The organism is Desulfobacterales bacterium, from assembly GCA_028704555.1.
GTDB lineage: Bacteria > Desulfobacterota > Desulfobacteria > Desulfobacterales > JAQWFD01 > JAQWFD01.
The window spans coordinates 57,672-115,342 of sequence record JAQWFD010000004.1 but is presented as its reverse complement, the minus strand read 5'-3'; the positions used below and the strand labels follow the sequence as shown (position 1 = coordinate 115,342).

Here is a 57,671-nt window from a genome sequence, read left to right as displayed (position 1 = left end):
AAAACTCAGTCCGGAAAAATACAGGCCGAATTGATGGAATCGCAAAAGCAAATTTTCAATAATATTGATTTTCTTCCGGATGCCACCTTTGCAATTGACATCAATGGCCGGGTGATTGTCTGGAGCCGGGCGATTGAAGAAATGACCGGAATCAAAGCGGAGGCAATGCTCGGAAAGAATAACTATGAATACAGCATTCCCTTTCAAGGCCGCAGAACACCGATGGCCATTGATCTGATCCTAAATCCAGACCAAACCGTTGACGGCCGGTATACGGTGTTTCAGAAAATAAAAGGCTGCCTGATTGTAGAACTGTGGGTTTCACATCTGGGAGAAACACCGTGTTATTTGTGGGGTAAGGCAAGTCCGATATATGATACGAACGGACGCCGCATGGGTGCGATTTTGTCGATCCGGGATATCACGGAACAGAAAAAATCAGAAAAAGCCTTAAAGGAGAGCGAGGAAAAATTCAGGAGTATCTTTGCGCAGTCTCCGATTGGCATTGAATTTTATGATTCTGAGGGGCGGCTGATGGATGCCAATTCAGCGGGTATGGGAATTTTTGGCATAACGGATATCAGTGAAATCAATGCCCTGCCTATTTTTGAATATTTTAATTTTCCGACGCAGGCCAGGGAAAAAATGTTGAGGTATGAGCCCGTACGGTTTGAAATGGGTTATGACCATGATGAGGTTCGAAAAAATAATCGTTATCGGTCATCAAAATCCGGGAAGGTCGTTTTTGATGTGGTGGTCTCGCCAATTGTATTGGCTGAGGAGGATTCGTTTAAGGGATGGCTGGTATTATATCAGGATATAACCGAACGGAAACGGTCTGAGAGCCGTATTCAAAGCCTGACCCATCAGCTGTTAAAGGCAAGGGAGGCGGAAGGCCAGAGAATTTCAAGAGATTTGCATGACAGCGTGGCCCAGGATCTTTCGACACTGCGAATCGGATTGGAAACATTGTTTGATCATCAGGCCCGGGTCCCTTCGGATATTAAGCGACGGGTTTCAGAGTTGTCTGCAACACTTCAGAATACGATCAGGACGGTCAGGGATATATCTTATGATTTGCACCCGCCATATCTGGAAAACTTCGGGCTTGCCCAGGCGGTATGTCAATACGCAGGTGATTTTGAGGAAAAATCGCAACTGGAAGTGGAAGTCATTCAAGCCGGTCTGGATGGGCTGACGCTGGATTTTGACACGGAAATCAATCTGTATCGAATCGTTCAGGAGGCGTTGAACAATGTTTGGAAACATGCGAATGCCAGCAGGGTTATTATTAAACTGGTCGCCTCATATCCCAATATAATTCTGCGTGTTAAAGATGATGGCAATGGTTTTAAGGTCAAAGAGTATATGGAATTTTCTGCATCCGTAAAACCGATGGGACTGAGGAGTATGGAGCAGAGAGTCCGCCTGCTTGATGGGCAATATCGTATCATGTCCGAGCCTGCCAGGGGAACTGAAATTTTTGTAGAAGTGCCGTTCAAAGAGAAGCCGGAAAGTGGATAGACAGTCCTTTTTTTACGAAAAAGAAAACGAACCCAAAAAAATCATCCTCGCCACACCGCCCTTCGGGCTGACCTTCACTTCCCCGGATACAGGCGCGCTCCCTATGAAACTCGTTGTGCTCAGGCAGTCACCCCGACGGATCGCCTGTTTCGGTTGGTAAACGCTTTCTTCAAGCCGTTTTTTGAACGCACACGCTAATTGGAGAACTCGTCTGGGCAAATCAATCCCCCTGGGACTCGGTTTTTATGAAAACAGATGTTGCAAAATATGTCATACCTTGTTAATAAACATAAACATTATTAAAACCATATCTGCGATGGAGAAAAATTTATGTCAGGTTCCACTTTTGACCTGTTTATTCAACGTGTATTTGATGCAACCGGTATACGCTCTCAGAATGAACTGGCCTCGGTTCTGGGGGTTAACCGTTCCGCCATCACTCAGGCCAGAAAGAAAAATTCGGTGCCGGATAAATGGGTGCTGAAATTGTTCCGGAAATACGGATTGAATCCGGATTGGATTGAAAGTGGCCTGGGGGCATCATTTACAAATGCGGCGAAGGATTGCCATGATGATTTTATTTTTGTCCCCAAGGTGAAAGCCCGGCTTTGCGCCGGAGGTGGATCGTTTGAAGTTGGGGCTGGAATTGAGGGATATTATTCGTTTCAGTATCAGTGGCTGAAGCGGAAAGGCGCGTCTTCCCGGATGGTAATGATGGATATTACCGGAAACAGTATGGAACCGGAAATGAAAGACGGGGATACGGTTCTCATTGATCAGGATCAGAAAGATATCCTGGCCGGAGCCATATACGCGGTGGGTGTGGACGATACTATCATGATCAAACGGCTGGAAAAGCGGCCCCATAAACTTGTATTGCTCAGTGATAATGTGGATTATTCTCCGATTTATCTGGACATAAAGGAAATTGACAGTATTCGAATCATCGGAAAGGTGCTCTGGATCTGCAGGGAGGTGACGTAATGTCTGAACGGGAAGCCTGTCGGTTAAAAACAGCAATTACCGTGAGTCCTGGCAAATTTTCTTGCAGACCGCAGAGCCTCCGCGTTTCTTATACAGTCACTTAACGGCGATATTGTTCGACCACACTCCGGAACGATGGATGAAAATATGATCGAGCCCGGTTGGGGCTTAAGGCGTCGAATTCAGGTGGTATTTTTTTTGCCGCAATGTTTATTAATATAAACAAAAAAATATATAACTCAACAGATGCGATATGCCAGGAGGTATGATGAAACGAACGTACGTAAAGCATTTCATATTCGGGTTGGTGTGGGTGACTGGTTTGTTACTTGCCGGCAGTGACAGCGATTATATGCCGTGGGCCAATCTGACAGGCGTTGCTGCCTTTTTCGCGGCATCCTGGTTGATGAACGGCAGACAGTTGAGATCTGTTTTCGGAAAGCGATATCAGCCTTCAGTAAAAAGATCTGCAGCCTCGTATATGGTGCCATCCGTAAGTGCAACGTATGAGCATCACACTTGCAGGCCGGTCGGCTGATTCATAAATCTGCCAACGGGTTTCAGAAATTGGGTTTGATCATAACTGCGGCCATATTTTGCCGTGCGTAGCCTCTGAGTCCCGCCCGTTGCCGGCGTACGACATCCCCCGGATCGTGCTGGAGAAGCCGGCAACGGGCGGGACGGACCCCGTGACATTGTGGCCGCAGTTATGATCAAGCCCCAGAAATTTTTTCAAACGGCCGGGGATTTGAAAATCCCGTTGCTTTGCGTTTCTGCATTTATTAGAATCTTCTAAAGATATTTCTGCAAACGTTTCGGTAGGATATGGCGTCACCGTGCCGGGTCTTGGATTTTTGATTTTTTCGGGTGCGATGGGCTGAGCGGCTGGCATGTCTGTTCGACTTGAATCTGGAAAAATTAAAAATTTTCGATCGGGCACTATCAAACAAAAAGGAGCATTCCATGAAAAAGACATTTCTGGAAATTTGTTTTATGCTGGTAGTCGGTGTCGCCGCGTTTTCAGGCCTGACGGCTGCCCAGGTGAATCCACCCCCGGAAGAGGCGTCGACAATAACGCAGGATAATATTGAGAAAGGGCTGCAGTACTGTCCTAATTGCGGTTGTTGTTTCGGTCCATCCTGTGACTGGCGTATGGGTATGGGCAGGGGCAGGGGGATGAAAATGAGAGGGGGGATCAACTCCCGCGGGTGTGGGGACCAAATGATGGGACGCGGATATGGTAAACAGTGCCGCATGATGCGTCGCGGTTGGGGCCAGTGTCCGGAGTACGGTCCTCAATATCTCATGATTTCGAAACCACTGACAGAAAAAGAGGCAAAAACGATTTTAGAAAATTACCTGACGTCCACCCGGAATCCGAACTTGACACTGGGCAGGATTTTAGAGAAAGATACGTGCTTTGAAATCGAGATATTAACCAGAGACAACTCTCTGGTTGATAAAATGCTGCTGGATAAATCCAGTGGCTGGATGCAGTCGGTTTATTAAATGTGTTAAATGTAAACAATGAACGGTTCGTTTGGTGAATGGTATTCGGGACCCCTTTTTTCAGATGATTGATAAGGGATGGGGCAACGAATGGCTTTAAGGGCCCTTGTAAAAAAACTTCGCATTATAGGCGCTGATGCATTCTCTCCGGCCGCATTGCGTAACTACGGTCTATGTCTGGATTGTGCGCTTTCGTGACTCGCCGGACAGGCGATTCAACGCTTGTAATTGCTATTTTTTTTGTGCGAATTTCTACCGACGCTGACAGATTCAGGTTTGCCTTCAAGACCGGTCAGGGGGGTGCTTCATTAATGTAACCGCTGGCATAATGTTCGAGACGGGGCAAAAAACGCGGGGGTGTGCAGGACGTTTTATTCGCGTTCCAGTGCTGGTATCGGTTGAACAGCGTACCTGTTAAGGGGACTTTTAGAAAGCGAAATGAGTCGACAACAAAGAAAGGTGCCGGCATGATAGCGTATCAACTTTCAGTTAAAGCGAAAAACAGACCCGGGTTTCTGGCCGGGATTACCGATATTCTTTCTAACGACAGAATCAATATCAGAGCGATTACGATAACCAGTTTTACAGGTTATGGTATTATAAATCTTCTTGTCGATGAACCGGAACATGCGGAACGGATACTGAGAAAAGAAGGGTTTGAAGTAAATCTCAAGAAAGTTCTGGCCGTGTTGATCGATGACCGGCCCGGTGGCCTCAACAAGCTGCTGCAGCTGCTGGCAAAAGAAAATATTAATGTGGAGGATGCGTACGGTTTTGTTTTGGAAAGCCGGAAAAATGCCGTTTTTGTCATCGATGTTCATCAGTTTGATAACGCTACGGATATTATTGAAAAAGCAGGTTATAAGACATTGAATGCAGCGGCGTTAGCAGCAATGGAGCCCTTTCATTATTTGAAATATTAGTGCCTTATTCCTTAAACTTTGTAAAAAAATAAGAATTTTCCCGTTATAGTTACCGCCCGCTTCGCTTGAGACGCGGAGACCGCAGAGCCTCGAAACGGTGGTTTTGGCCTTTGCGATCCCTGTGCCTCGAGAGAGCGAAGTGAACGGGCGAGACTCCGCGGCCATGCTTCGGAACTATGGCCAAAATTATGATCGAGCCCGACATTTTGGTTAAAAATTTTGAAAAATACACAAATTATATTCAAAATTTATATGATTTTTTTTAAAATTGGGTAATTCAGAGAGAATATTTCAGCAAATCGATACCGTTTTATATTTTTTTTTGGCCGTTCATCATTGTTGGGTATTGACAAAAACTTCAAAATAACAGTAGGTTCATCCTAAAATATTGATATACTGAGTGTTCGTCTTCAAACCGGATTGTTTTTTCAACTACAAGGAAGGTGAAGGTTTTGACCTCTGAAATACAGGGGCGTATTTTGTGGATTAAAATCTTCGCTTACCGCAGGAATCGGAGGCAAATCGGCTGTGGATGGACACTACATAATTCAGTTGGAATCATGCCATCATGACAGGAGTAATGAATGACGCTTACAAAGGCTCATATCGTAGAATATGTCCAGGATCAGCTTGGATTTGCGAGAAATCAAAGTAGTGAAGTTCTTGAAATACTTTTGGAGATAATGAAGAAAACATTGGAATCCAATGAAGATATTCTAATCAGCGGGTTTGGTAAATTCTGTGTAAAATCCAAAAGTGAACGAAGAGGCCGGAATCCTGCGACCGGGCAGGATATGAAATTGTCCGGCAGACGGGTGGTTACGTTCAAGTGTTCCGGTCAGTTGAGGAAACGAATTAATCCGTAGGATGTTTATGGCCGTATATTTAGGAGGTGGACTGAACGTAAACGAATCCAAACGTGTTTTCTCATCTGCTTTCTTGCATTGTCAAAAGCAGATGATGACAAAGGATCCCCCGGACCATCGCACAAGGGATTATATTCTTGATGTCGGAAGGAACGTGACATGATTCTGCATGTCGACATGGATGCGTTCTATGCTTCTGTGGAGCAGCTGGATAACCCGCACCTCAAGGGCCGGTGTGTGATAGTGGGCGGGATGACAAATCGTGCGGTCGTAGCAACAGCCAGTTATGAAGCCCGGGTCTATGGGGTTCATTCTGCCATGCCCATGTTTGAGGCAAGGCGCCGCTGCCCCCGGGCTGTGATCGTGGCGCCGAGAATGAGGCGGTATAAAGCGGTGTCAGATAATATTATGGCTGCGCTTGAAGCGTTCAGCCCTTTGGTCGAACCGGTTTCAATTGATGAAGCCTATGTGGATATATCGGGTTGCGGAAGGCTCTACGGGCCTCCGGAGCATATCGGAAATGCCGTAAAGGAAAAAATTAAGGAAAAATTCAACCTGACATGTTCGGTGGGGATTGCGCCTAATAAATTTCTGGCAAAGATCGCTTCAGAGCTGAAAAAGCCTGATGGGCTGACCCTGATCACCCCGGAGAAAGCCATGGATTTTATTGATACCCTCCCTGTGGGGAAAGTCCCGGGCGTGGGCGCTGTCATGGCCCGTCTTCTTAAACGGATAGGAATCCGGACTCTCGGGGAGATTAACCGCTATCCGGAAAAAGTCCTTGCGGAAAATTTTGGCAAAGCCGGGCGGCGGTTGATCGAACTGTCAAAAGGCCTGGATCACTCACGCGTTGTTACCGAACGGCATCATAAATCCGTAAGCAGTGAAGATACCCTGGAAATTGATACCGGCGACCGTCAGTTGATAACTCAATATATATTGAGACAGGCTCAGACAGTAGCCGGTGATCTCAGAAAAACGGGAACCCGGGCAAACACGGTTACGATCAAGATTAAGTATTCGGATTTTAAACAGATTACGCGAAGCATAACCCTCTTAACCCCCACCCAGTCTTCGGAAATAATTTATCAGAGAGCTGTCGATCTGTTCAAAAAGATCAGCCTTCACCAGCGAGTCAGATTGGTCGGTGTCTGTGCCTCAAATCTTCTCCCTGAAACCATGCCGGTTCAAATGGCGTTGCTTTCTCAGAAACAAAATTCATTTTCATGGGAGAAGATAGACAAGGCGATTGATACCATATCTTTTCGGTTCGGGAAGGGTGCTGTCCAGCGGGCAAGCCAGATTGCCCCGCCGGAAGGCGTAAAGTTGAGTCAATAGCCGGCCGCTTGAGCCATCTGCTTCCAGTTTTTCCCCCTTCTTACTATTCTGGTGTCACCCCCTGGTTACTGATTCCCTTGACATAAAACCCCGGATTATCCAGAAAGCTTAAGAATATCACAATAAATGCAACCGATGCCTGCATCATGAGGGGTTTGTTCTGATATAGTTTAGCAATCTGCTGATTCCGCTGATCTTTGTCGATAATTCCAAAATAGTTATAAAATAATCCATCAAGCTGCTGGTGGGAATCCGGACGCGTTACCATGCAGCTTTTGCCGCTGTAGCAGTAGTCAAGGACTTCCAGAAGGATGGCACGCTGTTGTTTCACGTCTCTGTAATGATAATCTATCAGGTGGATTAAAATCCGCTGGGCTTCATTTAAACTGGCTTCCGCAATGGCATTGAACAGAATCTGGGGGGACTGCTTATCTTCGATGATCCGGGTTTTCCGAATCAGTGACAATAATACCGTATTTTTAAACAACTGATATAACCGTTTTGATCCGTTCAGATAAGAAGATGGCGGGTGGGACCTTTTGGGCATGTGCCCTTTGTAATTATTTTGAAACAGGATTTGAAAAAATGTTTCAAAAAAATTAATTTCTTCCAGTGGGTCATGAATGTCGATTCTCATATCCAGCGTATTATCCAGCCGGTCGGCCATTTTGATCTGTACTACCATGGGGTCATCTTTTGAGGAATCCAGTAATCTTCCGATATAACTGAAGTAGGATTCTTCATCCCGTTTGGTCAGACTGTCAAGGCGTTGTTTTAATTTTTGTGCTTTGATGGTGTCCATTCGATCATACAGGGCATGCATCTGAGCTTCCATCATGTTCCATCGGGAGGCCTCATAGTCACGGGAACGGATATCCTCCGGAACATCATGAAATAATAAACTTAATATATCCGTTAACGTGAGATTGTTGAAGGCGCGGCAGAACAGAGCCGTCGCTCTGAGTGGATGAAGGATTGCCATCGGCCCCAGTCTCCTGGATTTCTCGCTGTATGCGTTAAACAGATAATTCAACGCTTCCATGGCGAGGCCTTTTTGTTCCAGGTTCTGTTGCTCTTCCGGATGAAGAAGCTTATCGTCCATTATATAGGTCAGCACATTATACCGGTTTAACGAACTCGCGCTGAGATTATAGTTTAATACGGATGATATTTTTAAAAATTCCGTAAGGTTATATAGTGCCATTCTGTTTGTTCCTTTACTGATAGGGTAGCAATATTTTTTGTAAAAGTTGATGTTGATATTAGGGCGTAGGCAAGAATAAAAGGCACTGCCTTGAAGGCCATTAAGGCAAGCGAGTTTGCGAGACTCAGAAATCCTGCGAAATTTATTCTTGCCGAGGCCTTTATGCGATGACGGGAACAGGTTCATCCGGGTTGCCAGTGAATGTTGTTTAGCGGATAAGTAGCCCCTCGGGCAGGTTCCGGATTTAATAGGTTCGGAATATGATTTTCCACAACGCCTGCCCCTCTTTAAAGATCACTTCTTCCATACCGATTCTGTGAATATAAAATCCGTTGACTGCAGTACCTTCCCTGACAATATGACCATTGATGACGGCAATCCGTTGCCCGGGGTCTTCAGACCATGCAATGGCCTCAATTTTTATTCCCGTTTCTTCAGTTGATTTTTCGGCTATGATTTCAATGGGGTTTTTGCTTTTTTCGGCATTTGTGACAACGGTCCCCGGTGTGACAGCTGACTCGCTTTCAGGTGAAAAGCGGGGGGAGATATCCGGGATTGTATCATTGTTATCAGTCGGGGTAACTCTCTTCACCGGATCATATGAAGGGCTGCCGGAGATCGTTTCCGATACCTCTGTCTGTGGGTTTGGAACAGAGACCGATGAAACGCCTTCTGCTGCCTTCGAGGTTTCGGAAACGAGCGGTGAGAACGGTTGCCCGTTATTTTGAATCTGATGGGGCAGAGACGTTGCTTCCGTATGCGGCTTCGCTTTTTGGGGAGTCACTGTCGTGATGGTTGACGGCAAAAAGGCCGAAAGCGCTGTTTTTTTTTCATTCAGTATCGAGGCCTTTCTTATGCTGAACCATATCATCGCTGTCAGAATGATACCGCACAGCGCGATGATGGTGGTGGCCTTTAGCAGGTTCGAATGGCCGGTCCTGCTGCCGATGGCCTGCCGGGCATTGAAGTTCTTGAAAATATATGCCTTTTCGACCGGTTGCGGTGTCTCGTTTTCAAGTTTTTTTAAGGCCTTTAATATGGTACTCAACGGGGGTCCACTTTTTAAAAGGTTATGTTAAATCAACCATGAATTTTTAAAAAAAAAACTGTCTTTTTAGGGGGTACTGCCTATCGGGATATAAGATGCGGTATCGGCAACCCCGGTTTGTCATTATAGATTGCGATTTTCGTCAGCGGCCCTACAACACCGTCCACCTGAAGCCCGTGTTTCTGCTGAATAAATTGAACCGCGGAGCGGGTCTGGGCATCATAATGGGTGTTGAAGGGGAGATGACCGAACCCGATGTCTTTTAATAATAGTTTCAGTGTCAATATCGATTCTTCAGGGCAATTCATGGGAATTGTTCCGGTGCAGGCCGAAAAGTTTTTCCAAAGTATATAGCCTCCACCGGTCCAGATAGATGCCAGTTGATCTTTATCAACGATCAAGGGTTTTTGATCCTGTCCTGCCTGAATTTTTAGTTTCATACCATACCATTGAATCAATGTCAGGTAAATGGTCGCTTCCGTATCCGGAAGCTGGCATTTAAGGACCACCGGAAGATTCAAATGCCCGATCAGTGCGAGGCTGTTCTTTATCCGGGTGCAGGTCAATCCGTGTTGCTTTGCCAAAAAGTAAAAAAAATCATCATCATTCAGATTCACATCTTCAAGGTATGAGGATATGGTTCTGTCCGTAGCCCATTGACTGACTGCGGTTCGAAATGCCTCAACTCTTGAGGTGTTCGGATAGATACTGGCGAGATATCCGGACAGATCCCGTGTAACTCCGGAGGCGGGTACAGAATGTTGACCTTCGTCTTCCTTCAGGTTTATGGACGTAGACGAATCCGGTTTATCGGCCTGCAGCGGCCTTGGTTCCGGCTTGTATTCAAATTGGGTAGGGTTGACTGCGTCAAATGATACTGCTGCGGCGTGATGATCGTCTTTGGGTTGAACCGTGTCGGCCGGATTGCGGGCAGTTTCGCTGGTGGCCGGAGATCGCTGGTGTAAAAGGGAGAGTGCGTTTCTCACGTTTGTCCCGTATGACGTGACCAGCACCGTGATGATACCGGATACCAATAGCGCCGCCGCAAGAGTGATCAGTCCGGGGTAACGGGAAAACCTGTGACGCGCTCCTGACCTTAGTTCCGAGATGGCGGAGGCTGCGAGCCGGCCGGTGATCTGGTGTTCATTCCGGACATAAGCTGCCAGAAGCGCCCTGTCGCAGACGATATTGATGAGTCTGGGGATTCCGCCTGAGAAGTAAAAAATTTTTCGGCAGGCCGATGGTGAAAACCGTATATCCGGCTTTTGAGCGGCTATATGGAGGCGATGTTGTATATATGCCTTTGTCTCTTTGCGGGAAAGAGGCCTGAGATGGTATCGCAGGGTAATTCTCTGGGCGAGCTGCCTGAGATTCGGTGAATCGAGTTTTTTCCCTAGTTCCGGTTGGCCGACCAGGATAATTTGTATGAGCTTGGAAAGGGTGGTTTCGAGATTGGAAAGCAGCCTCAGCTGTTCAAGGACCTCTTCGGACAGGTTCTGGGCCTCATCGATCAGCAGGATGACTGTGCGGCCGGCAGCCTTTTTTTCCATGAGGAACTGGTTGAGTATGTCGATCAGATCTTTGGTATTTTCAGCATCGGATCGAATCCCAAGTTCATCATTTATGGCTTTGAGCAGTTGAAGCGAATCTAACCTGGGATTGAAAATATAGGCCACTTCCACGTTGTCGCCCAACGTTTCGAGGAAAACCCGGCAAAGTGTCGTTTTGCCTGTGCCGACCTCACCGGTAATTTCCACAAACCCATCGCTTTGAGAAACGGCATAGGTCAGGTGAGCCAATGCTTCTTCATGGCATCTGCTCAGGAACAGGTAGGACGGATTCGGGACCAGTTTAAATGGTTTTTCCTTGAATCCGAAAAACTGTTTATACATGTATGCAAGGTCTCCTTGGACAAGTTTTCGGATCGTTGAATGCTGTCAGAGGGCATACCGGATGGATCGATGATGAAATATGTCAATTTAATGAAAAATTGCTCTACGGTTTTGCCTTGCTTCCGATGATTACAGTTAGAGCATATTGGCTCATAGACTTCAAGCCCAATTGATAACGGTTGCGGGAAAATGCTGAAGGGCAGGGTCGGAGTGCTTGCCGTTACGCGTGGTTTGACAGAGTTTTGTAAAACTGGCTCTGAGGCCACCAGGCGCGCTGTGCGGCTCCTGAAAATGCTCACATATGCGTAATGCGCCTGTCGAATCGCTGCGCATTTTATCTGGTGATCCGATTTTTGGGTTTGATCATAACTGCGGCCACAATGTCACGGGGTCCGTCCCGCCCATTGCCGGCTTCTCCAGCACGATCCGGGGGATGCCGGCCCCATGAATCTAAAGCGCAAAAACTCGGCAAGCCTCAAACAGTTTGCGCTTCTTAACGCTTCATGGCCCCGACATCTTTTCCCCGGATCGCGCCATGCCGTACGCCGGCAATGGGCGGGACTTCAAGGCTACGCACAGCAAAATATGGCCGCAGTTATGATCAAGCCCCGATTTTTGTTTTTCAACAGCCGGTTGAAGCGGTCGGGTTTTACCCTGTTGTGTTGAATTTGAAATCAAGCCGACAATCTTTACAAAATAATTGCTGCATGATATATAATATTTAAATCATTTCAAAATTTCATCTTTACGAGACTCTGTTTTGAGGCGAAATGGCCGTTTTGTCCCGGATTGCATATGCTTTCGGGCGGTATACCCTTTTCCAACCCGGATGATGCGAAATAAAAGGATGTCGCGGATCCGGGCTTGATGCTGACACAGCTGAGTGAACATTCCGCAACCCCTCGACAGCACAGGATGTGCGATATTATCGGTTTTCCCGTACGGTAACCTTTCAGGGCGAGATATTCTTTTTATATCTGCAGGCGAAAGGAGGTAATTTTATGTCCGAACGAGATTTGGCAAGCTTCAGAGAGATATTGCTCAGACAACGCCGTGAAATTTTTGAACGGCTGCGTCAGTTCAAGTCCGACTGGAAAATGATCGGTGACCGGGAAATCGAGTTGGAAGAGGAGTCTCAGAAAAGGGATATTACGCTCCTGCATGATAAGCTCGATGCGTTTGGAACCGGGCAGCTGGAAGCGATAGATCTGGCGTTGTACAGAATAGAGACGGGAGATTACGGTAACTGCGAGAACTGCCGGAAGCCAATATCCTTAAAACGGCTTGAGGCACTTCCAGCAACTCGGTTGTGCCTGAAATGTGCGCGGCATTATGAAAAAAGGCAAAAAAAGCTTCCTGAAGCCGGGGAACAGATACGTCAGGCAGGGTTGCCGCCTGAGTTTAAAGATTTCAGTGATGAGGAATTGCGGGAGGTAATTCTGGAGCAGCTTAAATTCCATGGGCGAGTTGATCTGGATGAACTTGCGATATCATGTAAAAAAGGTGTTATATACCTGGAAGGCGCCGTTCCGAGCGAAAAAGAGCATCAGATCGTGTTGAGGGTGATCAGGGAGGTAATGGGGGTTCCTTCGATTATTGATTACCTCGATACAGATGAAGTGCTTTGGGAAAGAGAAAGATATGCCTCAGGGAGATCGGATTTTCCCGTAAGTGTGGATGTCGAAAACATCGCAGAGGATGTGTTCGAATCCCAGGAGGAGGAAACGCCTTACATGTTTCCTGGTCAGCCACCTCCAGAAGAAGAGTGACAAAATTATCTCAGTGGTGTAATATAAAGGCGGCTTTGATTTGCATATAATAAACACGTTAATTCTTTTGATGAACTACATGGAGAAGAAACGATGAAAATTCCTTTGCAGATTACATCTAGAAATTTTGAGCTGACTGATGCCATTGAAACCGCTATTCGCGAAAAAGCGTTAAAGCTGGATCAGATGTTTGACCAGATTATGCGCTGTGCAGTCGTAGTAGAAATTCCGCACCGGAATCAGCAAAAAGGCGTCCTGTATAATGTTCGGATCAACATAACCGTACCCGGAACGGAAATCGTTGTCAAAAGAGAGCCTCACGAGGATCTTTATGTTTCCATAAACAACGCATTTGATACGGCTCAGCGGCAGCTTCAGGATGCTATGAGCCGCAGGCGGGGAGATGTCAAATATCATGAGGAAGCTCCCCGGGCACGGATCGCAAAGTTGTTTGCTGATGAAGGGTATGGATTTATTGCCACTCCTGAAGGCAGGGAAATATATTTTCACAAAAACAGCCTGATCGGGCATGACTTTGAAGCGCTGCAGGTTGGCATGCCGGTACGATATATTGAGTCCGTGGGGGAAAAAGGACCTCAAGCCAGTACCGTCAAAGTCGACTGATATTAAAAAAGGGGGGATGAGGCCTTCAGCGGTACGTCCCCCTTTTGCTTTAGTTTTTGAATTCTTCGTTTCGTGTTTTTTATGGCAAAAAAAGCCTTTGATCTCAGGCGGTCAAAAAGAACACCGATTAATCAGATTCTGATCCGCAGATTACGCAGATTGTCGCAGACGTAATACCCCCTTTAATTGATCTGTGCCGAATTGGGTAATCTGCGGATTGTTTTTTTACGGCGTTTCACATGTCTCGAGTGGACGGGCGGAAAAATTCGGGCTTGATCATAACGGCGGCCACCATGTCACGGGGTCCGTCCCGCCCATTGCCGGCATCCCCCGGATCGCGCCATGTCGTACGCCGGCAACCGGCGGGACGCAGAGGCTACGCACAGCAAAATATGGCCGCAGTTATGATCAAGCCCGGAAATTCATTTTCCTGTTCCCTTAAATTTTTTCCCCTGAATCAGCGAACAATAAGAACAGGGCATGTCACCGAGTGCAATACCCGATGTGCCACGCTGCCTATTACCAGCCCCTTCAGATCTGACTGGCCCCGTGAACCCATGATGATCAGGTCACAATGTTCGATCTCGGAAACTTCAGCGATGGCTTTTCCCGCGGGTTCTTCAAGAATTCTTTCCGAAAACCGGAGATTATGTTCCAGGTAAAGCTGGCGGAAGGGTTCCAGCATTTCATTTGATTTTTCCAGAATGGCAATTACAGCCTTCTGGTAATAGGGTTCTCCCAGAATTACCGGAAAGGGCTTGTGGCAGTGAACCAGGATGATCTCCGCATCAACTATCCCGGCGAGTGCCGCTGCATATCTGGCAGCTCGCATGGAATGATCGGAGCCGTCTACCGGGGTTAAAATTTTGTTTAATCGGATCATTGTTCCACCTTGTGTATATCAGGCAACTGACAGGATGCATCGGTCTGAAATTCTTCAGTTCCACGTTTAAAAATACATCGTCTTTTCTGGTACCGTCAAGCTGAATGAGGGCAGTGCCTGCCAAACGCCTCAGTCAGCGGTTATTCCGGAAGGCTGTGGTAATTGGCTGCTATTGCGGATAAGGTTTGAATATGGATAACAATATCAATCGGATTGGACTTTTTTTATGTATCTTATCCTTCGAATGGCTTATGATAACCGAAATTGAGGGTTAAGCCTCACCCCTTCGACACCATGATCCGGGAGCTTGAGAGAGAATTCTGACATGAATAATGATTTTTACTATGCCATATTGGGACTTGATCAGGATGCATCGATTGAGGATGCCAAGCAGGCATACAAAAGTATGGTAAAATCCTGGCATCCGGATCAGTTCGTAAATGACCCGGATTTGAAAAAAAATGCCGAGGAAAAATTAAAAGATATCAATATTGCCTATCATGCCATTCAACAAGCTATCAATGCCCGGAAGTCTGAAATATCGTCAAACCTGAACGGGGGACATTTTCAAAGCGAATTTTTACCATTTCGCGAAAAACGGCAACCCGGCCATTTTATCAAGCACCTGTTTTCTTTTTTGATCAACGTTCTGGATCGGATATTTGCTTCACGGGAAATGGGAAAAAAGGCACGGCTGTCAACCGGTCCGGGGAAAAAACGGAGTTGTAACACCCGACAAAATTCCGGTCACCGCGACTCGATGCGTCAATTCGATGATCGCGGATTCAGGGAAATCCTGAAAGGGAAACTGCAGTCGGGAACCGGCCGGTACGGTGAACTCCGATCCGGTCAACCAAATTTTCAGACGGGTAGGCCGCCGGGTATGAGATCGTTGCGGAAGCACCGATATGTCAGAACCCGCACCGGTATCGTCGATTCAGAACCCGTCAGCCCCGTCAGCCCTGTCGGTCGGGTCAAGGGGATCGGCAAGTACCGATAACCTTGTCGTGCAGGCGCTCTCGCAATTCAGGGAATGACTTCAAATTCAACGCGGTTTAAGACACGACCGGTTTCATCAGTGATTTCTACCGACCAGAATCCGGTATAATCCGGTCTGCGAAGCGTAATACAGCTCCATGTTCTCGTTCTGGAATATCTGACGGCTAACGGCACATCACAGTACTTTGTCCCATTTCGGTAATAAATGTGGGTCAGCGTACGGGGAATATTTTTGGAATTCACTTCCATCCAGACACAAGCTTTGCGGTCTTTTTTAATGGAAAACGTGTGCTTTTCCCCGATGAACTGATGGTCTCTGATTGCGTTGCAGACGACGGTCCGGGTGATTTTTAAACTGTTTGCGGAAGATTGCGCTAAAGGCTCTGATATCCGGGAGCCGGCTGCAACCGGACGGCTGATCTGAGCCGGGTCAGTCCGGTTGCTTGGAATTGAAGGCGGCTCTGAGCTGAAAGTGCCTGTTTTTACAGCATCGCCAGACCGGCAGACCGGTATTGTCGCAGTGGCCGTTTCTGATATGGGTTCCTGATAAAGTTTATCCGGGGTTTTTTCATTGCCGTCTGAATTCTCCGGGGTCGATACCCATTGTCCGTTATCGTTAAACGCCATAGAGGGATAGAACAGATATCCGGAATATATCAACAGCACCATAAGGCACAGGACCAGAACTGTCGGCCTGATTCGCCACATATGCCGGTGTCGTCTGGAAAGAGATTGCCTGCCCTTTACTTTCAGCAACAGCTGAGCATCTTTTTCCTCTATTGAAAAATTATCCATACAGGCCCTTAACGTGTCTTTGGCAGATTCCGGCAGAGGGATATCAGGCCAGGGCTGTCTTGTTCAGTGGCAGATAGGCGGCAGCCGAAAAGAAAAAAACTTCATGCCGTAATATCCTGAAGGCGGATATCAGCAGAACTTCTCACGACCGAAGACTCACGACTCACGACTGATAAGCCTATATGGCTTTGATGAACGGGCCATGATCTTTAACATATTCGGTAATTACCGGAAAACCGTTTTTTATTAACGATGATATCGCTTTTTCGTCATCTTCAGCCGGGACCCTCATGACTAACTGGTACACGTCGGGGTAGTTTTTTTCAGGCCAGCTGACCAGACTCAGGATATTAATTCCCTGCTCTTTGAGAATCCTTGCCACTTCAGCTATGGATCCGATCCGGTCTTTAACCAGTACAATAAACCGTTTGCTGTCTGTTCCAATGCCAAGAGCTTCCAGCAGCACTTCTAAAACGTTAGTCGTGGTGATAATGCCGACAAGCTTTTTGTCGTGATCGATAACCGGCAGAGAGCCGATTCGATTCTCCTGCATGATCAGGGCGGCCCGTTCAATGGTCGTGTCCGGGGTGACCGTGATGATTTTTTTAACCATGATCATATCTACGGTGATTTTGTCAAGAAGGTAGCTCAGTTCATGTGTGCTCAATGTGGTGGCGGGCGACGCCCAGCTTTGTTTCAAGTCTCTGTCCGAGACAAGGCCGACCAGACCTTTTGACTTGTCGACAACCAGCAAATGATCTATGCGTTTGTCCTTGATGATTTCCCTTGCATCACCCAGCGGGGTGTTTGGCGGCACCGTAACAAGATCGGTATGCATTACTCGGCCAACGTACATGACATCATCTCCTTTTATAGACTGAAAACAACTTTGGTGATAAATCTGTTGAATACGTTCTGAAAATGTAGGGGTAATTCAAATTTCAAGTTTGACGGTGCTGCAAAAATTCATATGCGTTGTGCTTCATGCCGTGTTCACTGCAGCGTACACAAGCATGCCTCTTCCCTGGAAATTCTCGACGCCTTTAACTTGACAGGATAAGAATTTCCTGCTTTTCGACTAATTTTATCCGCAGGTTACAGATTGAGGGACGCTGTGCTTGAGGGACGTGAGCTTCGCTCCATTAAGGATATTATAAGATAAAAGTATTTTGCATTTTGTTCCAAACGAAGTGCTCCTCCAGCGATAGCGCTCCTCAGGCCAACCGCAGGACGCTGATTTAAATTTTTTTCTTTCCAGACTTGATTTTGATTTCATGATGGCTCATGTGTCCAAAACAATACGGCTTGTCGTTTTTAAATGATTACCTTTGTAACTTATTAAGTAAAGTACGGCATTGTGTCAAGTAAAACTCATCGAAATATGGGGAGGGCGTCAAAAAAAGAAAATATTTTCGATTTAATCCCTCCCGCTTGTTAAAAACGAAGACCTTCCAATTTACAAAAAACGCTCCCTCCCAAAATGGATGTTTACTGAAATTCTTAATCCTTGATTTTTTAAAATTTGTCTGTAAATATAACCTGATTTATAATTGATCTGGAGCACGTCAATCCGGGTAAAATTCACAGGCCGGGTGAGCTTTGCAGGCCGTACATGAATTCGGATCACATTAGGCTCCGTTACAACAGCCAGAAAGGAATTACCATCCCATGACATATAAATGCCGATCTTACTGTGGAGAACTGCGTCTGTCCGATACCGGCCGTCAGATCCATCTGAGCGGATGGGTGGATGCGTTCAGAAACCACGGCGAAGTCCTTTTTATTCATTTACGGGACAGAAGCGGCATTGTGCAGATCGTTTTCAGTCCCGGCCATACTTCCGCTCAGTTGTGCAGGGATGCGGCCACACTGCGAAATGAATTCTGCATTGCCGTCACCGGCCAGGTGATCAATCGTGAACCCGGCACTGAAAACCCCAATATCAAAACCGGAGACATCGAAATTGTCGTTTCTGATTTTACCCTGTTAAACCCATCCAAAGCACTTCCTTTTCCCATATCGGAAAAGGCCATGATTTCCGGCTCGAGCGCATGCAGCATGGAATCGGTTTCAGAGGACTTAAGGCTCACGTACCGGTATCTGGACCTGAGACGACCGTCCATGCAGGATAATTTTTTCAAACGGCACCAGATTAACAGATGCATCCGGACGTTTCTGGATGAAAGCGGCTTTATTGAAATTGAAACACCGATGCTGACCAAAACGACCCCGGAAGGGGCTCGCGATTACCTGGTGCCCAGCAGGGTTCACCCCGGGCAGTTCTACGCCCTGCCACAGTCGCCTCAAATGTTCAAACAGCTTTTGATGGTCAGCGGATTTGAGCGATATTACCAGATTACACGCTGTTTTCGCGACGAAGATCTTCGTCCGAACCGCCAGCCGGAATTCACCCAGATGGATGTGGAAGCCTCTTTCATTGATGAAACATTTATCTATGAACAGTTTGAAGAGCTTGCCGTCCGCATGTTTGAGATCGGCGGCATTACGCTTCCCAGACCCTTTCCGCGAATGACATGGCAGGAAGCCATGGACAGCACCGGATCGGACCGGCCGGATCTTCGCTTCGGATTGAAATTTGTGGACGCAACCGATATTTTTACGAATACAGAATATGGTATTTTCAAGACTATTGTGCAGCGGGGCGGTTGCATCAAAGGCATCAATGCAAAGGGGCAATCCGATAATTTAAGCAAAAACGTGCTGCAAAATGAGTATGCCAAACAGATTGTGCCGGGCTTTGGGGCAAAGGGCATGACCTGGATGCGGGTAGTGGACAACAGCCTGGAATCCAATATCGTGCAGTTTTTCAGCGAAGAGGAACGCCGGGGAATTATGGACCGGTTCGATGCTGAAAACGGAGATGTCATTTTAATATTGGCAGACACCTCTTACGAAGTGGTCACCTCCGCGCTGGGCCTTCTTCGCCTTCATCTGGCAGACCGGCTGGCGCTTATTCCGAAAAACCGGTATTGTCCGGTATGGGTAACCGATTTTCCACTCTTCGGGTTGAGTGACGGACAAATTACATCCAATCACCATCCGTTTACGGCACCGGATCGAACCGATTTCAATCCCGAAAATCGGGATGAACTTTTAACGCTTCAATCCCGTACATACGATTTAGTAATGAACGGGGAAGAACTCGGCGGTGGAAGTATTCGAATCAACAACCGGGATCTTCAGCATAAAATTTTTCAGGCACTCGGTCTTACCGAAGCAGAAATAGAAAAAAAATTCGGCTTCTTCCTCCGGGCATTTGAATATGGCGCACCGCCTCATGGGGGTATCGCACTGGGTCTGGACCGTGTCACCGCCATGATTATCGGAACCGAATCTATCCGGGAAGTCATCGCATTTCCGAAAAACCGAAGCGCTTACTGCCCATTGACACAGGCGCCCTCGACAGTGGATCGGGAACAGCTTGCCGAGCTGGGATTGCTTAATCTGCAAAAAAAATACCTCAAATCCGCATAACTTGAGGGTATCGGCCGAATTTTTGAATCGGGTTTTCCTGCCGTTGACGATCAGGTAAACCCGATTCAATCCGCTTATTTCTTTTCTCACGCCTTTTTCACGATCTCTTGATGCCCCTTCGAACCCAGTTGGTGTCATCGATGATGTCTTCAAGCTTTTCATTGATTGATACGATCGTATCTGAGATAATCGACCTGTCTGGTAACATGGGTTTGTCCACGATATCCATTTAACTCATTTCTGACACAACAGACCATGTTGATGGGTTGTAAGTGTATTTTGATCTGGATTTAACACAGCTCCGGAGGCGGATATGAAGACACTGGTTCGATTCAGCACCGGGATGACAGGCTTGGACGAAATTATCGATTTTCTTCGTATCGGCGATAATGTTGTCTGGCAGGTCGCCGATATAAAAGATTACAAATATGTAGTTGATTTTTTTGTCAAACGCGCACTGGAAGATCACCGGAAAGTCATATATATCCGTTTTGCCGATCACAGCCCGCTTCTATCGCCTCAGGACAATGTGACGACCTACTTTCTGGATGCCCAGAATGGGTTTGAATCGTTTTCCACCCAGGCGTACCATATTATCACTCAGGAAGGGGAACAGGTGTTTTATGTTTTCGACTGTCTGTCCGACCTGTTGCTATCGTGGGCAAACGATCTGATGATCGGCAATTTTTTTATGATCATGTGCCCCTACCTTTTTGAACTCAATACCATAGCCTATTTTTCAATCATCAGGAACCGGCACTCATTCAAAACCGTTGCCCGGATCAGAGAAACCACTCAGGTTTTCATTGATATATATCATTATAATCAAAAATTTCATGTTCATCCGTTAAAAGTCTGGCAGCGTTATTCATCCGTGATGTTTCTGCCGAGCATCAAAGACGGGGACCGGTTCATCCCGATTACCAGCAGTGTTGAAACGGTCCGGCTGTTTTCTGATATGGCGGCCGCCAATTTAAAGCTTTCAAAACGGCACCTGGATTACTGGGACCGGCTCTTTCTGAAGGTGGAAGACCTGCTGACATCACCCGGAGAAGCGGAAGAAATACAGAAAATGATCGACCTGATCTGCCGTATCATGATCAGCCGGGAACCCGGAATGCTTGAGCTGGCCAGAACCCTCTTTACTCTCGAGGATCTGTTGGCCATTAAAAACCGTCTCATCGGGTCAGGATTTATCGGAGGAAAAACAGCCGGAATGCTGGTCGCCCGGAAAATTCTGCTCACTGATCCGGACATGAATTTTCAGCACTTTCTGGAACCTCACGATTCATTTTACGTCGGCGCGGATGTGTTCTACAGCTATCTGGTCCAAAACGGCTGGTGGAAACTGAGAATGCAGCAGAAAACGGACAAAGGATATTTCAAGGCAGGCGCTATTCTGAAAAAACAGATGAAGGACGGTGAATTTCCGAATGAAATCAAAGATCAATTCTGGAGGATTCTGGAATATTTCGGTCAATCACCCATCATTGTCAGATCCAGCAGCCTGCTGGAAGATTCATTCGGTAATGCGTTCGCGGGTAAATATGAAAGCCTGTTCTGCGTCAACCAGCGAAATCCGGAACAGCGCTATGCCGATTTTGAAGACTGCGTCCGCAGAATTTATGCCAGCACGATGAATGAAGACGCCCTGACCTATCGCCTTGAAAGAGGCCTTGAAAAATCCGATGAGCAAATGGCATTGCTGGTTCAACGGGTATCCGGCACTCATCGGCAGGACTATTTTTTCCCGGATGCTGCCGGAGTCGGCATTTCTTATAATCCCTTTGCCTGGAAAAAAGACATGGAACCTGAAGCCGGCATGCTCAGGCTGGTACTAGGGCTTGGCACGCGCGCGGTAAACCGTGTCGAAGGTGACTATCCAAGGCTGGTAGCATTAGACGAGCCGCTGCGCCGGCCCCTGGCCGGCATGGACGACATGAGAAAGTTCTGCCAGCGTGAAGTCGATGTGCTTAACCTGAAAGAGAATGCATTTCAAACCCTGTCGCTGTTTAAACTCATGTCGGATACTCCGGAACTGCAAATGGCGTATATGGGAATCCGGGATTATGAAACCGACAGGGCAATAAAAAAACTGGGCATCAAAGATCAAAAGGCATGGATTATCAATTTTGACGGACTCCTGTCTCAAACCCCCTTTGCTCATGTCATGCGAAGGATGCTTAAAAAACTGGAAGCCGTCTACAATTACCCGGTAGATACGGAGTTTACCCTGAATTTTACTTCCGATGGAAAATTCAAGCTCAACCTTCTTCAGTGCAGACCGTTTCAAGGACTTGGTTCCGTGCAGGAAATGAAATTTCCGGAACATATCCCGACAGCGGACATTTTACTGGAAATGAACGGCAACTTTCTGGGGGGAAGCATTTCCAGGAATATCAAACAGATTATCATGGTGGACCCGACAGGCTATGTGGATCTGTCCATGAATCAAAAGTATGATATTGCGCGTCTGATCGGGCGGCTGAATCGTCAAATCAAGGATAAAGACCAGTGCCCGGTGATGCTGCTCGGTCCCGGACGATGGGGAACGACGACGCCGTCATTAGGCGTACCGGTCAGTTTTTCCGATATTAATCATATGACTGTCCTCGGAGAAATTGCATATGCCGACGGCAATTTAATGCCTGAACTTTCTTTCGGGACTCATTTTTTCCAGGATCTTGTAGAAACACGCATATTTTACATCGCCATTTTTCCGGAAAACAAGGATGTACGGTTCAATTCACCTCAGCTGTCCAGTCTCCCGAATATGCTTGAAAATAAAGTGCCTTCCCAGAGTCATTACGGCAGCATTGTGAAAGTCTATGACGTTGATGCACTGAACCTTAAATTTACAGCAGATTTGATATCCCAGCATGTCATGTGCTATTATGACCACAGCTGATTCGGAAGCTCTGATCAACAAGATGGTCTGTAACCGCTATTATAAATGCTACACGTTCGTATTGATCTCGGGCAGACAGCTTATAAACTATAATTATAATTAGCTGATTTTACAGGTTTGGCTCATGTTTTTGTAAATAAAACGCTCATATTTATTTGGCTTTATATACAATTTTGTGGTATTGCAGAAAATATTTTTTACCGTCTGCAAATATTTAAAATTTATCACGTTTGGGATGACTCGACTGATCCCGGAGCCTGTTTCATGTCTGCTTGGGAAAAGGATAAATTTTTATATTTAATGTCCATCCAGAAACGGGATAATTGATTTTAATTTAAAGCAAGTCGAAGTTTTTAACGGTAGAAATACATGGGGTATTTTGAGGATTAAAATCTGAGACTGACGCACATGGGGGAAATAGACATTTCTGAACAGAGGAATTCAACACGTTTAATGCTATGAAACTTTTATACGTTAACAAAAAACTAAATGTTCACAGAGAAGTCAGGGAGCTGTCCCTTCTGTGGGAAGTCAGCCAGACACTGACCCGGTCCATTGATCTAAGAGAAGTGGTGGGGCAGGTTCTGAACGCTCTTGCCGAGGAAATGGGCATGTCCCATGGAACGTTGACACTGCTGAATCGAAAAACCGGAGAGATATTTATCGATGTTGCCCATGGCCTTTCCGAAAATGAAATGAAAAAAGGCCGCTATAAAATCGGGGAAGGGGTGACCGGAAAAGTTGTAGAAACCGGAGAGCCTCTCGTTATCCCCCATGTATCCGATGAGCCTTTATTTCTGAACAAAACCGGTTCACGAAAGGACCTTAAGAAAAAAGATATCTCCTTTATCTGCGTTCCCATCAAAATTGGTAATGAAGTCATCGGAACGCTTAGTGCTGACCGGCTGTTTGACGAATCCGTTTCTCAGGAAGAAGATCTGCGCCTGCTGTCAATTATCGCATCCATGGTAGCGCAGGCAGTTCAGCTCAGGCGTGAAGTTGAAGAAGAATGCGATTTATTGATCCGGGAGAATTTACGTCTCCAGAACCAGTTGAAAGAGCGCTTCCATCCTTCCAATATCATTGGTAAATCCAAAGGAATGCAGCAGGTATACGAACTTATCGCCCAGGTGAGTAAAAGCAGTGCCACGGTTTTGATTCGGGGTGAAAGTGGTACCGGAAAAGAACTGGTTGCCAATGCCCTCCATTATAACAGCTTGAGAGCCAATAAACCTTTTATCAAGGTAAATTGCGCTGCCCTGCCCGAAACCGTGCTGGAAAGTGAGCTGTTCGGCCATGAAAAGGGGGCATTCACCGGCGCCATTTCCCGACGACAAGGCCGGTTTGAACTGGCTGAAGGCGGCACAATTTTTCTGGACGAAGTAGGAGACTTTCCCCCCACCGTACAGATTAAACTGCTCAGGGTCCTTCAGGAATTTGAATATGAACGGATTGGAGGCAGTTCAACGAATAAAGCGGATGTCCGTATCATCGCCGCAACCAACAGAAACCTGGAAACCCTTATAAAAGAGGAAAAATTCAGGGAAGATCTATATTACCGTTTAAATGTATTTCCGATTTACATTCCCCCGTTAAGGGAGCGTAAAACAGATATCCCGCTGCTGACAGATATCTTTGTCGAACGGTGCGCAAAAGCGAATCACAAGAAAATATCAAGGATATCCACCCTGGCCATAGACATGTTTATGAGCTACCACTGGCCGGGCAACGTCAGGGAACTGGAAAACTGCATTGAACGTGCGGTCCTCCTCAGTAATGACGGAGTCATTCACGGGTATCATCTGCCGCCTTCTTTACAGACCTCTCACTACAGTGGAACGGCCTACCACGGAACCATGCAGTGGGCACTGGATAATCTGGAACGGGATTTGATCATGGATGCGCTTAAAACCTCAAAGGGAAATGCCGCAAAAGCGTGCAAAATTCTTGGAATTACGGAGAGAATCCTTGGCCTGCGCATATCAAAATACCAACTTGATCCAAAACGATTTCGTATTTTAAAAAAATAAAAAGCCGCCTGAAGACGGGGAATCGGATTTTTTTACTAATCCGTAAAAATTCAGGGTTGCCTATTCCAGGGCAATATTTTATAGATTCTTTTCCTGATGAGGTGACATGCTGAAACGTCTCACAGAATTTAATCCTGAATGATTGTCCGCCCCGGCATCAGAGTAAACTGCGGTTGCGCATACTTTTATCTGCATGCGTGTTACTTGTGTGATGGATTGATTCTCAGCAAACAAGGTGACCACGCGGAGGTAACCGTTGCACAAAAGCAACCGTTAAAAGATAAACGCCACAGATATCGTTCGCACATTCGTTTAACTCCAACGTTGCATAAATAAATTGCTTAAAGATTGGAATAACCTAATAATTATAAATAGATGATGAAATTGTAAAATCCGGAAATTTTATTAAAATCACCATTTTGCTTACCCTCCGGGGTTAACATCATCCATACAAATCATTATCAACCGGAACAGGCATAATTATGACGATAAAAACAATCTTCATCACCGGCGGGGTTTTGTCTTCCCTCGGAAAAGGACTTGCAGCCGCTTCAATTGCGACACTTCTTGAAAGCCGCGGGTTAAAAGTAACCAACCAGAAACTCGATCCCTATATTAATGTCGATCCAGGCACCATGAATCCCTTTCAACATGGTGAGGTATTTGTAACAGATGACGGTGCGGAAACAGATCTGGATCTCGGTCATTATGAACGGTTCAGCAATACCCGGATGAGCCGGGGAAACAATCTGACGACCGGGCAGGTCTATTTTTCAGTAATTTCCAAGGAACGCAAAGGGGAATACCTTGGCGGCACTGTCCAGGTCATCCCGCATATCACCAATGAAATAAAGGACTTTATCAGAAAAACCGCTGAGGGTTTTGACGTATCGATTGTTGAAATCGGAGGAACGGTAGGAGATATCGAAAGCCTTCCCTTTCTGGAGGCCATCCGGCAGCTGAAAAATGAAGCCGGAAAATCCAATGTCATCTTCATCCATCTGACCTGGGTGCCCTATATCAAAACAGCGGGTGAAGTCAAAACCAAACCTACTCAACACAGCGTGAAAGTGCTGCGTGAAATCGGAATCCAGCCTGATATACTTCTGTGCCGGACAGAAAATTTCCTCACGGATCAAATCAAAGCAAAAATTTCTCTTTTCTGCAATGTCGGGGTAGATGCCGTATTTACCGCAAAGGATGTGGAGTGTATCTATGAAGTTCCTTTGGTTTATCATAAAGAAGGGGTGGATGAAAAAATCGTTGAATTTCTCAATCTTCATACCCCTGAGCCCCGTTTGGGCGAATGGGAAACTCTGGTTAACAAAATCATGCACCCGGCCCATGACGTGTGTATCGCTATCGTCGGCAAATATGTCGATCTGACCGATTCCTACAAAAGCCTGAATGAAGCGCTGGCTCACGGCGGAATCCCCAACGACTGCAAAGTCGCGCTGAGATTTATCGATTCAGAACAAATCGAGTGCGAAGGCATACTTCACCAGCTGGACGAGGTTGACGGCATCCTGGTTCCCGGCGGATTCGGCAAAAGAGGCATTGAAGGCATGATTCAGTCTATCGGCTATGCCCGGGCCAACAATATTCCATTTTTCGGGATCTGTCTGGGCATGCAGATGGCGGTCGTTGAATTTGCCAGAAGCACATGCGGCATGAAAGATGCCAACAGTTTTGAATTTGACAGAGATACCCTCCACCCGGTCATCGATCTTCTCCCCGAGCAGAAAACCATTACCGACAAGGGAGCGACCATGCGATTAGGGGCCTATCCCTGCGTTGTGGAAAATGACAGCAAGGCCTGGCAGGCCTATCAATCCAAAACCATCAGCGAACGTCACCGTCACCGGTATGAATTTAATAACGCCTACAAAGATGTCTTGGTGGAAAAAGGTCTTCGGATCACCGGCACCTCTCCGGACGGTCGATTAGTGGAAATGGTCGAGCTCGATGATCATGCCTGGTTTCTCGGCTGCCAGTTCCATCCCGAATTCAAGTCAAGGCCCCGGTCCCCCCACCCGCTGTTTACGAAATTTATCGAGGCAGCACTGACATATAAACTACGGATTTTGAAATAAAACGGGATTTGCTGATCATAACCGAATAACAAAAGGTACGGACATGCCAGAGCTCATTAATCTCCTGAAACGTTCCTTCTTTAATGCATTGAATGGTATCAGAAGCTACAGGGTATTTATCGGTAAAAATCCCCGGCTGCTGCCGAAAAAATCGATCATCCTGTTTCCGATCCAGCCGAACATGCTCTGCTGCGGTCTTGCCGGCATCATTACGATCGCTACCGGCCATGAATCGGATCTTCAGATTGTTAAAAGCCTCTCACGCCAATTTAACCGTATTCAGGCAAAGGGGATTGCCTCACTGATAGATGGCTCAGAGAAACTGGCCAGCTATCTTGACGGGTGGAAAACCCTTGAGGCGCTCGAGACGTTTATCATCGATCTGAAACAGGATTTATATCTGGAACAGCTTTTTTTCCAGAGAGCAGACGCACAGTCTCTATCTGATCTTGTGACCGCCCAACAGGCATTTCTCGATTCGGAAGACGCATTGATCGAACAAAATGCCACCCGGTATTCCACCAGCGAAATGGAACAGATCAATGCGTCCCTGACACGGCTCAAAGACTGCGTGTGGGCTCTGGACCAGGATATTCTTTCCAACCTGGAACATATCAGGTACCTGACCGGCATGGAAAATTCCGAACAGATATCAAGGGAAGGATTCAGAAAATATCGCAAAATGAATCTGCTGCTCAACTCGATTGACCGGCTGGAAGTCCGCGGAAGAGACTCTGCCGGAGTGCAGATCACACTGGACATGAAATCAGTCAACGCCCTTGAAACGTTAAAAAAGTCATTGAACGCAAACGGATTGCTGGAGGAGCTGACACAGAGAAGCCGTCCCGGAGACCTTCTGTCCGGCTCTATCCATATATCCGATTTCGCCCGCGGCCATGGTGCATTGACATTTATCTATAAGAAAGCATCTGTCACAGGTAAGCTGGGGGAAAACACCGCCTATATTCGAAGCCGGATTCGATCGGATCAAATTCTCCAGGCGGCTGTCAATGAACCTGTCACATCTGATATATACATGGCGCATACCCGATGGGCTTCCGTCGGATCGATTACCAATGAGAACTGTCATCCGATCAATAATTACACGATTGGCGCGGCACTCCCCCAGCCGGACAAACAAACCGGCGAGCCATCGGATTCACAGCCCCTATCGGTAACCTATCCCTGTTACGGGCCGGGCAGCTGGTCCATTCATGCGGCATTAAACGGCGATATTGACAACTTTGTCGAGCTGAAAACAAATTTTGAAAAAAGCCATTCGGTTCAGGTCAGTGATCAACTCACTACCGATACCAAGATCATCCCGCTTCAGATCGAGCATTACCTTTTTGCAGGCTATGATCTGAAAGAAGCGTTTCGCCTGGCATTAAACGATTTCAAAGGCTCTCATGCCATTGCCGTTCAGAGCAATCTGGAGCCCGGAAAGGTTTTTCTTGCCATCAGGGGCAGCGGGCAGTCCCTTTATATCGGCGTTTGTAAAAACCAGTACATGTTCTCTTCGGAATTATACGGCCTGGTGGAACTGACCCCGCATTTTATTAAAATGGATGGCGAAACCGAGCGAACCAAAGGCGACCCCTCAACCCGGGGGCAGCTGTTTATTCTGAGCGGAGAATCCGAAAACAGTAAAAACAGCATCAGCGCCTGTTATTATGACAACCATCCCATCCGAATCACCGATCAGCTGATCCGGAAAGCGGAAATCACCACCAGAGATATCGATCGGAAAGGCTACCCTCATTTTCTTCTGAAAGAAATTCTGGAAGCGCCGATGTCGGTAAAAAAAACGCTGAGAGGCAAATATCAACTCACCTGTTCTCAAACTGAAGGGGCCCGGGTGGTCTTTAATCTGGGAGACGATATTATTCCTGAATCCATTAAGTCCGGGCTGTCAGGAAAAAAAATCCGGAAAATTTTTGTCATCGGTCAGGGCACGGCCTGTATAGCCGGAAAGGCAATCGCCGAATCCTTTTTGCAGTATCTCAAGGGAAGCGATATATCGGTTGAATCCAAAACCGCCTCTGAACTCAGCGGATTTTCGCTTGAGGATGATCTCAGTCACATGCTGGTCATTGCCGTCACCCAGTCGGGTACCACCACCGACACCAACAGGGCCGTAGCGCTGGCTAAAGAAAGAGGCGCGCTGCTGATTGCCATTGTCAACCGGCGGCAATCCGACATCACCAATGTCACGGACGGCGTGTTCTATACCAGTGACGGACGCGATATTGAAATGTCCGTGGCGTCCACCAAAGCCTTTTACTCCCAGATCACCGCCGGTTATATCCTTGCTCTGTATTTTGCGCAGTTGCTGGGCACCATGCCGGACTGTCTCATTGCCCGTAAACTGGAAGAACTTCAGCAGGCCCCTGAAAAAATGAACCGGGTCATCGCCCAAAAAGAGACCATCCGGGCATCTGCCTGGGATATCGTGAAACAGAAGAAATACTGGGCAGTTGTGGGCAGCGGCCCCAACAAGGTGGCCTCCGATGAAATTAGAATCAAACTCAGTGAATTGTGCTATAAAACGATTTCTTCGGATATTGTCGAAGATAAAAAACACATCGATCTGTCTTCCGAACCGCTGATCGTGGTATGTGCGGCAGGAACGCCCGAGCTGGTGATTGAAGATATCAAAAAAGATGTGGATATCTTCAAGGCGCATTCAGCCGCCGCGGTTGTCATTGCCGACAACCGAGAATCTCGATTTGATTTGATTGCCGATTCGGTCATTCAGGTACCACGGGCAAATTTTCCGATATCGGTGATCATGAATACGCTCGCCGGACATATTTGGGGCTACTATGCCGCCTGCAGCATCGATGACGATGGTAATTTTTTCCGTGAATTCAGGCGAAAACTGTCTGCAGCAACACACGAACTGGATGAAAGGCAGCTTTCCGTGTTTGAAAAAATCACCGATCCCGGCCTGGCCCATATCATCAATGAATTCTCATCGGAATTTAAAGCCAGACGACAGCGGATGTTTTTCTCATCACTGGGTATCGACGTCGCATCGGATATGACCCTTTTGTTGAAATACGCGGCCGGAAAGATGCCGCTTGAAGATTTCTGGGAAGACTTCAAGGAAAAACGAACGTCCTCCTCCCCGCTGGATATGCTGGATATCTGTCTGGGCCGCGCCATTGATGAGCTGTCAAGACCCATCGATGCCATCAAACATCAGGCCAAAACCGTTACCGTGGGAACCAGCAGAAAGGTGGAGATACCGAAGGGAATTGTGTTTGACTTCCTGGGAGAACTCAATTTTTCTCTGGAAAACTTAAGCAGCAGAAATGGCGTCCAGATCCGAAGAATTCAAAAAGCCATTTTCGACATAACCGGTTACACGTTATATGACATCGACAACCTGGACGAAAACGGCAAACCCGTGGACATATCGACGATATCCATTTCCGACCGAAGCGGTATTTCCTTTCAGATTCAGTCACGGGTGACTCAAAACAGCCCGCTGAAAGGCACCAAGAAAACCATCGTCAATATCGGGAATATTTATGCCGGCCTTGGCAAATCGGACAAGGCCCCCATTGTCATTATCCCGCTGATAGGTGATCGCCACGTAATCAGCCATTTGCTGCTGATGCATGTTCATTTCAGGCAGGATATGAGTGTGGCGGAAAAAATCGACGTTCTGGGCGATAAAGTAAACGCTATTCGGGATGTGATCAACGAGTACAATCTGCCATGGAATGAAAACTATCTCAAAAACTTTTCCATCGAATTTTTTCTCGATGGATCCATTGACCAAATCACATCCTCTATCATTGATTCCCTGAACAAGGGCAATCACAAAGATTAAACGCTATTGACTTGATTTAAAGGACGTAAAGATAACAACCCATGATTGCCATTATCGATTATCAAGCAGGAAACCAGACATCGGTTCAGCGGGCTTTATCCTATCTGGGCGTGCCCTGTAAGATCACTTGCGTACCTGAAGAAATCCTTGCCGCCCGGCGGGTCATATTTCCCGGGGTCGGTGCCGCCGGAAAGGCCATGGAAGTCATCCGCTCGCGGGGTCTGGATCAGGTTATCCGGGAAGTGGTGCAGTGCGGCACCCCGTTTTTCGGCATCTGCCTGGGGACGCAGATTATACTGGATAAAAGCGAGGAAAACGGCAATACCCGTTGCATCGGCATCATTGCCGGCATGGCCAGAAAATTTCCTGAAACGGTAAGGGTCGTTCCCCATATGGGATGGAACACCATCTGCCCTGTTCGTCAGCATCCGGTGCTGGCGCATATTCCCCCAAAGGCTCAATTTTATTTTGTTCACTCCTACTACCCGGACCCGGACAACCCTTCGGAGGTAATAGCCACTACAAACTACGGCATGGACTTTGCTTCAGTGATTGCCAGAGACAATGTAATCGCCACTCAATTTCACCCCGAAAAAAGCGGCCCCCAGGGGCTTCAACTCCTGAAAAATTTTTGCGGCTGGGACGGAAAGTTAACGCCATGTTAAGCAAACGAATTATTATCTGTCTGGATGTTCGTGACGGCCAGACCACCAAAGGCGTCAAGTTTAAAGGCAATATGGATATCGGCGATCCTGTCGCCATGGCAAAGGCCTATTACGAACAGGGCGTGGATGAATTGGTATTTTATGATATCACGGCATCTTCCGACAGAAGAAATATCATGATCGATGTGGTCTCGGAAGTTGCCAAAAATATATTTATTCCGTTTTCGGTGGGCGGTGGAATCCGCAGCCTGGATGATATGCACCGCGTGTTAAACGCGGGAGCGGAAAAAATCAGCATCAATTCATCAGCGGTATTAAAGTCCGATCTTATTGCTCAAGGCGCGCTTGAATTCGGCAGCCAGTGCGTCGTACTGGGCATGGATGTCAAAAAGGTGCCCAAACGCCCCGAAATACCATCCGGGTATGAAGTGTGGATTAATGGCGGACGGACGCCGATGGGAATCGATGCCATACAGTGGGCCAGAAAGGCGCAGGACCTCGGGGCCGGAGAAATCTGTCTCAATTCCATCGATGCAGATGGAACCAGTGACGGATACGAGCTGACCGTCACGTCCCTGATGACAGCGGCCGTTTCCATACCGGTGATTGCATCCGGTGGCGCCGGCACCCCCCGGCACCTGAAAGATGTATTCGTGACGGCTCACGCGGACGCTGCATTGATCGCATCCATGGTCCATTTCGACCACTATACGGTCAGGCAGATCAAGGCGTATCTGGCCGATGAAGGAATACCGGTCCGGGATGATATTTATTGACGTTGGCTGTAAAACAACTTTCGGCAATGATTTATCGAAAATATCCTGATAGCTGTATCACTGAGGAAGTGTAATTTTGGAAATCAATGCGCATCCGTTTTTCAACCTGTATCATCACGGTTTTATCAAGGTTGCTGTCTGCTCTCCGGAAGTCAGGGTCGCAGACCCCGGATTCAACGTCCGCAAAACCATCGAACTGGTGCTGCAGGCGGCTGAAGGCAATGCAATTTTTGCGATTTTCCCGGAACTGGGCATATCCGCATACTCCAATGAGGATCTGTTCCATCAGGATGCCCTGCTGAAACGGGTACAGGCGGCCATCTGTGATCTGCTCAAAGCCACAAAACACCTTGATCTGATCCTGGTATTTGGCGCCCCGGTTCAGGTGGATTCGTCTCTTTTTAACTGCGGGATCGTGGCCTGCCGGGGCAGCATTCTCGGTGTCGCCGTAAAATCCTATCTTCCGAATTACAGAGAGTTCTACGAGGCCAGGCAGTTCTGTCCGGCACAGGAAGCTGTGTCAACGACGATTGATCTTTGCGGGCAGACGCATATTCCCTTTGGCGCCAACCTCATATTTGATGTCAGCAATATCCGCCATTTTAAATTTTTCATAGAAATCTGTGAAGACGTATGGGTTCCGGTTCCCCCTTCGTCCTTTGCCTGCATGGCGGGCGCAACGGTTATCGGTAATCTTTCGGCCTCCAATGTCACCGTGGGAAAAGCCGACTACCGGCACAACCTGGTTCTGAATCAGTCTGCCCGATGTATTGCCGCCTATCTTTACAGTGCCGCCGGACTGGGGGAGTCAACCACGGATCTGGCCTGGGACAGCCATTCACTGATCTATGAAAATGGAACATTCCTGGCCCAATCCGACCGTTTTTCCCGGGAGCCGCAACTTATTTTCGCCGATATCGACCTCGACCGTCTGGCTCAGGATCGGATGAGAATGAAAAGTTACAGTGAAAACCGCCGGGTACACCACGACATCGTCTTAAGGTTTCGAACGGTTTCCTTTTCGTTGGATATCCCGGAAAAACGCCTGCTGCTCGAAAGGGAAACGTCCCGGTTTCCATACATTCCTTCAGATCCGGGGAAGAGAAACCAGCGCTGCTATGAAACCTACAATATCCAGGTTCAGGGTCTGTCCAAGCGACTTACCTCAACCGGTCTGGAGAATATCGTCATCGGCATTTCCGGAGGCCTGGATTCCACCCAGGCACTGATCGTTGCCGCGCGAACGATGGATCTGCTGAAACTGCCCCGATCCAATATTAAAGCCTATACCATGCCCGGGTTTGCAACCAGCAACAAAACCTACACCAATGCGTTGAAACTGATGCAGGCACTCGGGGTCGAGGCCCATGAAATTGATATCCGGGAAAGCTGCATGCAGATGTTCAAGGATATCGGTCATCCCTACGCATCCGGTCAGAAGGTATATGATATTACGTTTGAAAATGTTCAGGCCGGTGACCGGACCGCTCACCTGTTCCGGATAGCGAATCTGAAAAAGGCTCTGGTTCTGGGCACGGGGGATCTGAGCGAACTGGCGCTTGGCTGGTGCACCTACGGGGTAGGGGACCACATGTCCCATTATAATGTCAATGCCAGCGTCCCCAAAACGCTTATCCAATATCTCATCCGATGGGTCGCTGAAACCCGCCAGTTTGGAGACGAGGCCGCCGAGGTGCTGCTGGATATCCTTGAAACCGAGATCAGCCCGGAACTGATTCCCGGGGACAGCAGTGATCAACCCGCTCAAAAAACCGAATCGAGCATCGGGCCTTATGAACTTCATGATTTTACCAACTTTTATATCACCCGCTACGGGTATCTGCCCACCAAAGTCGCTTTTCTGGCATACTGCGCATGGAAGGACAAAACCGCGGGCAGATGGCCGGACATTCCGGAACACCGAAGGAATGAATATAGCCTGCCCGTCATTAAACACTGGCTGGAAGCGTATCTGTTCCGGTTTTTCAAGGCCACGCAGTTCAAGCGTTCCTGTGTGCCCAATGGGCCCAAAGTAGGTTCCGGTGGCTCTCTGTCTCCCCGAGGAGACTACCGGGCGCCCAGTGACAGTGAGGCCACGGCCTGGCTTGAAAACGCCGGCCTCATTCCGGACGGGGATGAAAACTGATTATACGGCTACAGCTGTTTGACATCATCGTTTCGATTTTCGGGCGGGGATGACTCCTGCCGGCGGTTTAATTCTTCAAGGTGTTTTCGAAACGTTTCAAGCTCCTGTTGCAGGCGTGGCAGTACATCCCTCTGAAATTTTTCACCGGCGGACTGCCCCGAACGCTTCAGATCGTTTATCAGTTGATCCAGTTCGTTTTTAAATGATTTAAACTCCTCGCTTTCCGGAATATGGCTCAATTCGTCCAGCAGCTGATGAAAACTTTTTTTAAGATCCTCAGTCCCCGTTTCCACCCGATCTTTGAATTCCTCAATGATCGCCGAAGCACGGCTGCTTCCTTCAACGGTTTCCCCATCGTTCAGCATCCGGCCATCTTTGCGTATTTGAATGATCTCTATTGCTTTCCGGGCCTCGTCTGCCGGGTCCGTTACAATTAAAAATCTGGAATATTCCGTTGCCGCGGCTGAAAACGATTCGGAAATGATAATATCCACGGCATAATTCCCCTGATCGGTATAAGTGACACGTACCACGTTACCGATTTTATTCTGCTGAAATATAACGCTGTCGGTTTGTTTCAACCCCTGCACCAGATCAAACGTGATATGAAGCTCAAGGCCCTTTTTTTCACAACCGAGAATCGATATCGCGGCTATCAAGAAGAATATGATTTTTTTCATTTTATTAAAACCTCCTGCAGCAATCAAAACCAACCTCCATAGGTCAGGCATATTTTTTTCATGTAACACCAAAATATCAGAGCAATTATAAACAAACAACTGAAAAGAGAATGCCCGAACCGCAAACGGATTTCTGAGCCCGTCCGCGTCCGCTATCCGGCCGGAAACTTATTCCGGTTAAAAGGTCTCTCAAGGGAAGCCTGGTTATAAATGATCGGGCTTGATCATAACTGCGGCCATATTTTGCTGTGCGTAGCCTCGGAGTCCCGCCTGTTGCCGGCGTACGACATGGCGCGATCCGGGGAAAAGATGTCGGGGCCATGAAGCGTTAAAAAGCGCAAACTGTTTGAGGCTTGCCGAGTTTTTGCGCTTTAGCTTCATGGGCACGGCATTCCCCGGATCGTGCTGGAGAAGCCGGCAATGGGCGGGACGGACCCCGTGAGATGGTGGCCGCAGTTATGATCAAGCCCAAATGATCGATATTACATCGGGGGGTAAAAGATATTGGAATCGATGTCTATAGCAGGTGTTTATTCCCGGAATATTTTGCGTTGTTCAGCGCATTTATGTGATACCGGCACGGGTCGGTTGAGAAAAATTTTATAAACAAGGTTAGAAAGTTGCAAGAGAGGATATCTTTTTCCAACTTTTTTTGTGCGGGTTTATTCTGAGTTCTGAAAGGGGTGGGTGGGCTTAAAATGTGACAAAATAAAAAAGGACTCAGATTATAACCTGAGTCCCTGATTTCATGATGGTGCGCCCGGCTGGATTCGAACCAGCGATCTCCAGCTCCGGAGGCTGACGCCTTATCCGCTAGGCTACGGGCGCATTGACGTAAAAATTAAAATAGACCATCGTTGTGTATAAGTCAAGCCTGAACACCCGGGGCGGGGCAAATTAAATTTCCGGCCAGCAGTTCGGGCAACTGCTGAAATTTTTCCTTGGCTTCACCGACCACATAGAGCGAGCCGGCAATGCAGATTATATCTTGAGCAGAAGCGGTTTTGATTGCGTATTCCACCGCATCTCCGACGTTCGGGATAACGCGGGCATCAGGAATGAAACCGGAAGCAAATTCGTGCAGGATCCCGGGAGGCAGGGCCCGATCGATCCCGGGTTGGGTTAAAATCACCTTGCGGGCCATCGGCAGCAGGCATTTGAGCATGGACCGGTACGGTTTGTCATCCAGTATCCCGATGACAAATGTCAGGTTTCGATTTGCAAAACGGGTTGCCTGCAAGGTCGACAGATAGGTTGCCAGCTGTTTTACGGCAATCAGGTTGTGCGCGCCATCAAGTATTACCAGGGGGGCGTTGGAAACAATTTCCAGTCTTCCTGGCCATTTCGTATTGAGAAGCGCCGATGTGATCTGTTCGACATCAAGATTTACAGAACGTTTTTTTAGCAATTCGCAGGCGCAAAGGGTCAGCGCGGCATTGTCCACCTGGTGGGAACCGGGTAGCCCGGTTTGAAGTCGGCGCCAGATATGTTCGATACCAAAATAATTAAATGTGCCATCCGGCTGACGCCGGACGTTAAAATCGCGGCCGAATTGGTGGAAAGGGGCGCCATGTTCCCGGGCTATCTGCTGGAGCGTTTTTTTTGCCGTGTTCTGTCTGGCTCCGCTGATCACCGGAACTCCGGGTTTGATAATTCCCCCCTTTTCGGCGGCTATCCCGGCAAGGGTGTTGCCGAGAAATTTCTGATGCTCCAGGGCTATGTTTGTAATGATGGTGATGGCCGGTTCTTTTATGATATTGGTGGCATCGAGCCGTCCGCCCATGCCGGTTTCAATGACCGCCCAGTCAACCTGCCGGGCTTTGAATTCATAAAATGCCATTGCAGTGGCGTATTCGAAGAATGTGGGGGGGGCTGAAGCGCTGATGCCCCTTTTGATTTCCTGATACAGGCCGACCACCCGTTCATCCGTGATGGGGCAGTTGTTGATCTGTATGCGTTCGTTAAATTTGACGAGATGTGGCGAGGTATACAGTCCGACCTTATATCCGAAGGTGGATAAAATAGTGGACAGACTGGCCGCAATGGAGCCCTTCCCGTTGGTTCCGGCAATATGAATGCATGGGAAACTGTCTTGAGGGTTTCCTAACGCATTGAGGATGTCTCTGATTTTCGAAAGCCCGAGCTTAATGCCAAAACGCCTGAGCCGGAGCATTTCCTGAAGACAATAGTGGTATGATTTCTGCTGTGTCATGGCTATAAAAAACCCGGCATACAATTGATTGCTGCCGGGTCATTCTATAAAAACTATATAAAACGGTTTTGATCTATCGTTGTCTGGAAGCGGCTATCCTTTGTCTTCTCAAGGCTTCCCGCTGTTTGCGTCGCCTGTATTCACTTGGTTTTTCGTAATTTTTTTTCAACTTCAACCGTTTGAAGAGGCCGTCATTTTGAATCTTTTTTTTCAGAATCCTCATGGCCTTTTCAAGGTCATTATCCAAAACTCTCACTTCAATAGCCTTCAAATAAAATCGCCCCTTTCGTTCCACCAAAATTAATGCCAATTATTTTCGATGGTTATTTGATTCAATAATTTATTAAAAAAGTATTTATAACTTACAATTTAATAAAACACAAGAAAAAAAGAATTAATTCATCATAGCAACTGTTGCGTGAAAAAGTAAAGTTAAAAAACAGTATGCCCTTCACAGAAGAAGGCCTCGGCATGCTGATTACAGTTTCGAAATAAGTTTCCGGGTTACCTCAGAGACGCTGGGGCTTCCATCGACGGTAATATAGCGGATTGCAGCATTCTGCTCGGCAATTTTTTTAAAATAATATGCCGATGAAAGCGTTCCTGTTTCAGTATCGTAGTAGATATCATGTCGTTTATTGATAGCGTTTTCGTCCTGATCATCGGCCCGGGTACTCAATTCTCCGCCGCAGACACGGCAACGGTCCCCATTGGGTTCGATGGCTTTGATATAAATATTGTTCGGATGATTATTGTCGTTGATACAAAGTCTGCGTCCCATTATTCTGTTTTTTGCAGTTTCACGTTCCAGAAGTATTTCCACTACAATATCGATATTGATGCCGGCCTCGGTGAGAGATTTGTTCAACATCAGTGCCTGTTGCCTGTTTCTGGGGAATCCGTCCAAAAGCCATCCGTTTCGGCAGTCATCTTTTTGAAGCCGTTCAAGGATCATGGGAATAGTGATATCATCGGGAACCAGATCGCCACGCTCGATATATTTTTTCGCCTGCTTGCCTAAAGGGGTGTTGTTGGATATGTTTTCCCGGAAAATGGCCCCGGATTCAATATGGGGAATATTGAATCTGTCCTTCAGGATTGCCCCCTGAGTTCCTTTTCCGCTGCCGTTGGGGCCGAAAAATAAAATATTCATATCTTGCTCCTTTTTTGCAAGTTTTTATGAGTCGTTCGCACTGGGGTATATGTATCGGTAGAAGATCAACCCCATGGGGTTTTTTATTGCTGGCTACCATACTAATGTTGATTTCATTCGTCAAGGGGATGTGTGCGGTGGTAACGTATCCGGAAAAATAAACGTGTTTTCGATAACTGCTGCAGCGATGTTTATTTGAAAGGCGTCATTTCTGGCTCAGGATTTTTTTGATATAAGCCATGGCCTCCGTTTTTAAAGTTATTTTGTTCAACAGCCGTTTTTCTTCTACCCGGTCAAGAATGGTTTTAAACAGGGGGGAGGGGGAAAGTCCCATTTCATGGATCAGATCATCTCCGCTCACAAGGGGGGGGCGGGATTTGACTGGTTTAAACTCATTCATGAATTGATGAAGCAGGTGTTCGGTAAACAGATAGACATTCCGTGCGTCCGGCTCACCCTTGCCTCTGGTGTCGGCGATAAAATGCAGGAGAAGATCAAAAATGCCATCTCCATAGACGTTAAAAAAACGAACGGTCCCTTTTGGGGTCAAAGCGCCTTTTTTGTGTGCGGTGTATAAATGGAGCGGCTGCAGATGGTTTCGGATAATGGTGTCGATAAATTGTTTGTCGCGGGTTGACAGTTTGAGCCTGTTACTTATATTATAAGAAATATCAGCACCTTTTTTCTCGTGTTGATAAAAATGTATATCCCCCCGTTCATCAGTGGTTCGGGTCAGTGGCTTGCCGATATCATGCAGAAGTGCAGCGTGTTTTAACAGTACCGATCGTTGTGGGTTCATTTTTTCGATGTGCTGGATGAGCATATCGGGTATGCATTGATCTGAGCCGTTTAGCATCCGTTCGAGATGATGGTACGTTCTCAGCGTGTGTATAAACACATTGTGAAGATGGTGCCGGTTCTGGGTACATTCTTTCAGTCCGGCAAGTTCAGGGAAGATCTCCTTCAGCAGGCCGCCGCGATTCATTTGGTGAATATACCGGTATGATTCGGGACTGCTCAGGATTTTAAAATACTCATTCCAAATTCGTTCCCCGGCTGCCGACGCGATTAAATCCGCGCCCCGTTCAATAACGGATTCTGTTTCCGGTTCGATGGTAAAATCCAGCAGCGCTTCCATTCGATAAGCTCTTAACAACCGGATCGGATCTTTGAAAAAAATGGTGGGGGATACCATGCGGATGCATCCGGCATCAAGGTCATTTAATCCGCCAAGACAGTCGATGATTTTATCGGTACTCAGGCAATATGCCATGGCATTGATGGTAAAATCCCGTTGCTTCAGATCATCTTCGATGCCGGTGCCATTGATTGAAGCAATATCAAAAATGTGTTTCTTCGTGACAATGCGATGAATGACTTTCCCCGGTTTTCCTATTTGAACAATCCGGCCACCTGCTTTCATGGCGATGTCTTTTGCATATTCTTCCGGATTTTTTAATACGGCAATGTCGTAATCAGATGGGGTTTTTCCGATGAGCAGATCTCTGACAGACCCCCCCACCAGATAGGCGCCGGGCGTTTTAGGGAGGATACCGGTATTGAACAACGTCATATGCAGCTTGCTTTCGTAAACCGTTTACGCACAATCAAATGTATGATATCAGATAGTCTCGGGTTTAATTGGTTCCCATTCGGCCGTTTTTGTTTTTACCTGTACGGCTTTGACATTCCATCAGAAGCGATTGTATACAACTCATGAAACATCGTCAAGCACGCCTTGAATCAATCCGTATTATGCCATCAGGCAGTTTGAAAATTGCTGTAACCGGTTGTGCCGGATCCGGTAAAAGTATTGTATGCCGCAGATTTGGCCGGCTGGGCGCAACAGTTATCAGCGCCGATCAGATCGCCAGGGAAATTGTTTCGGTCGGGTCGCCGGCTTATCTGTCCATTGTAGAGGATTTCGGTAAACAGGTGCTTTGCGAAGATGGAAGTCTGAATCGGGCGATGCTTCGCCATATCATCATTCACAGTAAGGAAGCCCGGGGAAAAGTGGATCGGGCCACTCATCCTGAAATTGTCAGCGTAATGGATGCTCAAATCAGCCATGCTGAAAAGTCAGGTATTCCCTTCATTGTGGCTGAAGTGCCGTTGCTGTTTGAGTTGCATCTGGAAAAAAAATTCGATGTGATCGTGTCGGTCAGCGTCGATGCCGAGGTGAGGGTGCGGCGTCTGGTTGATCGGGATAAAGTTTCCCGGAAAGATGCGCTGGGGCTGTCGCGCACTCAGATGGCGGATGAGGAGAAACTTCAACGCGCAGATTTTATTTTGAAAAATAACGGTTCTATCGAGGCCCTTGAGCGGGCTGCCGATGATCTGTATCATGAGTTGTCTCAAAATTTTATCATTTCGAATCAAAAGTGCTTGACAGGGGTGACTTCATAATATAGTTGTGTTCACAATAATTGTCGTCCGTCAATTGGAGAGAATACCCAAAATTTTCTTCTTCAGTAAATCAAAATATTCCTCCATACCAGCACTGATTAATCCCTTTATCGCCTGATAAGGGCAAAAACCAGAAGGCAGCTTTTTTAGTCAAAATGCATTTTTATGTGCGCCGTCATGCAGATTTTTTTATTTCTGTATGTTGAATTTTTCTGGCGGCTCGTTCGAGCGTATTTATGAATGCTTTCTGGCAGCAATTAAAAATACGTATTGACATAAAATGATGTCTGACGTTCAATACAACAAAACATAACGTATCAGGAAGCGGAGTAAATCGTTAATGAATTTAGTCGAACTTAAAAATATGAGAATCAGTGAACTCAACCAGATGGCCAAAGAGTTGAGAATTGATGGGGCTGCCGGGATGAGGAAGCAGGAGTTGATTTTTGCACTGCTTCAGGCGCAGATTGAAAAAGACGGATTGATATTCGGTGAGGGGACACTGGAAATATTGCCCGACGGATTTGGGTTTCTGAGGGCACCGAGTTATAATTATCTGCCGGGTCCTGACGACATTTATGTATCACCCTCGCAGATACGACGATTCAATTTGAGAACCGGGGATACGGTATCCGGTCAGATACGACAGCCGAAAGAATCCGAAAGATACTTTGCGCTGTTAAAGGTTGAGGCTGTCAACTATGAGGACCCGGAAATAGCCAGGGATAAGATTCTGTTCGATAACCTTACACCGCTGTATCCGGATGTCAAAATGAATCTGGAAACATTGCCGGATAAGTATTCCACCCGCCTGATGGATTTGCTGACGCCGATCGGATTTGGCCAGAGGGGGCTTATTGTCTCTCCGCCCAGATCCGGAAAGACGATGATGCTTCAGTCTATTGCCAACAGCATTGTCTCTAATCACAAAGATGTCGTCATGTTTGTGGTATTGATTGATGAACGCCCTGAGGAAGTGACGGATATGGAGCGATCTGTCAAGGCAGAAGTCATTAGCTCAACATTTGACGAGCCGGCGGAACGTCACGTTCAGGTAGCTGAAATGGTAATTGAGAAAGCCAAACGGCTTGTGGAGCATAAAAAAGATGTGGTTATTTTACTGGACAGCATTACCCGGCTGGCCAGAGCCTATAACTCCGTGATGCCGCCCAGCGGAAAGATTCTTTCCGGTGGTGTGGATTCCAATGCGTTGCAGCGTCCCAAACGGTTTTTCGGGGCGGCCAGAAATATAGAAGAGGGTGGAAGTTTGACGATTATTGCGACAGCGCTGGTAGATACCGGAAGCCGAATGGATGAAGTGATTTTTGAAGAATTCAAGGGAACCGGCAATATGGAAATTCAGCTGGATAGACGGCTTGCGGATAAACGGATGTTTCCGGCTATTGACATCAAAAGATCCGGTACACGGAAAGAAGAGCTGCTACTCGACGAAGAAACGATCAACCGCGTCTGGATACTCAGAAAACTTCTTTCATCACTCAGCACATCAGACAGTATGGAGTTTTTGCTTGATAAAATGAGCGGAACCAAGAATAATAAAGAATTTCTCGATTCAATGAATGCATAAAGTTACAGGGGGTTGAAAAAGCAATGAAAAAAGATATACATCCGGAATACGCAGAGACAAAAATTCAATGTGCCTGTGGGAACGTAATTGAGGTGGGCTCCACAAAATCCAATATCAGTGTGGAGATTTGTTCCAAATGCCATCCGTTTTTTACCGGAAAACAGAAATTGATAGATACCGCCGGCCGAATTGAACGTTTCCGTAAAAAATATGAAAAATTTCAGAACAAGTAAAACGCATTGATGCGTATTTCATTATAGCGTGAAGAAATACGCATCGGTTGATAAAAGTGGTCTGTATTTTGAAAAACGGTCTCTGTCAGTTGAGGCCTGTTGGTATATTAATTTCCGGCTAATCGGTCTACAGCCGGAGGCCGATTAGAATGTGTTACCTGTGAGCCCATGTTTGAAAAACTAAAAGGTGTGGAAGAGCGTTTTGAAGAAGTTGAAAAGCTGCTCAGCGATCCGAAAGTCGTTAAGGATCGTCAGCTGTTTCAGAAATACAGTCGTCAACATGCTGAACTCGGTAAGATCGTCACAATGTACAGGGCCTACAGGCAAGCAGATGAGGATTTTAAAAGCAGCCAGGAACTTTTAAACGACGGAGATGCGGATATTAAAGAGCTGGCCGGTGAGGAAATTGACCGTCTTGCCCATAAAAAATCAGAATTGGAATCCGAGATCAAAAAGCTTCTCATGGCGAAAGATCCCAATGATGAAAAAAATGTGATCCTTGAAATCCGTGCAGGAACGGGAGGCGAAGAGGCCGGCCTTTTTGCCGGCGATCTGTTTCGGATGTATGAACGATATGCGGAGCAATGCCGTTGGAAAATTGAGATCATGAGCCATCATACTACCGGTGTGGGAGGCCTGAAAGAAATTGTCGCCATGATTCATGGAAATGGCGCCTACAGTCGGCTGAAATATGAAAGCGGGACTCATCGGGTTCAGCGGGTTCCAGCCACCGAAACTCAAGGGCGAATTCATACGTCAGCTGTCACTGTCGCCGTTTTGCCCGAAGCTGAGGAAGTGGATATTCATATTGATCCCGGTGAAATCAAGGTTGATGTTTACCGGTCTCAAGGCCCTGGCGGCCAGTCGGTCAATACGACCGACTCAGCGGTTCGAATTACGCATTTTCCTAGCGGCCTTGTCGTGATCTGCCAGGATGAAAAATCTCAGCTCAAAAATAAAATCAAGGCGATGAAGGTGTTGCGTGCCCGACTTCTCGATAATATGATCCGTGAGCAACATGAAAAGCGATCTGAGGAGCGCAAGATTCAGATAGGAAGCGGAGATCGAAGTGAGAGAATTCGAACGTATAATTTCCCCCAGAGCAGAGTGACGGATCATCGAATCGGGCTCACTTTGTATAAGCTGGACAGTGTTCTGCAAGGCGCTCTGGATGAAATTATTGTCCCGTTGATTACGTTTTATCAGACTCAGGCGCTCAAGAATGCTGAATCAGCCAAAGACTGACGAATCCCGATGGACTATTCTCAAAATCCTCAAGTGGACCACATCGTACTTTAAATCCCTGAATATTGGAGAACCCAGGGCCTCAGCGGAAATCATTCTTGCGTATGCATTGAAGCTGACGCGGATCGATTTGTATCTTCGTTATGATCAGCCTCTGGATAAAACGGAGCTGTCGCTGTTTAAAACACTGGTCAAACGCAGGGCGAATCATGAGCCCGTGGCGTATATTGTGGGGAGCAGGGAATTCTGGTCGCTGGATTTTGAAGTTACACCCGATGTCCTGATTCCCCGGCCGGAAACCGAGTGCCTTGTCGAAGCGGCTCTGGCGCTGTTGCCTGAAAATCGGAATGACCCAGCCCCCTGTTTGCTGGAGCTGGGTACCGGGTCGGGGGCTATCGTGATATCCCTCGCTACCGAAAGGCCGGGGTGCCGGTTTTTCGCCGTGGACAAATCCATTCGGGCGGTTCAGCTGGCCAGACAAAACGCCGGACGCCATTTGGTGGATGGCATTATCCATTTTTGCTGCTGCAGCTGGTTTGAGGCGTTGAATTCGGAAAGATGGCTCTACGATATCATCGTATCCAACCCTCCGTATATTCCGACAGAAACTGTCGGAGGCCTGCAGCCTGATATCGTTGCATACGAACCCCATGCAGCGCTTGATGGGGGGAAGGACGGGCTTTTCAGTATCCGGCACATTATCACTCACGCTCATCGGTATATGATTTGCGGCGGGTGGCTGCTGCTTGAAATCGGACATGATCAGCGGATAGATACCGGGCGTATTATCGACGAAACCGGCGCCTATGATCAGGTGCGGTATATTCAGGATTACAGCGGATATGATCGGATTGTTCAGATGAGAAAAAAATGATTGATGACCCATATGGCTGAGAAAAATCTTGATGATCAGAATGTGATTTGATAGAAATGTAAAAATTTGAAAATAACGCACGTCCTTGGACCTGCCTCCAGGTGCTTTTGCTAAAGTCGGAAGCGGGGGAGATAAGGGCGGTAGCTTAACCAACACAGAAGGGAAAAAAATGGCTTATCTAACGATGAAAGAATTTTTGGAAGCAGGCGTACATTTCGGTCATCATACGAAACGGTGGAACCCCAAGATGAAACCGTATATTTTCGGGGCAAGAAATGGGATTTACATTGTGGATCTCCAGAAAACCGTTCGTATGTTTAAAACCGCGTATGATTTTATCACCGATACTACGGCCGGTGGAAAAAGTGTGCTGTTTGTAGGCACGAAAAAACAGGCCAGGGAATCCGTGTATGAAGAAGCGAACAGATGTGAAATGTTCTACGTCCATAATCGGTGGTTGGGCGGAATGTTGACCAATTTCCAAACTATCAAAAAGAGTATAGATCGATTGAACTATCTCAACACAATCCGTAATGATGAGTCAATCAATTTGTTTCCCAAAAAAGAACGTTTGAAGCTGGAAAAAGAACGTTTGAAACTGGACAATAACCTGGGCGGTATTCGAAATATGACTCAGCTTCCGGGAGCCGTATTTATCGTGGATCCCAAAAAGGAAGCGATCGCGGTTCGAGAAGCCAAACGACTGAACATACCTATCGTCGGGGTTGTGGATACCAATTGTGATCCGGATGATATCGATTACATTATTCCCGGAAATGATGATGCAATCCGGTCAATCCGCTTGATCTCTGCAAGAATTGCCGATGCCTGCATTGAAGGACATCAGCGTTTGAAAGAAAAACAGCAGGCTGAGACGGATAAACAATTTGACGAAGTGATGGAAATGACTGAGTTGGGTTCTGAACTCAAGCCTGGCGAAAGAAAGGTCGTTTCAGACGGCACGCAGGGGCCGGTTGTCGAGGTGATTAAACGATCTGCTTCCGGAGCCGTACAGGACAGCGGCGTGGAACAAGTTGAAAAATCAACTGATTCTGAAAAAAATACAGGAGAATGAATATGGCAGCAATAACGGCAGCACTGGTGAAACAGCTCCGGGATGCCACATCGGCCGGCATGATGGACTGTAAACATGCACTTTCAGAGTGCGGAGGCGATATTAACAAGGCCGTAGAATTTCTTAGGAAAAAAGGCCTGGCTACGGCTCAGAAAAGAGCGGGCCGAGCCATGTCTGAAGGCTTGATCCAGTCTTATATCCACATGGGCGGGAAAATGGGTGTCCTGGTTGAGGTTAACTGTGAAACGGATTTCGTGGCAAAGACCGATGATTTTAAAGAGTTTGCTAAAAATATTGCCATGCATATCGCGGCAGCGAATCCAGTCGCGATCAAACCCGAGAACGTGCCTGAGGATGTCGTAAATAAAGAGAAAGATATCTATCGCGGACAGGCCCTTGAAATGGGGAAACCTGAAAATATGCTGGATAAAATCGCGGAAGGCAAGCTGAAGAAATTTTTCAAGGAAAACTGCCTGATGGAACAGACGTATGTCCGTGATTCCGAAAAGACGGTTGCCGATCTGTTGAATGAAATGATCGCTAAGACCGGAGAAAATATCATTATCAGCCGGTTCGCAAGATTTCAGCTGGGGGGGGAGTCATAAAATTTGGATTCGCCCAGATATAAGCGTATTTTGTTGAAGTTGAGTGGTGAAGCCCTGGTGGGAGATCAGGGCTTCGGTATCAGCCCGGAAGTGCTGAAGTTTGTTGCGGAAGAAATTCACTCTATCTTTGACCTCGGTGTCCAGATTGCTGTTGTGGTCGGAGGCGGCAACATATTCAGAGGTGTTGCTGCTTCCATCTACGGCATGGATCGGGCTTCAGCCGATAACATGGGGATGCTGGCGACGGTTATCAACAGTCTGGCATTGCAGGATATACTCGAGAAAAGGGGGATACAGACGCGTGTTCAGACGGCAATATCCATGCACGAAGTTGCAGAACCCTTTATATTGCGTAAAGCGGTTCGGCATCTTGAAAAAGGAAGAGTCGTTATATTTGCCGCAGGAACCGGAAACCCCTATTTCACGACGGATACGGCGGCTGTACTTCGGGCACAGGAAATTCGTGCAGAGATTTTATTAAAGGCTACCAAAGTGGATGGCCTTTATGATTCTGATCCTGAAAAAAACGAAGATGCCAAATTCATAAAGAAAATCAATTATATGCAGGTTCTCGAACGACAGTTATCCGTTATGGATATGACTGCAATATCCCTTGCTATGGATAATTCCCTTCCTCTTTCCGTATTTAACCTGAAGGCAAAAGGGAATATCCGGAAAATAGTCTGTGGTGAAACAGTCGGCACTATGATTACCAAATCAGCCGTTGTTGATTGATTCTGCAGCAAATTTGACTTTACAACTGCAAATTGAGCAACTCAAATTGAAAACATGAAAAAATAGGTGAACGCCCATGATTGAATCGACATATCAGGAAACTAGAGAGCGGATGGAGAAATCCTTAACCGCACTGACCAATGAATTGAAAAGAGTGAGAACGGGTCGTGCATCTCTTTCGCTTCTGGATTCAATAAGGGTTGACTACTATGGCACAATGACCGTTTTGAGCCAGATGGCTTCGTTGTCAGTACCGGAAAGTCGGCTTATCACCATACAACCCTGGGATGCTTCCGTTATAAAAGATATCGAGAAAGCGATACTGAAATCCGGCTTGGGACTCACCCCGTCAAATGACGGGAAAATCGTACGGATTTCCATACCGCCGCTTACCGAGCAACGTCGGAAAGAACTGGTGAAACTTGTTCATAAAATGTGTGAAGAACATAAGGTTGCGGTAAGAAATATCCGGAGGGATTCAAATGAATTGCTCAAAAGATTTAAAAAAGACGGTGATATATCGGAAGACCAGGTATTCAAGGGCCAGGATCAGATCCAGAAAATTACAGACGACTATATCAAACGAGTAGACGAAATCTATATGGAAAAAGAAAAGGAGATCCTTGAATTTTAATACCTCGCCATGCAGCTCTCCGAGCATAGACCCGGATAATCTTCCCACTCATGTGGCTGTCGTAATGGATGGGAACGGGCGCTGGGCGAAGCAGCGGTTGATGAATCGAATCAAGGGTCATGAAAAAGGGGCGGAAATCGTCCGGACGATTGTTAAAACTTCCCGTGAAATTGGAATTCAGGTTCTGACCCTGTACGCATTTTCAACGGAAAACTGGCAGCGGCCGAAATATGAAATTTCCGCACTCATGTCACTTCTGAAAACATTTCTTCGTTCCGAACAGAAGGAGTTGATGGAAAGGGATATCCGCCTGAATGCCATCGGGCAGATAGACCGGTTACCGGAGGATGTGCGAAGCATCCTGTCAGATGTAATGACATTGACCCGATGTAACCGGGGAATGCTGTTGAATCTGGCGCTGAGTTACGGCGGGCGATCAGAGATCGTCCGGATGGTCCAGCGTATTGCTGAAGAAGTCGCAGATGGGCGTATCGATTCGGATTCGATTACTCATGAAACCGTTTCTGATAACCTTTATACAGCGGGTATGCCGGATCCGGACATGCTCATTCGAACCAGTGGGGAGATGCGCATCAGTAATTTTCTGCTGTGGCAGATTGCGTACACGGAAATTTTTGTAACAAAAACACTTTGGCCTGAATTCAGCAGAGATGAGTTCCTGAAGATCATCAAAGAATATCAGGGGCGTAATAGAAGATTTGGGAAAGTAGTATCCCAGATTTAAGACAATATCGAATAGTCACCCTGATTTGAAATGATTGTGGGATAATTCAGCCGCTGTAACGGCTAAAATATAAAGAATCCATTATTACATGGCACATTTAAAACGATGGATCACCGCCATTGTGGCCCTTCCCTTTTTGCTGGTGCTGATGCTGAAGGGCGGGGCTTTCCTGTTTGCTCTTTTCATCTCCGTTATTGGCATTGTGGCACTCGGAGAATATTATCGTATCGTATTTACACCAACTCCAAATTTGATTAAAGATCCTGTTACCGCTTTTGGCTTTCTGATTTGTCCGCTGATGATCTGGGCAGCATACGTCACGTCTTTTGAATCCATCATATTGCTGATTACGCTTAACCTTCTTGTTTCAGGCTGTTATTCTTTACGGCAATTCCGGTCAGACGTTCGGGCAGTTGAGCGTTTATTCAAACAGGTTTTTGGTATCCTCTATATTCCGTTGCTTCTGTCCTTTCTGGTTTTGATCCGGAATTCAAGTCAGGGACTGGTCTGGATATTTTTTCTTCTCGTCATGGTATTCGCCTGTGATACAGGCGCCTTTTACATCGGAACATGGCTGGGACGCAATAAGCTTTGCCCCTCCGTCAGTCCGAATAAAACCATAGAAGGATCGATAGGCGGACTTGCCGCAGCCTTGATCGCCGGCGGGATATACAGACTGTATGTTATTCCGGATCTGGCTTTGGGCAAAGTGATGTTATTGAGTATTATTATCGGAATTGTGGGGCAGATTGGTGATCTGTTTGAATCCGAGTGTAAACGATATGGGCATATAAAGGATTCCGGTTCCATATTGCCCGGTCATGGGGGACTTCTGGATCGGATTGATGCACTGCTGTTTGCGGCCCCGGTAGTATATTGTTTTAAACAGTATCTGTTGTAAGGGCCCGGCAATCATAAATTGTGACGGGGCCTTAATTTTTTATGTATGGTATTTTAAAAACAGAATATGAAACATCTTTCCATACTCGGTTCCACCGGTTCGATTGGCAGAAACGTGCTCAAGATTGTTGAACAGTTTCCGGATAAGTTCAAGGTGACGGCTGTAGCCGCAAAATATAACATTGATCTGGTGGCTGAACAGATTCGCGTGTTTCATCCTGACGTAGCGGTTGTTTACGATGAGGAGCATGCCTGTGAATTGAGGAAAAAAGTGCCGCAGGCATCCGGAGTCGAGATATTCTACGGAATTGAAGGATATATCCGGGCAGCAACGCTTCAACGCATTGACATGGTTGTTATGGCAATCGTCGGTTCAGCCGGTCTGATTCCTACCCTCCGTGCCATTGAGGCGGGTAAGGATGTGGCGCTGGCCAATAAAGAAACGCTGGTAATGGCCGGTGAGATTGTGATGAACGCTGCCATACGTCATGGGGTTCATATCCTTCCGATTGACAGTGAGCACAGCGCAGTTTTTCAGTGTCTGGCCGGACATCCCAGACAGGATTTGGAAAAAATCATATTAACCGCATCCGGGGGACCCTTTTTAACGACTCCGATTCATGAACTGGCGGATATTGAGCCTGAAGATGCTCTGGCGCATCCGACGTGGCAGATGGGGAGAAAAATAAGCATCGATTCGGCTACAATGATGAATAAGGGGTTTGAAATCATTGAAGCAAAACATCTGTTCGGCGTTGATTTGACTCAGATTGATGTCGTTATTCATCCGCAAAGTGTGGTTCATTCGATGGTATCCTTCTGTGACGGTACAATTATCGCCCAAATGGGTATTCCGGATATGAAAGCCGCCATCGCTTATGCAATGTCCCATCCAAATCGTCTTCCATTAAGGCAGCCGCTTCCGGATTTTACGAAGATTGGCGCGTTGAGGTTCGAAAAACCGGATATGGAAAAATTCCCCTGCCTTTTTCTGGCATATGAGGCATGTCGATGCGGTGGCACATTGCCGGCTGTTCTGAATGCGGTGAATGAAATTGCTGTCGAACAATTTTTAAATAAAAAAATTGGTTTTTTAACGATACCGGATATCGTAAGAAACGTGATGATGGCGCATGAGACCGTTTACCATCCGTCTCTTGATGCGATTCTGGAAGCAGATCGATGGGCTCGGGAAAAAGCCCGTGAATTCATCACCCGCCGGCTGTGATGACTGAAAAATCTGCATCGGACATTCTCCCGGTTGGCAGATACCGGTCTGACCCGGCAAATAACAGGAACTCACTACTTTATGACTACATTAGTCGCATTCGTTTTCGTGCTCGGCGTATTGATATTTTTTCATGAATTGGGACATTTTATTGTTGCCCGATTGTTCGGAGTGGGGGTGGAAACATTTTCACTTGGATTTGGCCCCAGGCTTGTCGGGAAAACGTATGGTGGAACCGAGTACAGGCTTTCGGCAATTCCACTGGGGGGCTATGTCAAGATGGTGGGGGAAGACCCCGATGCCGATATTGATCCTGAAGATATATCGATTTCATTTACCCATCAACATGTTCTGAAACGAATATGTATCGTAGCGGCAGGCCCGTTTTTTAACCTGCTGCTTGCCGTGCTTATATTTTTTGGGATTTTTTTGTCTTCCGGCTCGTACGTATTAAAACCGTCGGTGGGCGAGGTGTCTGCCGACAGCCCGGCTTACCGGGCGCAACTGCAAAAGGGCGATCTGATCGAGGCGATTGACGGCCAGTTGATCGACAGCTGGGAGAATATGGCCCGTCTGATTTCTGACAGTGGCGGCAGACAGTTGCGGTTTACCGTTCGTCGGGATGGCGATGTCCTGGATACAGTTGTCGTTCCGGAATTATCGCAGTCCAAAAATATATTCGGTGAAGATGTTGATCGGTATCTGATCGGTGTGGCCGCCGCCGGGGATATTTTTATTAAACCACTCAGTATTGTTGGGGCCCTGGGTGAGAGTTTTAAACAGACATATTCCATATCAGAATTGACGGTCGTCAGTATCGTTAAATTGATTCAGGGTACTATTTCAACAAAAACGCTGGGCGGTCCCATCATGATCGCCGAACTGGCAGGGCAGCAGGCAAAAGAAGGCGCAGGACATCTGATATTTTTTATTGCCCTGTTGAGCATTAATCTGGCCGTTCTTAATTTTCTACCCATACCGGTTCTCGACGGCGGGCATATGCTTTTCTTTTTCATCGAGCTTGTTGCCGGCCGTCCGTTAAACCTGAAAATGCGGGTGATTGCCCAGCAGATCGGGATCATCATCCTCGTGTTGTTGATGCTGTTTGTTTTTTATAATGATCTGGCCCGGGTATTTTTTGGAAAGTAGGGCGTAAGGAGCAGAGGTCAAGGACAGAAGCCAGAGGACAGAAGATAATAGATAACCAATAACGGATAACAGATAACTAACCATGTCATATCAACTTGAAATTACGTTAAAATCAGATTTGAAGGATGCGGAGGGCGAGGGAATTCGCCAGAAGGCGCTGCATTATTTTGGAATCGAGCTGGATCAGGTACGCTGTATTCATGTGGTTACGATCGATGCAGATCTCACACCGGAGCAACTGAATATGATCCGGTCCGAGCTGTTTACAAATCCGGTTACCCAGCTGTCTTCGTTCAACCCAATTGTCCTTGCGTTTGACTGGACGATCTGGGTGGGCTATCGCCCCGGTGTACGGGATAATCCGGGAAGCACGGCGGTCGAAGCGATTGAAGATATGCTGGGAATTGCATTCAGGCCGGGTGAGGCGGTCTATACATCAACACGATATTGTCTTACCGGAAAAGGCGTCACTGCCGACGATGTGCATAAGATTGCAGGAGAACTGCTGGCCAATGACATCATTGAGCAATGGAAAATTATTTCAAATGCCGATTGGGAACCTGACGTCGGTGTCGGAGTCATTATTCCCAAAGTCATTCTGGATCACCAGCCCGGTGTCGAAACAGTCCCCATCGATAGTGACGCAACGCTCAAACAAATCAGCGATGAGCGTAATCTGGCATTGAATCCGAACGATATCCCCGTGATCAGGGCCTATTTTCTGAACGATACGGTTCGCAAGGACCGGGTTTCATCAGGATTGAGCGATCCGACGGACATCGAGCTTGAATATATTTCGCAGGGCAGAAGCGACCACTGTAACCACAATACCTTTGGCGGGCTCTTTCACTACCGGGATCTGAAAACCGGAGAGACGCAGCATATTGACAGCCTTTTCAAGACCTGCATTGTGTCGCCGACACGCGAGTTGAGCAAAAAAAAAGACTGGGTGGTGTCGGTGTTGTGGGATAATGCCGGCGTCGGGCGGTTTGACGAGGATCATTTTTACGTGATTACCGGAGAAACCCATAACTCCCCGTCCAATATGGAGGCCTATGGGGGAGCCATCACCGGCATTGTGGGGGTTTATCGTGATCCGCTCGGGACAGGAAAAGGCTCAAAGCTCGTGATGGGAAGCTACGGGTTCTGCGTCGGTGATAGAAATTACGATGGCGATTTGAAGCCCCATCTTCATCCCCGGCGACTGCTTGATGGCGTTATCGAAGGGGTGCGCGATGGGGGTAATAAAAGCGGTGTTCCGACGCCCTTCGGCCAGGTGTTGTTTCATCACGGGTATATGGGAAAATGTCTGGTGTTTGTAAACGCAGTCGGCATTATGCCGTCAACGGTCAGTGGGGCGCCTTCAGATCAGAAAAAAACATCCTCGGGTGAATTGATCATTATGTGCGGCGGAAGAGTCGGCAAGGACGGAATCCACGGGGTCACCGCATCCTCTGAGGTGTTTTCCGAGCATACACCGGCCGGGCATGTGCAGATCGGCGATCCCTATACTCAGAAAAAAATGCATGATTTTCTGCTGGAAGTCAGAGATGAAGGCCTTATTCGATATATTACCGATAATGGCGGCGGCGGGCTTTCGTCGTCAATAGGGGAGTCTGCCCGGTTTTCCAATGGCTGTGAAGTTGAGATTGAAAAAGTGCCGCTGAAGTATGAGGGGCTTGATCTATGGGAAATATGGGTGTCTGAATCGCAGGAACGAATGACCGTTTCGGTCCGGCCTGAAGATCTGGACCGATTTATGCTGCTTTCCCGTAAACATGCGGTTGAAAGTACGGTCATCGGGCGCTATACGGATTCAGGCAAACTGCATATCACTTATAAGGGAAAAACCTGTGCCTATGTGGACATGGACCTGCTGCAATCCGGATTTCCTCAGTGGGAGTTTGATGCCGACTGGCAGCCTCCTGAAAACCGCGGATTATATGAGCCGGTTTTCAGTCATCCGTACGATTATAATCAATTGCTGAAGGATGTACTGGCGCGACCCAATATTTGCTCCAAAGAATGGATCAGTCGTCAGTATGATCATGAGGTTCAGGGCACCAGCGTGATCAAGCCGCTGGTGGGTGCCGAACGGGATGTGAACACCGATGCATCGGTCATTCGTCCGGTTCTGGGTTCCACAAAAGGCCTTGCCTTTTCCCAGGCCCTGCTTCCGACGTATTCGGCTGTTGATGCGTATCACATGACGACCTGTACCATTGATGAAGCGGTCAGGCGGCTGCTGTCCGTAGGCGGCAGTCTGGATCACATCGGGGGGGTGGATAATTTCTGCTGGCCGAGCATCCAGTATGATCCGGAGAAAAATCCGGACGGCAGATTCAAGGCCGCGCAACTGGTCCGTTCCTGTCAGGCGCTTAAGGATATGTGTTTTGCTTATGAAATTCCGCTTCTCTCCGGAAAGGACAGCATGTATGTGGACGGACATCTGCAAGGCCGATATGATGAGTTTCATAAAGTCTCCGCTCTGGAAACGCTTCAGTTTTCCGCGATATCTCTGGTGGATGATATTGACCGATGTGTAACCATGGACAGCAAGATTGCCGGCGATCGGGTGTATGTGCTGGGGATGACCCGAAATGAACTGGGCGCATCGGAATATTATGAGCATCTGGGCTATGTCGGACGGAATGTGCCTCAGGTTGACGCTCAATCGTTCAGGGGCGTTTACAGGGCGCTTGAAAATGCCATACAGGAAGAAATCATGGCTTCGGTTCACGGCGTTTACCGCGGGGGATTAGGCGTTCATCTGGCGATGGTCGCCATGGGCGGAAACCTCGGAATGGACGTTCAGTTGGCGCAGGTGCCGGCAGAAGGGCTGGACAGGGATGACCGGATCCTGTTTTCTGAATCAGCCGGCAGGTTTATTGTGACCATTGATCCCGCAAACCGGGGCAGATTTGAAACCATCATGCAGGGCCTTGCCTGTGCCTGTATCGGTACGGTAACCGATACGCCTGATCTTGTCATTCACGGTCTTGATCAGAAGTCCATTGTGGAGGTAACCATTCAGGATTTGAAGACGGCATGGAAAACGCCCTTTGGAGATTTGATATGAAACGCGTGCGAGTACTTGTTCTGACGGGTTACGGGCTGAACTGTGATCATGAAACCGCTTATGCCTTTAAACTGTGCGGCGCTGAACCTGAAAGGGTTCATATTAATTCATTGATAGATGGAACGGTCGAGCTGGACGCGTTTCAGATCATGGCCTTTGTCGGCGGATTCAGCTGGGGAGATGACCACGGGGCAGGCGTGATTCAGGCCGTACGGCTAAAGACCAATATCGGTGAAAAACTGATTCGATTTATAGAAAAAGGCAACCTGATTATCGGCATATGCAATGGGTTCCAGACGCTGGTCAATTTGGGTCTGCTGCCCGGTTTTGATCATGACTATGCCACCCGAAGCGTGGCATTGACTTTCAATGACTGCGGAAATTTCCGGGATGACTGGGTACATCTGAACGTAAATGAAAAATCATCCTGCGTATTTACCCGCGGCCTTGATCGGATCGAGCTGCCGGTACGGCACGGGGAGGGCAAATTCTATTCGGATGAACCGACCGTAAAGCGTCTGATCGACAACCATCAGGTGGTGCTTCAATACGCACTTGCCGACGGCATGCCTGCCGGCGGACAGTTCCCGTACAACCCGAATGGCGCGGTTTATGATATCGCAGGCATCTGTGACCCCACCGGGCGTGTATTCGGTCTGATGCCGCATCCGGAAGCCTACAACCACTTTACCAATCACCCGAACTGGACGTTGAAAAAAGAGCTGATGAAGCGTGCCGGGGGCGGAGCATCCGCCGCGGAAAACATCCCCCCTGGAATTCAGATTTTTAAAAATGCTGTGGATTTCATGATACAGCGTTGATCTGGGCTAAATGTTGATTCAGTCCCGTCAAGTTGAAAGCTGAAAATCTCACGCAAAGGTGACGAGGAAACTACACTATATATAGTAAAATCAGGAAGTGTCAAGATTGTTCTTCCATCAGACATGGGGAATGAGGTCACGCCCGTAATACTGTCTGAAGGAGATTTCTTCAGTGAAATGGCACTCCTGGACGGACTGCCACGCTCGGCCGATGTAGTGGCGTTTGAACCTTCCGAGTTGCTGGCCCTGAATCAAAAGGATTTTCAGAACATTCCTGAAGGACAATGAAGAGGCTATACGGTCGATCTTTTCGTATCTCTCAATGCGGCTGCGCAGGACAGACGACCTTTTGGAAGATGCTCACTTTCTCAATATCTCCGCAAGGCTTGCCCGAAGACTTGTCGCGCTGTCCCAAAAATACGGTCACCAAAAGGAAGAGGGGGGGGCTATCCGGATCGACCTGAGTCTGACTCAAAAGGATCTCGAAAGCATAGCTGGATCCACAAGGGAGAGCATAAATAAGGAATTGAGAGTCCTGCGTGAAAATGGATTAGTCAACACCGAAGGGAATACCATTAAGATCCTCAACATGGAACGCCTCGAAAAGCGTGCCCATCTGCAAAAATCCATGTGACATATTTTACGCCAGAGATATGAAGTCTTTCATTGCATTCACCAATAATCTTTAGTATAAACTAAAAGTCAGTTTGCCCGCTATGGAGTTTCAGGATTTCTTCTTAAATAACAGGCGGTTGTAATAATGTTGCTTTATGCGGGATACCTTTTGCAAATCTTCTCGGCAATTCTGGGCGCTGTCGTTGGAAGTTTTCTTAACGTATGCATCTACAGAATTCCTTCGGGAAAATCTGTTGTGTTCCCCGCGTCTCATTGCCCGGCCTGCAAGCATCCCATAAAATTCTATGACAACATACCGATAATCAGCTACCTTATGCTCAGGGGAAAATGTCGGCATTGCAGCAAAAGAATATCTCCGCTCTACCCGGTGATAGAACTGCTGACCGCTGTTATATCCGTGTTCCTCTTCCGGAAATATGGCCTGTCATTCGAGTATCTCTTCTCCTTTGTGTTCACGTGCGCTCTGATTATCATAGCTTTTATTGACCTGAAACATCAGATCATCCCGGACGTGATAACCCTTCCGGGCATACCGCTGTTCGCACTGGCGGCTATCTTCTTCATGGATGTCACGATCAGGGACTCCCTGATCGGTATTCTGGCGGGCGGAGGATTTCTTTCCCTGATCGCCATCGGATATCAGCTCCTGACAAAAAGAGAGAGGATGGGAGGAGGAGACATTAATCTGCTGGCCATGGCAGGGGCTTTCTTGGATGGCAGTTCCTGTGGTTTGTCATCATGGCAAGCTCCCTTATCGGTGCGGTCGCGGGCATATCCATTATGGTCTCCAGGGAAAAAGACACAAAATACGCCATCCCCTTCGGACCGTTCCTGTCCGTCGGCGCCATTGCCTATATCTTTTGGGGTAATATGATCATGAAATTTTTGTTTTACAGGCAGGCAGAAATGATAGCTGGCACACAAAAAAAAACCGGTTTCACGTTGATAGAATTAATGATTGTGATTGCTATTATGGCGATCCTCGCCGGCATAGCAGCGCCTAATTTTCAGACCTATATGACCCAGAGAAGGCTGAACGGAGCCGCAAGACAGGTTATGACGGATTTGATGGCAGCGAGAAGCAAGGCGGTCAGCCTTAACCAGAAGGTAAAGGTCTCCTTTGGAAGCAATCATATATATCAGATATGGAATGACGCGGATGGCAATGGAATCGTTGCCGACAATGAAGGCGATGATATTGAAAGGGACATCCATCCAGACTATCATGATGTAACCCTGAGTACGGGTGCAACAAATTATATCCTTTTTGATCCCCGCGGAACTTCGACCAACAGCACTGTCAGCGCAATAAATTCGGTCGGGGAGAAAACCATAACTACCTCTATAGCGGGAAGAGTGAA

General features: G+C 47.3%; 46 protein-coding genes, 1 tRNA gene and 1 pseudogene (1 of these 48 only partly in view). 36 read left to right on the top strand and 12 right to left on the bottom strand.

The window, feature by feature from the left end; translation table 11 throughout:
- Positions 1–33 precede the first annotated feature (33 nt).
- From PHQ97_03050 to dinB, 6 genes are all read left to right on the top strand, one after another.
- Entirely contained in the window at positions 34–1,524 is a 1,491-nt protein-coding gene (locus tag PHQ97_03050) for a PAS domain S-box protein (protein ID MDD4391711.1), read from the top strand.
- Positions 1,525–1,854: 330 nt separating this feature from the next.
- Entirely contained in the window at positions 1,855–2,508 is a 654-nt protein-coding gene (locus PHQ97_03045; GenBank protein ID MDD4391710.1) for a S24 family peptidase, read from the top strand.
- A gap of 963 nt (positions 2,509–3,471) precedes the next feature.
- Positions 3,472–4,017 (top strand): hypothetical protein, encoded by a 546-nt coding sequence (locus PHQ97_03040; protein ID MDD4391709.1) that lies wholly within the window; start codon positions 3,472–3,474, stop codon positions 4,015–4,017.
- Between the two features lie 467 nt (positions 4,018–4,484).
- Positions 4,485–4,940 (top strand): ACT domain-containing protein, encoded by a 456-nt coding sequence (locus PHQ97_03035; GenBank protein MDD4391708.1) that lies wholly within the window; start codon positions 4,485–4,487, stop codon positions 4,938–4,940.
- A 584-nt stretch (positions 4,941–5,524) separates the two neighbouring features.
- Positions 5,525–5,806, top strand: coding sequence for an integration host factor subunit alpha (locus PHQ97_03030; protein MDD4391707.1), 282 nt, complete (start codon positions 5,525–5,527; stop codon positions 5,804–5,806).
- A 159-nt stretch (positions 5,807–5,965) separates the two neighbouring features.
- On the top strand, positions 5,966–7,144 hold the full coding sequence (gene dinB / locus PHQ97_03025) for a DNA polymerase IV (protein MDD4391706.1): 1,179 nt from the start codon (positions 5,966–5,968) through the stop codon (positions 7,142–7,144).
- 43 nt (positions 7,145–7,187) lie between these two features.
- On the opposite strand, the gene PHQ97_03020 is transcribed toward dinB, so the two are convergent.
- From PHQ97_03020 to PHQ97_03010, 3 genes are all read right to left on the bottom strand, one after another.
- Positions 7,188–8,348: a hypothetical protein gene (locus tag PHQ97_03020; protein ID MDD4391705.1), complete on the bottom strand. Its 1,161-nt coding sequence runs from the start codon at positions 8,346–8,348 to the stop codon at positions 7,188–7,190.
- Positions 8,349–8,592: 244 nt separating this feature from the next.
- Complete coding sequence (locus PHQ97_03015) at positions 8,593–9,396, bottom strand: hypothetical protein (protein ID MDD4391704.1); 804 nt, start codon at positions 9,394–9,396, stop codon at positions 8,593–8,595.
- Positions 9,397–9,476: 80 nt separating this feature from the next.
- Positions 9,477–11,288, bottom strand: coding sequence for an AAA family ATPase (locus PHQ97_03010; GenBank protein MDD4391703.1), 1,812 nt, complete (start codon positions 11,286–11,288; stop codon positions 9,477–9,479).
- 1,001 nt (positions 11,289–12,289) lie between these two features.
- Here PHQ97_03010 and PHQ97_03005 point away from each other — a divergent pair.
- On the top strand, positions 12,290–13,057 hold the full coding sequence (locus tag PHQ97_03005; GenBank protein ID MDD4391702.1) for a TraR/DksA C4-type zinc finger protein: 768 nt from the start codon (positions 12,290–12,292) through the stop codon (positions 13,055–13,057).
- 93 nt (positions 13,058–13,150) lie between these two features.
- Positions 13,151–13,681: a ribosome-associated translation inhibitor RaiA gene (gene raiA / locus PHQ97_03000; protein ID MDD4391701.1), complete on the top strand. Its 531-nt coding sequence runs from the start codon at positions 13,151–13,153 to the stop codon at positions 13,679–13,681.
- Positions 13,682–14,138: 457 nt separating this feature from the next.
- Here the strand turns inward: raiA and PHQ97_02995 are convergent, their stop codons facing one another.
- Positions 14,139–14,564, bottom strand: coding sequence for a universal stress protein (locus PHQ97_02995; protein ID MDD4391700.1), 426 nt, complete (start codon positions 14,562–14,564; stop codon positions 14,139–14,141).
- Between the two features lie 325 nt (positions 14,565–14,889).
- On the opposite strand from PHQ97_02995, the gene PHQ97_02990 reads away from it, so the two are divergent.
- Positions 14,890–15,564: a DnaJ domain-containing protein gene (locus PHQ97_02990; GenBank protein MDD4391699.1), complete on the top strand. Its 675-nt coding sequence runs from the start codon at positions 14,890–14,892 to the stop codon at positions 15,562–15,564.
- Positions 15,565–15,590: 26 nt separating this feature from the next.
- On the opposite strand, the gene PHQ97_02985 is transcribed toward PHQ97_02990, so the two are convergent.
- Both PHQ97_02985 and PHQ97_02980 read right to left on the bottom strand, forming a co-directional pair.
- Positions 15,591–16,358, bottom strand: coding sequence for a DUF2914 domain-containing protein (locus PHQ97_02985; GenBank protein ID MDD4391698.1), 768 nt, complete (start codon positions 16,356–16,358; stop codon positions 15,591–15,593).
- A gap of 178 nt (positions 16,359–16,536) precedes the next feature.
- The gene (locus PHQ97_02980; GenBank protein ID MDD4391697.1) at positions 16,537–17,214 is read right to left on the bottom strand and encodes a CBS and ACT domain-containing protein; all 678 of its coding nucleotides are present in this window, start codon (positions 17,212–17,214) and stop codon (positions 16,537–16,539) included.
- 812 nt (positions 17,215–18,026) lie between these two features.
- On the opposite strand from PHQ97_02980, the gene aspS reads away from it, so the two are divergent.
- The 8 genes from aspS (at position 18,027) to PHQ97_02940 (ending at position 34,312) form a co-directional block, all read left to right on the top strand.
- Positions 18,027–19,853 carry an aspartate--tRNA ligase gene (aspS, locus tag PHQ97_02975; GenBank protein ID MDD4391696.1) on the top strand — a complete coding sequence of 609 codons (1,827 nt, stop codon included), beginning with the start codon at positions 18,027–18,029 and terminating at the stop codon, positions 19,851–19,853.
- Between the two features lie 313 nt (positions 19,854–20,166).
- Entirely contained in the window at positions 20,167–22,761 is a 2,595-nt protein-coding gene (locus PHQ97_02970; protein MDD4391695.1) for a PEP/pyruvate-binding domain-containing protein, read from the top strand.
- A 458-nt stretch (positions 22,762–23,219) separates the two neighbouring features.
- The gene (gene nifA / locus PHQ97_02965) at positions 23,220–24,791 is read left to right on the top strand and encodes a nif-specific transcriptional activator NifA (GenBank protein ID MDD4391694.1); all 1,572 of its coding nucleotides are present in this window, start codon (positions 23,220–23,222) and stop codon (positions 24,789–24,791) included.
- A 482-nt stretch (positions 24,792–25,273) separates the two neighbouring features.
- On the top strand, positions 25,274–26,884 hold the full coding sequence (locus tag PHQ97_02960) for a CTP synthase (GenBank protein MDD4391693.1): 1,611 nt from the start codon (positions 25,274–25,276) through the stop codon (positions 26,882–26,884).
- Between the two features lie 43 nt (positions 26,885–26,927).
- Complete coding sequence (locus tag PHQ97_02955) at positions 26,928–30,725, top strand: SIS domain-containing protein (GenBank protein MDD4391692.1); 3,798 nt, start codon at positions 26,928–26,930, stop codon at positions 30,723–30,725.
- A gap of 41 nt (positions 30,726–30,766) precedes the next feature.
- Positions 30,767–31,390 carry an imidazole glycerol phosphate synthase subunit HisH gene (gene hisH / locus PHQ97_02950; protein ID MDD4391691.1) on the top strand — a complete coding sequence of 208 codons (624 nt, stop codon included), beginning with the start codon at positions 30,767–30,769 and terminating at the stop codon, positions 31,388–31,390.
- The gene (hisF, locus tag PHQ97_02945) at positions 31,384–32,166 is read left to right on the top strand and encodes an imidazole glycerol phosphate synthase subunit HisF (GenBank protein MDD4391690.1); all 783 of its coding nucleotides are present in this window, start codon (positions 31,384–31,386) and stop codon (positions 32,164–32,166) included. Before hisH ends, hisF begins: the two co-directional genes overlap by 7 nt.
- Positions 32,167–32,242: 76 nt before the next feature.
- Complete coding sequence (locus PHQ97_02940) at positions 32,243–34,312, top strand: NAD(+) synthase (protein MDD4391689.1); 2,070 nt, start codon at positions 32,243–32,245, stop codon at positions 34,310–34,312.
- Between the two features lie 8 nt (positions 34,313–34,320).
- Here the strand turns inward: PHQ97_02940 and PHQ97_02935 are convergent, their stop codons facing one another.
- From PHQ97_02935 to PHQ97_02910, 6 genes are all read right to left on the bottom strand, one after another.
- Positions 34,321–34,992, bottom strand: a complete 672-nt coding sequence (locus PHQ97_02935) for a hypothetical protein (GenBank protein ID MDD4391688.1) — start codon at positions 34,990–34,992, stop codon at positions 34,321–34,323.
- A 752-nt stretch (positions 34,993–35,744) separates the two neighbouring features.
- A tRNA-Arg gene (locus tag PHQ97_02930) sits at positions 35,745–35,820 on the bottom strand.
- A 40-nt stretch (positions 35,821–35,860) separates the two neighbouring features.
- Positions 35,861–37,204 carry a bifunctional folylpolyglutamate synthase/dihydrofolate synthase gene (locus PHQ97_02925; GenBank protein ID MDD4391687.1) on the bottom strand — a complete coding sequence of 448 codons (1,344 nt, stop codon included), beginning with the start codon at positions 37,202–37,204 and terminating at the stop codon, positions 35,861–35,863.
- Positions 37,205–37,277: 73 nt separating this feature from the next.
- Entirely contained in the window at positions 37,278–37,475 is a 198-nt protein-coding gene (gene rpsU / locus PHQ97_02920; protein MDD4391686.1) for a 30S ribosomal protein S21, read from the bottom strand.
- Between the two features lie 207 nt (positions 37,476–37,682).
- Entirely contained in the window at positions 37,683–38,357 is a 675-nt protein-coding gene (locus tag PHQ97_02915; GenBank protein ID MDD4391685.1) for an adenylate kinase, read from the bottom strand.
- 205 nt (positions 38,358–38,562) lie between these two features.
- Positions 38,563–39,930 carry an HD domain-containing protein gene (locus tag PHQ97_02910; protein MDD4391684.1) on the bottom strand — a complete coding sequence of 456 codons (1,368 nt, stop codon included), beginning with the start codon at positions 39,928–39,930 and terminating at the stop codon, positions 38,563–38,565.
- A 143-nt stretch (positions 39,931–40,073) separates the two neighbouring features.
- On the opposite strand from PHQ97_02910, the gene coaE reads away from it, so the two are divergent.
- The 19 genes and pseudogenes from coaE to PHQ97_02815 all read left to right on the top strand — a co-directional run.
- The gene (gene coaE / locus PHQ97_02905; protein ID MDD4391683.1) at positions 40,074–40,763 is read left to right on the top strand and encodes a dephospho-CoA kinase; all 690 of its coding nucleotides are present in this window, start codon (positions 40,074–40,076) and stop codon (positions 40,761–40,763) included.
- A 340-nt stretch (positions 40,764–41,103) separates the two neighbouring features.
- Complete coding sequence (rho, locus tag PHQ97_02900; protein ID MDD4391682.1) at positions 41,104–42,351, top strand: transcription termination factor Rho; 1,248 nt, start codon at positions 41,104–41,106, stop codon at positions 42,349–42,351.
- A gap of 23 nt (positions 42,352–42,374) precedes the next feature.
- Positions 42,375–42,584: a 50S ribosomal protein L31 gene (rpmE, locus tag PHQ97_02895; GenBank protein ID MDD4391681.1), complete on the top strand. Its 210-nt coding sequence runs from the start codon at positions 42,375–42,377 to the stop codon at positions 42,582–42,584.
- 168 nt (positions 42,585–42,752) lie between these two features.
- Positions 42,753–43,829 carry a peptide chain release factor 1 gene (prfA, locus tag PHQ97_02890; GenBank protein ID MDD4391680.1) on the top strand — a complete coding sequence of 359 codons (1,077 nt, stop codon included), beginning with the start codon at positions 42,753–42,755 and terminating at the stop codon, positions 43,827–43,829.
- The gene (gene prmC / locus PHQ97_02885) at positions 43,807–44,703 is read left to right on the top strand and encodes a peptide chain release factor N(5)-glutamine methyltransferase (GenBank protein MDD4391679.1); all 897 of its coding nucleotides are present in this window, start codon (positions 43,807–43,809) and stop codon (positions 44,701–44,703) included. Before prfA ends, prmC begins: the two co-directional genes overlap by 23 nt.
- Before the next feature lie 169 nt (positions 44,704–44,872).
- Entirely contained in the window at positions 44,873–45,778 is a 906-nt protein-coding gene (rpsB, locus tag PHQ97_02880) for a 30S ribosomal protein S2 (protein MDD4391678.1), read from the top strand.
- A gap of 2 nt (positions 45,779–45,780) precedes the next feature.
- Positions 45,781–46,383 carry a translation elongation factor Ts gene (tsf, locus tag PHQ97_02875; protein MDD4391677.1) on the top strand — a complete coding sequence of 201 codons (603 nt, stop codon included), beginning with the start codon at positions 45,781–45,783 and terminating at the stop codon, positions 46,381–46,383.
- 3 nt (positions 46,384–46,386) lie between these two features.
- Positions 46,387–47,118, top strand: a complete 732-nt coding sequence (pyrH, locus tag PHQ97_02870) for a UMP kinase (protein MDD4391676.1) — start codon at positions 46,387–46,389, stop codon at positions 47,116–47,118.
- 76 nt (positions 47,119–47,194) lie between these two features.
- Positions 47,195–47,752 (top strand): ribosome recycling factor, encoded by a 558-nt coding sequence (frr, locus tag PHQ97_02865; GenBank protein ID MDD4391675.1) that lies wholly within the window; start codon positions 47,195–47,197, stop codon positions 47,750–47,752.
- Positions 47,742–48,497, top strand: a complete 756-nt coding sequence (locus PHQ97_02860; GenBank protein ID MDD4391674.1) for an isoprenyl transferase — start codon at positions 47,742–47,744, stop codon at positions 48,495–48,497. Before frr ends, PHQ97_02860 begins: the two co-directional genes overlap by 11 nt.
- An 88-nt stretch (positions 48,498–48,585) precedes the next feature.
- Positions 48,586–49,398, top strand: a complete 813-nt coding sequence (locus tag PHQ97_02855; GenBank protein MDD4391673.1) for a phosphatidate cytidylyltransferase — start codon at positions 48,586–48,588, stop codon at positions 49,396–49,398.
- Positions 49,399–49,464: 66 nt separating this feature from the next.
- A complete protein-coding gene (locus PHQ97_02850; GenBank protein ID MDD4391672.1) occupies positions 49,465–50,625 on the top strand; it encodes a 1-deoxy-D-xylulose-5-phosphate reductoisomerase in 1,161 nt (386 codons plus the stop codon).
- A gap of 81 nt (positions 50,626–50,706) precedes the next feature.
- On the top strand, positions 50,707–51,774 hold the full coding sequence (rseP, locus tag PHQ97_02845) for an RIP metalloprotease RseP (GenBank protein MDD4391671.1): 1,068 nt from the start codon (positions 50,707–50,709) through the stop codon (positions 51,772–51,774).
- Positions 51,775–51,856: 82 nt separating this feature from the next.
- Entirely contained in the window at positions 51,857–54,853 is a 2,997-nt protein-coding gene (locus PHQ97_02840; protein ID MDD4391670.1) for an AIR synthase-related protein, read from the top strand.
- On the top strand, positions 54,850–55,674 hold the full coding sequence (purQ, locus tag PHQ97_02835; protein MDD4391669.1) for a phosphoribosylformylglycinamidine synthase I: 825 nt from the start codon (positions 54,850–54,852) through the stop codon (positions 55,672–55,674). Before PHQ97_02840 ends, purQ begins: the two co-directional genes overlap by 4 nt.
- 45 nt (positions 55,675–55,719) lie before the next feature.
- Positions 55,720–55,962 carry a cyclic nucleotide-binding domain-containing protein gene (locus tag PHQ97_02830; GenBank protein ID MDD4391668.1) on the top strand — a complete coding sequence of 81 codons (243 nt, stop codon included), beginning with the start codon at positions 55,720–55,722 and terminating at the stop codon, positions 55,960–55,962.
- A 61-nt stretch (positions 55,963–56,023) separates the two neighbouring features.
- Entirely contained in the window at positions 56,024–56,308 is a 285-nt protein-coding gene (locus PHQ97_02825; protein MDD4391667.1) for a helix-turn-helix domain-containing protein, read from the top strand.
- A gap of 126 nt (positions 56,309–56,434) precedes the next feature.
- Positions 56,435–57,174: pseudogene (locus tag PHQ97_02820) on the top strand (prepilin peptidase).
- Between the two features lie 42 nt (positions 57,175–57,216).
- Positions 57,217–57,671, top strand: the 5' portion of a protein-coding gene (locus PHQ97_02815; GenBank protein ID MDD4391666.1) for a GspH/FimT family pseudopilin. It continues 10 nt past the right edge of the window; the window shows 455 of its 465 coding nt (coding positions 1–455); it begins with the start codon at positions 57,217–57,219; its stop codon lies beyond the right edge, outside the window.

Excerpts from the sequence above, each read along its gene's own strand:
- PHQ97_02915 (MDD4391685.1), bottom strand. The coding sequence starts at position 38,357 with ATGAATATTTTATTTTTCGGCCCCAACGGCAGCGGAAAAGGAACTCAG.
- rho (MDD4391682.1), top strand. The coding sequence starts at position 41,104 with ATGAATTTAGTCGAACTTAAAAATATGAGAATCAGTGAACTCAACCAG.
- PHQ97_03030 (MDD4391707.1), top strand. The coding sequence starts at position 5,525 with ATGACGCTTACAAAGGCTCATATCGTAGAATATGTCCAGGATCAGCTT.
- raiA (MDD4391701.1), top strand. The coding sequence starts at position 13,151 with ATGAAAATTCCTTTGCAGATTACATCTAGAAATTTTGAGCTGACTGAT.
- PHQ97_02980 (MDD4391697.1), bottom strand. The coding sequence starts at position 17,214 with ATGTACGTTGGCCGAGTAATGCATACCGATCTTGTTACGGTGCCGCCA.
- coaE (MDD4391683.1), top strand. The coding sequence starts at position 40,074 with ATGAAACATCGTCAAGCACGCCTTGAATCAATCCGTATTATGCCATCA.
- PHQ97_02935 (MDD4391688.1), bottom strand. The coding sequence starts at position 34,992 with ATGAAAAAAATCATATTCTTCTTGATAGCCGCGATATCGATTCTCGGT.
- PHQ97_02850 (MDD4391672.1), top strand. The coding sequence starts at position 49,465 with ATGAAACATCTTTCCATACTCGGTTCCACCGGTTCGATTGGCAGAAAC.
- PHQ97_02910 (MDD4391684.1), bottom strand. The coding sequence starts at position 39,930 with ATGACGTTGTTCAATACCGGTATCCTCCCTAAAACGCCCGGCGCCTAT.
- PHQ97_03005 (MDD4391702.1), top strand. The coding sequence starts at position 12,290 with ATGTCCGAACGAGATTTGGCAAGCTTCAGAGAGATATTGCTCAGACAA.
- PHQ97_02960 (MDD4391693.1), top strand. The coding sequence starts at position 25,274 with ATGACGATAAAAACAATCTTCATCACCGGCGGGGTTTTGTCTTCCCTC.
- frr (MDD4391675.1), top strand. The coding sequence starts at position 47,195 with ATGATTGAATCGACATATCAGGAAACTAGAGAGCGGATGGAGAAATCC.
- tsf (MDD4391677.1), top strand. The coding sequence starts at position 45,781 with ATGGCAGCAATAACGGCAGCACTGGTGAAACAGCTCCGGGATGCCACA.
- PHQ97_02990 (MDD4391699.1), top strand. The coding sequence starts at position 14,890 with ATGAATAATGATTTTTACTATGCCATATTGGGACTTGATCAGGATGCA.
- dinB (MDD4391706.1), top strand. The coding sequence starts at position 5,966 with ATGATTCTGCATGTCGACATGGATGCGTTCTATGCTTCTGTGGAGCAG.
- rseP (MDD4391671.1), top strand. The coding sequence starts at position 50,707 with ATGACTACATTAGTCGCATTCGTTTTCGTGCTCGGCGTATTGATATTT.
- PHQ97_03020 (MDD4391705.1), bottom strand. The coding sequence starts at position 8,348 with ATGGCACTATATAACCTTACGGAATTTTTAAAAATATCATCCGTATTA.
- nifA (MDD4391694.1), top strand. The coding sequence starts at position 23,220 with ATGAAACTTTTATACGTTAACAAAAAACTAAATGTTCACAGAGAAGTC.
- hisF (MDD4391690.1), top strand. The coding sequence starts at position 31,384 with ATGTTAAGCAAACGAATTATTATCTGTCTGGATGTTCGTGACGGCCAG.
- PHQ97_03040 (MDD4391709.1), top strand. The coding sequence starts at position 3,472 with ATGAAAAAGACATTTCTGGAAATTTGTTTTATGCTGGTAGTCGGTGTC.
- aspS (MDD4391696.1), top strand. The coding sequence starts at position 18,027 with ATGACATATAAATGCCGATCTTACTGTGGAGAACTGCGTCTGTCCGAT.
- PHQ97_03045 (MDD4391710.1), top strand. The coding sequence starts at position 1,855 with ATGTCAGGTTCCACTTTTGACCTGTTTATTCAACGTGTATTTGATGCA.
- PHQ97_03050 (MDD4391711.1), top strand. The coding sequence starts at position 34 with ATGGAATCGCAAAAGCAAATTTTCAATAATATTGATTTTCTTCCGGAT.
- PHQ97_02925 (MDD4391687.1), bottom strand. The coding sequence starts at position 37,204 with ATGACACAGCAGAAATCATACCACTATTGTCTTCAGGAAATGCTCCGG.
- PHQ97_02995 (MDD4391700.1), bottom strand. The coding sequence starts at position 14,564 with ATGATCCGATTAAACAAAATTTTAACCCCGGTAGACGGCTCCGATCAT.
- PHQ97_02955 (MDD4391692.1), top strand. The coding sequence starts at position 26,928 with ATGCCAGAGCTCATTAATCTCCTGAAACGTTCCTTCTTTAATGCATTG.
- PHQ97_02855 (MDD4391673.1), top strand. The coding sequence starts at position 48,586 with ATGGCACATTTAAAACGATGGATCACCGCCATTGTGGCCCTTCCCTTT.
- PHQ97_02840 (MDD4391670.1), top strand. The coding sequence starts at position 51,857 with ATGTCATATCAACTTGAAATTACGTTAAAATCAGATTTGAAGGATGCG.
- prfA (MDD4391680.1), top strand. The coding sequence starts at position 42,753 with ATGTTTGAAAAACTAAAAGGTGTGGAAGAGCGTTTTGAAGAAGTTGAA.
- rpsB (MDD4391678.1), top strand. The coding sequence starts at position 44,873 with ATGGCTTATCTAACGATGAAAGAATTTTTGGAAGCAGGCGTACATTTC.
- PHQ97_02970 (MDD4391695.1), top strand. The coding sequence starts at position 20,167 with ATGAAGACACTGGTTCGATTCAGCACCGGGATGACAGGCTTGGACGAA.
- rpmE (MDD4391681.1), top strand. The coding sequence starts at position 42,375 with ATGAAAAAAGATATACATCCGGAATACGCAGAGACAAAAATTCAATGT.
- prmC (MDD4391679.1), top strand. The coding sequence starts at position 43,807 with ATGCTGAATCAGCCAAAGACTGACGAATCCCGATGGACTATTCTCAAA.
- PHQ97_03010 (MDD4391703.1), bottom strand. The coding sequence starts at position 11,288 with ATGTATAAACAGTTTTTCGGATTCAAGGAAAAACCATTTAAACTGGTC.
- PHQ97_02985 (MDD4391698.1), bottom strand. The coding sequence starts at position 16,358 with ATGGATAATTTTTCAATAGAGGAAAAAGATGCTCAGCTGTTGCTGAAA.
- PHQ97_03035 (MDD4391708.1), top strand. The coding sequence starts at position 4,485 with ATGATAGCGTATCAACTTTCAGTTAAAGCGAAAAACAGACCCGGGTTT.
- hisH (MDD4391691.1), top strand. The coding sequence starts at position 30,767 with ATGATTGCCATTATCGATTATCAAGCAGGAAACCAGACATCGGTTCAG.
- purQ (MDD4391669.1), top strand. The coding sequence starts at position 54,850 with ATGAAACGCGTGCGAGTACTTGTTCTGACGGGTTACGGGCTGAACTGT.